At 72.2% G+C, this 49,128-nt stretch carries 40 protein-coding genes, 5 tRNA genes, 1 other RNA gene and 1 pseudogene (1 of these 47 cut by a window edge); 19 read left to right on the forward strand and 28 right to left on the reverse strand.

Annotated features, from left to right (window positions below):
* The 4 genes from Q1B24_RS17260 to Q1B24_RS17275 all read left to right on the forward strand — a co-directional run.
* On the forward strand, positions 1-66 hold the end of the coding sequence (locus tag Q1B24_RS17260) for a metallophosphoesterase (protein ID WP_299931255.1). Its footprint begins 858 nt before the window's first position; the window shows 66 of its 924 coding nt (coding positions 859-924); the start codon falls outside the window, past its left edge; it ends in the stop codon at positions 64-66.
* 11 nt (positions 67-77) lie between these two features.
* Positions 78-713 carry a dihydrofolate reductase family protein gene (locus Q1B24_RS17265; protein ID WP_299931256.1) on the forward strand — a complete coding sequence of 212 codons (636 nt, stop codon included), beginning with the start codon at positions 78-80 and terminating at the stop codon, positions 711-713.
* A gap of 99 nt (positions 714-812) precedes the next feature.
* Positions 813-886 (forward strand) — tRNA-Pro (locus Q1B24_RS17270).
* Between the two features lie 82 nt (positions 887-968).
* Positions 969-1,409, forward strand: coding sequence for a hypothetical protein (locus tag Q1B24_RS17275; RefSeq protein ID WP_299931257.1), 441 nt, complete (start codon positions 969-971; stop codon positions 1,407-1,409).
* A gap of 3 nt (positions 1,410-1,412) precedes the next feature.
* On the opposite strand, the gene Q1B24_RS17280 is transcribed toward Q1B24_RS17275, so the two are convergent.
* The 7 genes from Q1B24_RS17280 to ffs form a co-directional block, all read right to left on the reverse strand.
* Positions 1,413-2,471: an aspartate-semialdehyde dehydrogenase gene (locus Q1B24_RS17280; protein ID WP_299931258.1), complete on the reverse strand. Its 1,059-nt coding sequence runs from the start codon at positions 2,469-2,471 to the stop codon at positions 1,413-1,415.
* Positions 2,468-3,766, reverse strand: coding sequence for an aspartate kinase (locus tag Q1B24_RS17285; protein ID WP_299931259.1), 1,299 nt, complete (start codon positions 3,764-3,766; stop codon positions 2,468-2,470). Before Q1B24_RS17285 ends, Q1B24_RS17280 begins: the two co-directional genes overlap by 4 nt.
* A 90-nt stretch (positions 3,767-3,856) precedes the next feature.
* Positions 3,857-4,438: a DUF5063 domain-containing protein gene (locus Q1B24_RS17290; protein WP_299931260.1), complete on the reverse strand. Its 582-nt coding sequence runs from the start codon at positions 4,436-4,438 to the stop codon at positions 3,857-3,859.
* Positions 4,439-4,475: 37 nt separating this feature from the next.
* Positions 4,476-5,072 carry a recombination mediator RecR gene (gene recR / locus Q1B24_RS17295; RefSeq protein WP_299931261.1) on the reverse strand — a complete coding sequence of 199 codons (597 nt, stop codon included), beginning with the start codon at positions 5,070-5,072 and terminating at the stop codon, positions 4,476-4,478.
* A gap of 10 nt (positions 5,073-5,082) precedes the next feature.
* Positions 5,083-5,460: a YbaB/EbfC family nucleoid-associated protein gene (locus tag Q1B24_RS17300; RefSeq protein ID WP_299931262.1), complete on the reverse strand. Its 378-nt coding sequence runs from the start codon at positions 5,458-5,460 to the stop codon at positions 5,083-5,085.
* A gap of 79 nt (positions 5,461-5,539) precedes the next feature.
* On the reverse strand, positions 5,540-7,723 hold the full coding sequence (locus Q1B24_RS17305) for a DNA polymerase III subunit gamma and tau (RefSeq protein ID WP_299931263.1): 2,184 nt from the start codon (positions 7,721-7,723) through the stop codon (positions 5,540-5,542).
* Between the two features lie 81 nt (positions 7,724-7,804).
* Positions 7,805-7,895: signal recognition particle sRNA small type (gene ffs, locus Q1B24_RS17310), an RNA gene on the reverse strand.
* A gap of 67 nt (positions 7,896-7,962) precedes the next feature.
* Here ffs and Q1B24_RS17315 point away from each other — a divergent pair.
* The 3 genes and pseudogenes from Q1B24_RS17315 to Q1B24_RS17325 form a co-directional block, all read left to right on the forward strand.
* Positions 7,963-8,037 (forward strand): annotated as a pseudogene (locus tag Q1B24_RS17315) (FBP domain-containing protein); the annotation flags it as partial.
* Positions 8,038-8,217: 180 nt separating this feature from the next.
* Positions 8,218-8,303, forward strand: a tRNA-Ser gene (locus tag Q1B24_RS17320).
* Between the two features lie 144 nt (positions 8,304-8,447).
* Positions 8,448-11,207 carry an AAA family ATPase gene (locus Q1B24_RS17325; RefSeq protein ID WP_299931264.1) on the forward strand — a complete coding sequence of 920 codons (2,760 nt, stop codon included), beginning with the start codon at positions 8,448-8,450 and terminating at the stop codon, positions 11,205-11,207.
* Here Q1B24_RS17325 and Q1B24_RS17330 read toward each other — a convergent pair.
* The 9 genes from Q1B24_RS17330 to Q1B24_RS17370 all read right to left on the reverse strand — a co-directional run bounded on the left by Q1B24_RS17330 (position 11,187) and on the right by Q1B24_RS17370 (position 21,534).
* On the reverse strand, positions 11,187-12,569 hold the full coding sequence (locus tag Q1B24_RS17330) for an NAD(P)-binding domain-containing protein (RefSeq protein WP_299931265.1): 1,383 nt from the start codon (positions 12,567-12,569) through the stop codon (positions 11,187-11,189). The two genes, Q1B24_RS17325 and Q1B24_RS17330, sit on opposite strands and share 21 nt — an antisense overlap.
* Before the next feature lie 91 nt (positions 12,570-12,660).
* Entirely contained in the window at positions 12,661-13,962 is a 1,302-nt protein-coding gene (locus Q1B24_RS17335) for a UDP-N-acetylglucosamine 2-epimerase (RefSeq protein ID WP_299931266.1), read from the reverse strand.
* A 47-nt stretch (positions 13,963-14,009) separates the two neighbouring features.
* Positions 14,010-15,077 (reverse strand): sugar phosphate nucleotidyltransferase, encoded by a 1,068-nt coding sequence (locus Q1B24_RS17340; protein ID WP_299931267.1) that lies wholly within the window; start codon positions 15,075-15,077, stop codon positions 14,010-14,012.
* Positions 15,078-15,111: 34 nt separating this feature from the next.
* The gene (locus tag Q1B24_RS17345) at positions 15,112-16,383 is read right to left on the reverse strand and encodes a S8 family serine peptidase (RefSeq protein ID WP_299931268.1); all 1,272 of its coding nucleotides are present in this window, start codon (positions 16,381-16,383) and stop codon (positions 15,112-15,114) included.
* A complete protein-coding gene (locus Q1B24_RS17350; protein ID WP_299931269.1) occupies positions 16,383-17,801 on the reverse strand; it encodes a type VII secretion protein EccB in 1,419 nt (472 codons plus the stop codon). Before Q1B24_RS17350 ends, Q1B24_RS17345 begins: the two co-directional genes overlap by 1 nt.
* A 17-nt stretch (positions 17,802-17,818) precedes the next feature.
* On the reverse strand, positions 17,819-19,201 hold the full coding sequence (gene eccD / locus Q1B24_RS17355; RefSeq protein ID WP_299931270.1) for a type VII secretion integral membrane protein EccD: 1,383 nt from the start codon (positions 19,199-19,201) through the stop codon (positions 17,819-17,821).
* A gap of 149 nt (positions 19,202-19,350) precedes the next feature.
* Positions 19,351-19,641 (reverse strand): WXG100 family type VII secretion target, encoded by a 291-nt coding sequence (locus Q1B24_RS17360; protein ID WP_172257656.1) that lies wholly within the window; start codon positions 19,639-19,641, stop codon positions 19,351-19,353.
* 37 nt (positions 19,642-19,678) lie between these two features.
* Positions 19,679-19,990 carry a WXG100 family type VII secretion target gene (locus Q1B24_RS17365; RefSeq protein WP_207083579.1) on the reverse strand — a complete coding sequence of 104 codons (312 nt, stop codon included), beginning with the start codon at positions 19,988-19,990 and terminating at the stop codon, positions 19,679-19,681.
* Between the two features lie 140 nt (positions 19,991-20,130).
* On the reverse strand, positions 20,131-21,534 hold the full coding sequence (locus Q1B24_RS17370) for a hypothetical protein (RefSeq protein WP_299931271.1): 1,404 nt from the start codon (positions 21,532-21,534) through the stop codon (positions 20,131-20,133).
* Positions 21,535-21,625: 91 nt separating this feature from the next.
* On the opposite strand from Q1B24_RS17370, the gene eccCa reads away from it, so the two are divergent.
* Positions 21,626-25,624 (forward strand): type VII secretion protein EccCa, encoded by a 3,999-nt coding sequence (gene eccCa, locus Q1B24_RS17375; RefSeq protein ID WP_299931272.1) that lies wholly within the window; start codon positions 21,626-21,628, stop codon positions 25,622-25,624.
* Between the two features lie 175 nt (positions 25,625-25,799).
* On the opposite strand, the gene Q1B24_RS17380 is transcribed toward eccCa, so the two are convergent.
* Complete coding sequence (locus tag Q1B24_RS17380) at positions 25,800-27,443, reverse strand: helicase HerA-like domain-containing protein (protein ID WP_299931273.1); 1,644 nt, start codon at positions 27,441-27,443, stop codon at positions 25,800-25,802.
* A gap of 70 nt (positions 27,444-27,513) precedes the next feature.
* Here Q1B24_RS17380 and Q1B24_RS17385 point away from each other — a divergent pair, with 70 nt between their 5' ends.
* Together Q1B24_RS17385 and Q1B24_RS17390 are read left to right on the forward strand one after the other, a co-directional pair.
* The gene (locus Q1B24_RS17385; protein WP_299931274.1) at positions 27,514-27,813 is read left to right on the forward strand and encodes a type II toxin-antitoxin system VapB family antitoxin; all 300 of its coding nucleotides are present in this window, start codon (positions 27,514-27,516) and stop codon (positions 27,811-27,813) included.
* Positions 27,810-28,313, forward strand: coding sequence for a LytR C-terminal domain-containing protein (locus tag Q1B24_RS17390; protein ID WP_299931275.1), 504 nt, complete (start codon positions 27,810-27,812; stop codon positions 28,311-28,313). Before Q1B24_RS17385 ends, Q1B24_RS17390 begins: the two co-directional genes overlap by 4 nt.
* Positions 28,314-28,365: 52 nt before the next feature.
* Here Q1B24_RS17390 and Q1B24_RS17395 read toward each other — a convergent pair whose 3' ends face one another.
* Complete coding sequence (locus Q1B24_RS17395; RefSeq protein ID WP_299931276.1) at positions 28,366-29,883, reverse strand: potassium/proton antiporter; 1,518 nt, start codon at positions 29,881-29,883, stop codon at positions 28,366-28,368.
* Positions 29,884-30,085: 202 nt separating this feature from the next.
* On the opposite strand from Q1B24_RS17395, the gene Q1B24_RS17400 reads away from it, so the two are divergent.
* The 3 genes from Q1B24_RS17400 to Q1B24_RS17410 are packed head-to-tail and all read left to right on the forward strand — an operon-like array spanning position 30,086 to position 32,794.
* Entirely contained in the window at positions 30,086-30,520 is a 435-nt protein-coding gene (locus Q1B24_RS17400; RefSeq protein ID WP_299931277.1) for a hypothetical protein, read from the forward strand.
* 1 nt (position 30,521) lies between these two features.
* Positions 30,522-31,472 (forward strand): hypothetical protein, encoded by a 951-nt coding sequence (locus tag Q1B24_RS17405; RefSeq protein ID WP_299931278.1) that lies wholly within the window; start codon positions 30,522-30,524, stop codon positions 31,470-31,472.
* A complete protein-coding gene (locus tag Q1B24_RS17410; RefSeq protein ID WP_299931279.1) occupies positions 31,469-32,794 on the forward strand; it encodes a hypothetical protein in 1,326 nt (441 codons plus the stop codon). The genes Q1B24_RS17405 and Q1B24_RS17410 overlap by 4 nt, the downstream gene beginning before the upstream one ends.
* A gap of 13 nt (positions 32,795-32,807) precedes the next feature.
* On the opposite strand, the gene Q1B24_RS17415 is transcribed toward Q1B24_RS17410, so the two are convergent.
* From Q1B24_RS17415 to Q1B24_RS17425, 3 genes are all read right to left on the reverse strand, one after another.
* Positions 32,808-34,187, reverse strand: a complete 1,380-nt coding sequence (locus Q1B24_RS17415) for a VWA domain-containing protein (protein ID WP_299931280.1) — start codon at positions 34,185-34,187, stop codon at positions 32,808-32,810.
* Positions 34,184-35,050: a MoxR family ATPase gene (locus Q1B24_RS17420; RefSeq protein ID WP_299931281.1), complete on the reverse strand. Its 867-nt coding sequence runs from the start codon at positions 35,048-35,050 to the stop codon at positions 34,184-34,186. The genes Q1B24_RS17415 and Q1B24_RS17420 overlap by 4 nt, the downstream gene beginning before the upstream one ends.
* A gap of 108 nt (positions 35,051-35,158) precedes the next feature.
* A tRNA-Ser gene (locus Q1B24_RS17425) sits at positions 35,159-35,243 on the reverse strand.
* Between the two features lie 81 nt (positions 35,244-35,324).
* Here Q1B24_RS17425 and Q1B24_RS17430 point away from each other — a divergent pair.
* The 3 genes from Q1B24_RS17430 (at position 35,325) to Q1B24_RS17440 (ending at position 36,235) form a co-directional block, all read left to right on the forward strand.
* Positions 35,325-35,786 carry a hypothetical protein gene (locus tag Q1B24_RS17430; RefSeq protein WP_299931282.1) on the forward strand — a complete coding sequence of 154 codons (462 nt, stop codon included), beginning with the start codon at positions 35,325-35,327 and terminating at the stop codon, positions 35,784-35,786.
* Between the two features lie 63 nt (positions 35,787-35,849).
* Positions 35,850-35,943 (forward strand) — tRNA-Ser (locus Q1B24_RS17435).
* A gap of 166 nt (positions 35,944-36,109) precedes the next feature.
* Positions 36,110-36,235 (forward strand): hypothetical protein, encoded by a 126-nt coding sequence (locus tag Q1B24_RS17440; protein ID WP_299931283.1) that lies wholly within the window; start codon positions 36,110-36,112, stop codon positions 36,233-36,235.
* A 178-nt stretch (positions 36,236-36,413) separates the two neighbouring features.
* Here the strand turns inward: Q1B24_RS17440 and Q1B24_RS17445 are convergent, their stop codons facing one another.
* The 6 genes from Q1B24_RS17445 to Q1B24_RS17470 form a co-directional block, all read right to left on the reverse strand.
* Entirely contained in the window at positions 36,414-37,421 is a 1,008-nt protein-coding gene (locus tag Q1B24_RS17445; RefSeq protein WP_299931284.1) for a LuxR family transcriptional regulator, read from the reverse strand.
* Positions 37,422-37,563: 142 nt separating this feature from the next.
* Entirely contained in the window at positions 37,564-39,411 is a 1,848-nt protein-coding gene (locus Q1B24_RS17450) for a phosphoenolpyruvate carboxykinase (GTP) (RefSeq protein ID WP_299931285.1), read from the reverse strand.
* Between the two features lie 128 nt (positions 39,412-39,539).
* Positions 39,540-39,836, reverse strand: a complete 297-nt coding sequence (locus Q1B24_RS17455; RefSeq protein WP_299931286.1) for a hypothetical protein — start codon at positions 39,834-39,836, stop codon at positions 39,540-39,542.
* A 1-nt stretch (position 39,837) separates the two neighbouring features.
* Positions 39,838-41,265: a glycosyltransferase family 2 protein gene (locus Q1B24_RS17460; RefSeq protein ID WP_299931287.1), complete on the reverse strand. Its 1,428-nt coding sequence runs from the start codon at positions 41,263-41,265 to the stop codon at positions 39,838-39,840.
* Between the two features lie 48 nt (positions 41,266-41,313).
* Complete coding sequence (locus tag Q1B24_RS17465; RefSeq protein ID WP_299931288.1) at positions 41,314-43,476, reverse strand: EAL domain-containing protein; 2,163 nt, start codon at positions 43,474-43,476, stop codon at positions 41,314-41,316.
* A 130-nt stretch (positions 43,477-43,606) separates the two neighbouring features.
* Positions 43,607-45,445, reverse strand: a complete 1,839-nt coding sequence (locus Q1B24_RS17470; RefSeq protein WP_299931289.1) for a phosphoenolpyruvate carboxykinase (GTP) — start codon at positions 45,443-45,445, stop codon at positions 43,607-43,609.
* 205 nt (positions 45,446-45,650) lie between these two features.
* Between Q1B24_RS17470 and Q1B24_RS17475 the strand changes: the two genes are divergently transcribed.
* A tRNA-Arg gene (locus tag Q1B24_RS17475) sits at positions 45,651-45,723 on the forward strand.
* 63 nt (positions 45,724-45,786) lie between these two features.
* Here Q1B24_RS17475 and Q1B24_RS17480 read toward each other — a convergent pair.
* Complete coding sequence (locus Q1B24_RS17480) at positions 45,787-46,986, reverse strand: glycoside hydrolase family 16 protein (protein WP_299931290.1); 1,200 nt, start codon at positions 46,984-46,986, stop codon at positions 45,787-45,789.
* 144 nt (positions 46,987-47,130) lie between these two features.
* Between Q1B24_RS17480 and Q1B24_RS17485 the strand changes: the two genes are divergently transcribed.
* Together Q1B24_RS17485 and Q1B24_RS17490 are read left to right on the forward strand one after the other, a co-directional pair.
* Entirely contained in the window at positions 47,131-47,670 is a 540-nt protein-coding gene (locus Q1B24_RS17485) for a hemerythrin domain-containing protein (RefSeq protein ID WP_299931291.1), read from the forward strand.
* 86 nt (positions 47,671-47,756) lie between these two features.
* The coding region (locus tag Q1B24_RS17490; RefSeq protein WP_299931292.1) for an IS1182 family transposase at positions 47,757-49,128 on the forward strand (1,372 nt) is incomplete at its 3' end.

The raw sequence follows: 49,128 nt of genomic DNA on the forward strand, positions 1-49,128 counted from the left end.
TACGTCCGCTTCCGTGTGGCCTGCCGCCCCGAGGCGACGCTGCTGACCCTGGTCCCCGCCGACTGAAGGAGAGCCCGATGTCCCTGGTGCGCGTCCACAACTTCTCGATCTCCCTCGACGGCTTCGGCTCCGGCGAGCCCCAGTCCCTGGAGTCGCCGTTCGGGCACGCCGGACAGAAGCTCCACCAGTGGATGATGGCCACGGAGCACTGGGACACCGGCGGCAGCGTCGGCGTCGACAACGCGTTCGCGGCCCGCCACGACGTCGGCTTCGGCGCCGAGATCATGGGTGCCAACAAGTTCGGCCCACCCGGGTGGCAGGACGACCCCGACTGGCGCGGGTGGTGGGGTGAGGAGCCGCCCTTCCACACACCGACGTACGTCCTGACGCACCGGCCGCGGCCCCCGCTCGAGATGGCCGGCGGCACCACCTTCCACTTCCTCGACGCCTCCCCCGCCGAGGCGCTCGCGGTCGCCCGGCAGGCCGCGGGCGACCTCGACGTACGACTGGGCGGTGGCGCGACGGTGGTCCGCGAGTTCGTCGCCGCGGGCCTGGTCGACCACCTGCACCTCGTCGTGGTGCCCGTCGTGCTCGGCCGGGGCACCCGCCTGTGGGACGGCCTCGAGGCGTTGGAGGACACCTTCGACATCGAGACGGTGTCCTCGCCCAGCGGCGTCACCCACCTCACGCTCACCCGCCGCGCCCCCTCCTGAGCCGACCTCCGTCCACGGGTCCGGGGCGATTTCCAGAGCCCCTGACCGCTCCGGTATGCTCGCCGACGTTGCCCTGACCAGTTCTCTCGGTCAGGGCGGCGGGCTGTGGCGCAGCTTGGTAGCGCGCCTCGTTCGGGACGAGGAGGCCGCAGGTTCAAATCCTGTCAGCCCGACAGTGTCGGAGGGCCGGATCCACGCGAGTGGGTCCGGCCCTTCGTCGTTCCCGCTGGTGCCGGGATGTGGCACTGTGCCCCCATGGCAGACGGTGCTCCCGACGACGGTCCCTCGCTCGAGATGCCCTCGCTGCCGCTGCCGAGCATGCCGGGGACCGGCCTGCCCGCAGCGGCCCTCACGGGTGTCGCCGTCGGCGGACTGGCGATGGCGCTGGCCTGGCTGGCCGGCGTCGGGTGCGAGGCCGTACGCGGCACGTCGGCGTGCAGCGGCGGACCGGGACTGCTGCTCCTGGTGGTCGTGCTGGCGCTGCTGTCGTGGGCCGGGAGCCTGCTGCTGCGCCTGCTCGGCGTGCCGCACGCGGGATCGACCAGCGTCCTCGCGGTCGGCATCCTGGCGGTGCTGGTGCTGGTCCTCCTGCTCGGCTCGCTCGACACGTGGTGGGCGCTCGTCGCCGTACCCCTGGCGTCGGCGGTCGCCTTCGGCGCCTCGTGGTGGGTCACCACCGCCGCCGGCGACGACTGACTGTCAGCGAGCGGCGGCGATCAGCTCCGCGATCTGCACGGTGTTGAGGGCAGCGCCCTTGCGGAGGTTGTCGTTGCTGATGAAGAGCGCGAGACCGCGGTCGTCCGGGACGCCCGGGTCCTGCCGGAGCCGTCCGACGTACGACGGGTCACGGCCCGCCGCCTTGAGCGGGGTCGGCACCTCGTCGAGCTCGACGCCGGCCGCCGAGCCGAGGAGCTCACGGGCGCGGGCGGGGGTCATCGGCCGCTCGAACTCCGCGTTGATCGCCAGCGAGTGGCCGGTGAAGACCGGGACGCGCACGCAGAGGCCGGAGACCAGCAGGTCGGGCAGGCCGAGGATCTTGCGCGACTCGTTGCGGAGCTTCTGCTCCTCGTCGGTCTCGTTGAGGCCGTCGTCGACGATCGAGCCCGCCATCGGCAGCACGTTGTAGGCGATCGGCTCGACGTAGGCCACCGGGTCGGGGAGGGCGATCGCCGAGCCGTCGTAGGCCAGCTCGCGCGCCTTGTCGCCCGCCGCGGCCACCGCGTTGGCGAGCTCGTCGACGCCGGCGACGCCGGAGCCGGAGACGGCCTGGTACGACGACACGATGAGGCGGGTCAGCCCGGCCTCCTCGTGCAGCGGCTTGAGGACCGGCATCGCGGCCATCGTCGTGCAGTTGGGGTTGGCGATGACGCCGCGCCCGGCCTCGATGACACCGGTCATCGCGTCGGGGTTGACCTCCGAGACCACGAGCGGGACGTCGGGGTCCTTGCGGAAGGCCGAGGAGTTGTCGACGACGATCACGCCGGCCTCGACGAACCTCGGCACGAGGGCACGCGAGGTCGTGGCGCCTGCGGAGAAGAGCGCGATGTCGAGACCGGCCGGGTCGGCGGTCGCGGCGTCCTCGACGGTGATCTCGCGGTCGCCGAACGGCAGCACGTTGCCGGCCGAGCGGGACGAGGCGAAGAAGCGCACCTGGTCCGCGGGGAAGCTCCGCTCGAGCAGGATCTGGCGCATCGCGACGCCGACCTGTCCCGTCGCTCCCACGATGCCGATGTTGACCGGCGCGACCTCGCTGCTCATCGTCCGGTGCCTCCGTAGACCACGGCCTCGACCTCGTCGGCGTCGAGGTCGAACGCGGTGTGCGTGGCGCGCACCGCGTCGTCGACGGCGTTCTCGTCCACGACGACCGAGATGCGGATCTCGGAGGTGGAGATCATCCCGATGTTGACCCCCGCCGACGCGAGCGCGGCGAAGAACTTCGAGGTGATGCCTGGGTGCGACCGCATGCCGGCGCCGATCAGCGAGACCTTGCCGATCTTGTCGTCGTAGAGCAGCTTGTCGTAGCCGACCTCGGCCTGGATGCGGGCCAGCGCGGTCATCGCGACCTGCCCGTCGGTGCGCGGCAGCGTGAAGGAGATGTCGGTGAGGCTCGTGGCCGCTGCGGAGACGTTCTGCACGATCATGTCGAGGTTGATCTGCGCGTCGGCCAGGGCCTCGAAGATGCGGGCGGCCTCGCCCACCTTGTCGGGCACGCCGACGACGGTGATCTTGGCCTCGCTGCGGTCGTGGGCCACGCCGGCGATGATGGGCTGTTCCATGGTGTCTTCCTCGGTGGGTCCGCTGAGGCTGGGGTGGGCTCGGGGGTCGTTGACGACCCAGGTGCCCTCGAGCTGGCTGAACGACGACCGGACGTGGATCGGGATGCCGTAGCGGCGGCCGTACTCCACGCACCGCAGGTGCAGGATCTTGGCACCGCACGCGGCGAGCTCGAGCATCTCCTCGTAGGAGACCTTGTCGAGCTTGCGGGCGCTCGGCACGATGCGCGGGTCGGCGGTGAACACGCCGTCGACGTCGGTGTAGATCTCGCACACGTCGGCCTCGAGCGCCGCCGCCAGCGCCACCGCCGTGGTGTCGGTGCCGCCACGGCCGAGCGTGGTGATCTCCTTGGTGTCGGCCGAGACCCCCTGGAAGCCGGCCACGATGACGATGTGGCCCTCGCCGATCGCCTGGGTGATGCGACCCGGCGTGATGTCGATGATCTTGGCCTTGCCGTGCACCGAGTCGGTGATCACCCCGGCCTGCGAGCCGGTGAACGACCGCGCGGTGTAGCCCAGGTCGCTGATTGCCATCGCGACCAGCGCCATCGAGATCCGCTCACCGGCCGTGAGCAGCATGTCCATCTCGCGCGCCGGCGGCAGCGGTGAGACGCCGTTGGCCAGGTCGTAGAGGTCGTCGGTGGTGTCGCCCATGGCGGACACGGCGACGACCACGTCGTGGCCGGACTTCTTGACCTCCACGATGCGCCGGGCGACGCGCTTGATGGCGTCGGCGTCGGCGAGGGAGGAGCCGCCGTACTTCTGCACGACAATGCCCACGGTTGGTCCTCGGGATCGGTGTGCGGCCGTCAGCGGCCGCGGTGCTCTGGCGAGCCCGTCGGCGCCGTTGCCGCCAGGCCACCGCCGATTCTACGGCTGGGCGGTCGGGGGGCTCCCGAGCATCTCATCCGCGACCGCCACCACGTCGGCGTCGGCCTCGAAGTCGGTGTCGAACCGGTCGTGCGCCACGACGGTGAGCAGCGCGTTGAGCGCGGCGCCGGCGAGGTTGCCCCAGTTGTTGACGTAGGAGAACTGCCACCACCACAGCGCCTCGTCGACATCACCCGCGCGGAAGTGCCGCAGGCCGTTCTCCAGGTCGATGGCGATCGACGCCAGGTCGTCGGAGAGCCGGCTCTCCACCACCTCGGGGACGTAGGGGTCGAAGACGAAGGTGTAGGCGTCGACACCCTCGAGCATCTCCGCCAGCCGCAGCCGGAGGTCGTCGATGTCGGCCTCGGGCCCCACGTCGGGCTGGTACTCCTCGCTCGGGGTGAAGTCGTGCTGGGCGCCCATCCGGGCACCGGCCAGCAGGACCTGGCTGATCTCGAGGAGCAGCAGCGAGACCGCCTGCGCACCGTTGCCCTCGCGGGCGATGGCGCGCAGGGCGAGCAGGAAGCTCTCCACGGAGTCGGCGATCTGCTCGCCGAACACCCTCTCGTCGATCTCGCTCACGGCACTGGACCCCTTCTGACAGCTGTGCATCCGTCGATCACTCTGCTGATCTCCTTCCGGCGAAGGCTCGGCCGAGCGTCACCTCGTCGGCGTACTCGAGGTCGCCGCCCACAGGCAGTCCACTCGCCAAGCGGGTCACGCGCAACCCCATGGGCAGGAGCAGGCGCGTGAGATAGGTCGCGGTGGCCTCGCCCTCGAGGTTGGGGTCGGTGGCGAGGATGACCTCGGTGACCGTGCCGTCGGCGAGGCGCGGCATCAGCTCCTTGACGTGCAGCTGGTCGGGGCCGATGCCGTCGATCGGCGAGATCGCCCCGCCGAGCACGTGGTAGCGGCCGCGGAACTCGCGGGTGCGCTCGATCGCGACGACGTCCTTGTACTCCTCGACCACGCACAGCACGCTCGGGTCACGCCGCTCGTCGCGGCAGATCCGGCACTGCTCGTCCTCGCTGACGTTGAAGCAGATCGAGCAGAACTTCACCCGGGCCTTGACCTCGATCAGCACGTCGGCGAGGCGGCGTACGTCGGTGGGCTCGGCCTGGAGCAGGTGGAAGGCGATGCGCTGCGCGCTCTTGGGACCGACGCCGGGCAGTCGGCCCAGCTCGTCGATCAGGTCCTGGACGACACCTTCGTACAACGAGGTCCCCTCAGCCGAGCCCGGGGAGGCCGGGCATGCCGCCGCCTCCGCCGAGGCCCTCGGTCAGGGGCCCGAGCTGGTCGCCGGCCAGCGCCTCGGACTTCGCGCGCGCGTCGCGGTAGGCCGCGACGATGAGGTCGGACAGGTCGGACAGGTCGTCGGGGTCGGTGCCGTCGAACTCGCCGGAGCGGATGGCCACGCCGACCAGCTCGCCGACGCCGTTGGCGGTCACCGTCACGGCACCGCCCGCGACGGTGCCCTCGACGGTCTGCTGGGCGAGGTTGGCCTGCGCCTCCTCGAGCTGCTGCTGCATCTGCTGCGCCTGCTGCAGGAGGGCGTTCATGTCGAAGCCGCCGCCACCGAGGGCGTCGAAGGGGTTCTGGGTCATTGGGTCTCCCGCTGCTGGTCTGGGGTCGGGTGGGGCCTGGTCATCGGGCTGGTCATCGGGGCTGGTCATCGGGGTCGGGTCAGTCGTTCTTGATCTCTTCGATCAGCTTGGCGCCGAGCGTCTGGCTGAGCAGCGACTCGGTGTCGATGGCCGCGGAGTCGGCGTCGGGATCGTCGGGGTCCACGTCGTCGTCGGCGGAGCGGACGGGACCTGTCGGCTCGGCCGGCCCCCCGGACCGGGCGGCCTCGAGCGCCTCACGGGCGGGTGCGGCCGAGACCGGCGGCGGGGCGACGGGAGCGGCAGGCGCGGCGGCGCCGGTCACCCAGTCGGGCGGCGCGTCGGGAGCCTCCTGCCCCGGGGTGCCGGGAGGGCCGGGAGGCGCGGCGGCGGGGACGGCGGGCGCCGTGGGCGCCGTGGGGTCGGTGGCCGCCTGGCGCACGACCGGCGCCTGCGCGGCGGCGCCCGACGGGTCGACGATCGACTCGACGCGCCAGTCCATGCCGACCACGTCGATCGCGGCCTGCCTCAGGATCTCGTCGCATCCGCCGTTGACGAAGGAGTCCCGCGCGCCCGAGTTGGCGAAGCCGACCGTCAGCCGCACGCCGTCGACGTCGACCACGTGGGCGTGCTGGGACAGCACCATCCAGGCGAGGCGGCGACGGTTCTTGGTCTGCTCGAGGATGTCGGGCCACAGCCGGCGTACGTCGACGAGGCTGAGGCCGCCGCGCGGACCGGCCGGCTGCTCGGCGACCGGGGCGTCGGGTCCGGCAGCGGCGGCCGGGGCCTGGGTCGGCTCGGCGACGACCGGGGGTGCCTGCGGCGTGGAGGGCTCCTGCGCCGGCGGACCCGGCATCGGCGGGGGCGGCGGCGGACCGTCGTCGCGAGCGGACGGGGCCGCGGTGGGCATCGGCGGCGGCGGAGCCGGCTCGTCGCTGCGCGACGGGGCTGCGGGCTGAGGTGCAGCAGCAGGCGCGGGCTCGGGTGCGGGCGCCGCCTGGGGTGCGGGCGCCGCCTGGGGTGCGGGCGCCGCCTGGGGTGCGGTCCGGGGCGGGGCGGCCGGGGCCTCGTCGCGCGCGGCGGGCGCGGGGGCTCCGGTGACGTCCATGCGGCGCTCGAGCCGCTCCAGGCGTGCCATCACTCCGTCGGACGTGTGGTCGGCGCCCGGCAGCAGGACCCGTGCGCAGAGCAGCTCGAGCAGCAGGCGCGGGGCGGTGGCGCCACGCATCTCGGTGAGGCCGGCGGCCACGATGTCGGCGGCGCGGCTGAGCTCGATCGCGCCGAAGCGCGCGGCCTGGGCCACGAGGCGCTCACCGGCGTCCTCCGAGACGTCGATCAGCCCGGTCGCCGGAGCGTCGGGCACGGCGGTGACGATGACGAGGTCGCGCAGCCGGCGCAGGAGGTCCTCGGTGAAGCGGCGCGGGTCCTGCCCGGTCTCCACGACCTTGTCGACCACCGAGAACACCGTCGCGCCGTCGCGGGTGGCGAACGCCTCGACCACCTCGTCGAGGAGCGAGTCGGGGGTGAAGCCGAGCAGGTCGGTCGCGAGCTTGTGGGTGACCCCGGCTGCACCGGCACCGCCGAGGAGCTGGTCGAGCACGGACAGCGTGTCGCGCGCCGACCCGGCCCCGGCGCGTACGACGAGGGGCAGCGCGGCCGGCTCGATCGCCACGCCCTCCTCGCCGGCGAGCTGGGACAGGTAGTCGCTCAGCAGGCGCGGCGGGATCAGCCGGAAGGGGTAGTGGTGGGTGCGCGAGCGGATCGTCGGCAGCACCTTGTCGGGCTCGGTCGTGGCGAAGATGAACCGGAGGTGGGGCGGCGGCTCCTCGACGAGCTTGAGCAGGGCGTTGAAGCCCTGCGTGGTGACCATGTGGGCCTCGTCGATGATGTAGACCTTGTAGCGGTCGCGCACCGGGGCGAAGAACGCCTTCTCCCGCAGGTCACGGGCGTCGTCCACGCCGCCGTGGGAGGCCGCATCGATCTCGATGACGTCGATCGAGCCCGGGCCGCCGCGGGCGAGGTCGCGGCAGCTGTCGCACTCGCCGCAGGGGTCGGAGATCGGCGCCTGCGCACAGTTGAGCGCGCGGGCCAGGATGCGGGCCGAGGTGGTCTTGCCGCACCCACGCGGACCGGAGAAGAGGTAGGCGTGGTTGACCCGGTTGGCCGCCAGCGCGGCCCGGAGCGGCTCGGTCACGTGGTCCTGCCCGATGACCTCCTGGAAGGTCTCGGGCCGGTAGCGGCGATAGAGCGCGAGCGGTGACTCCACGTCGTGAACCCTAACCGTGCCCACCCACAGCGACCACGGGCCGGGCACACCGGCCGCGGGCCACCACGTACCCGGACATGAAGAGGCCCCCCACGCACCCGTCAGAGCTCACTTACCCTTGCTGCCTTCCGGCCCTGGGGGAATTGGGCGAGGTGACGCCGCGTGGGGGGTTGCCGGGGAGTCTAGGCGAGCCGATAACCGGTGCCCAAACCCGGGCAGCGGCAGCTGGCGTCGGGCCGGTGCAACCCCTGACCGAAGCCCGGATCCGCGCGTCCTTCGTCAACTGCACCAAGGGCGAGGCCACCCGGCTCAACGTGCCCCGTGACCTCGCGACCCGGCCGTGGGACGACCGGGATGCACGAGACGCTCACCGTCGGCCAGCGCGCCGACCGGCTCCGCGACAACCTCGGCGCGTTCGTCGTACGGGTCCGCACCGAGCCCCGGTGAGCGCACGCGATTTCACCGGCCCCGAGTCGACCGGTACGCTCCTCCGCGGAGGTATCGCCTAGTGGCCTATGGCGCTCGCTTGGAAAGCGGGTTGGGTTAATAGCCCTCGGGGGTTCGAATCCCCCTACCTCCGCCGTCACCACCAGGACCTCCACTCGCACGAGTGGAGGTCCTGGTGCGTCTGGCGGTCCGTGCGGCCCCGATCTCGTACGACGGATCCGGTCGGCGGATCTGCGACCATGGTGCCCTCGCGCGTGCAGGGGACGGGAGTCGCAGGGTGGCTCTGAGCGGACCGGAAGGCCTTGGCCGGACCGACCTGCTGCGCGCCCTCGCCGACCGGATCGGCAGCGGCACCGGCGCCCTCGTGCTCGTGGAGGGCGAGCCCGGCGTCGGGAAGACCCGGCTGCTCACCGACCTGGGCCGGCGCGTGCCCGACGTCCGGCGCGTGCACGTGCCGACCCGGAGGTACGACGTACGTCCCGCGGGCGGGCTCCTCGACGCGCTGGGGCTCGGCCTCCCGGCCCCCGACCCCGGCCGACGCTCGCCCCTGGAGACGCCGGCGGCTCCGCACTCTGGCGTGGTCGACCTCGTCCGCTCCGCGGTCCGGTCGGCCGCGGAGGGCGGGACGACCGTGGTGATGGTCGACGACCTGCACTGGTCCGACGCCGACACCCTGGGTGCGATGGGCGCCCTCATCGACCTGACCGACACGCTTCCCCTCTCGCTCCTGCTGGCCCGCCGCCCCGCGCCACGATCACCGGCCCTCGACGCGCTCGTCGAGCGCTGCCGGGAGGCCGACGCCGACGTGGTGCGCCTCGAGGGCCTGCCCGAGCCCGACGTCGTCGAGCTCGCCGGGCGGTTGGTGGGTGGCCGGCCGGGCCCGCGCCTGCGACAGCGGCTGGTCGCGGCCGGCGGCAATCCGTTCCTGGTCGAGCAGCTCGTCGCCCAGGCACACCGGACCGGCCTGCTCCACGACCTGTCGGACGGGTCGATCGAGCTGAGCACGCCCGAGGCGCTGCCGGACGGCTCGGCCGTGCTGCGCCGGATGGTCGACCTGGAGGAGCGACCCGCGCTGGTGCTGCGCGCCCTGGCGCTCCTCGACGGGCGCGCGTCGTACGCCGAGCTGGCGGCGGCGACCGGGCGCGACGTGCTCGACCTGGTCGGGGCCGTCCAGCGGTGCCGGGAGGCCGGGGTGGTGGTCGAGGACGGCGAGGGGCTCAGGATCAGCCACGAGCTCGTCCGTGAGGCCGTCGAGGCCGACCTGCCGGCCGGCTCCGTGCCCGAGCTCAGGCGGCAGGTCGGTCACCGCCTCCTCGACGCAGGCGCGGCGCCGGACCGGGTGGCGGCGCAGTTCCTGCGATCGGGACAGGGCATCGACCACGAGGCCGCCGCGGTGCTCACGTCCGTGGCCGGGTCGATGGTCGAGCGGGCGCCGGCGACCGCCGTCGACCTGTTCGAGCGGGCGATCGCCCTGGCGGGCCACGTCGGGCCGGAGGCGACGGCCGCTCAGGTGGGGCTCGTCGACGCACTCTTCTGGTCCGGCCGCGCGACCAGTGCCCTCGCCCTCGCCGACCGGCTCCGCGGTGCCGCCCGCCCGGCCAGCCGGCTGGCAGCCGAGGAGACCGGGATCCGCTGCCTGACGATCCTCGGGCGGCCGGCCGAGGCACTGGACCGGGCACGCGCCATGCCCCGGGAGCCCGACAGCCTCGCGTGGACGGAGGCGCTCACCGCGGCGATGGCCATGTTCGCCCTCGAGCTCGCCGAGGCCGAGACGTGCGCCACGGCGGCGCTCGCCGCCTGCGAGGCGCACCCGGACCGCTTCGCGGAGGTGCTCGCGTGGAGCGTGCGGGCCTGGGTCCTGAACCTCGGCGGCTACCACGCCGACGCCGTCGAGCCCGCCGCCACCGCCGTACGCCTGGCCGACGAGAGCGCCCACGGCGCCGGTCACCGGATGGCGCCGAGGCTGTTCCACGGGCTCGCGCTGGAGAGCGCCGGCGACTCGACGGCCGCGGCCGAGACGCTGCGGCAGGGCCTGCTGATCGCCGACGACCTCGGCGCCAGGTGGGCGGTGCCGTTCTACCGGTACGCCGTCGCGCTCGGGCACTGGAACGCCGGACGGTGGTCGGCGGCGGAGCGCGAGTGCCACGAGGGCCTGCGGATCGCGGCCGAGGAGGGCATCGCGCTGGCCGCGCCGTGGGCCCACGCGGTGCTGGCCGGTGTCGCGGTCCACGCCGGGGCACTGGACCGGGCGGCGGCGCACCTGGACGAGGGCGACCGGGCCATCGCGGCCGGTGGGGTCCAGGTGGGGCTCGACTGGCTCGCCTGGATCCGCGCGCTGCACCTCGAGGCGCTCGGGCAGCCCGGGACGGCGTACGCCCTCCTGGTCCAGGCGTGGGGCCTCGCCGAGGCCGTCCACGCCAACGCCGCCCTCACGCTGTTCGGCCCCGACCTGGTGCGGATGAGCGTGCTGGCCGGGGAGCTGGGCACCGCGCGGGACGTGGTGGCTGCGATGGCGGCGGGGTCGCGTGCCGGGCGGGCCAACGTCGACGCCCACGTGGACCGCTGCCGCGGCCTGGTGGAGGGTGACCTGTCGCTGGTCGCACGGGCGAGGGCGGTCCACGCCGCGGGAGGCCGGCCGGTCGAGGTCCGGCTCGACGACGAGGCCGCGGTCCTCCTGCTGCTCCGCGCCGGCGCCCCCGAGGCCGGCGCGCGGCTGCGGGCCGTCGTCGCGGACTGCGCGGACGTCGGGATGGTGCGCGTCGCCGACCGTCTCGAGCTCGCCGCCCGTGCAGCCGCATCGGCGACCCCTGTCGAGGAGGGGCCCCGGGACGGGTGGGCGGCGCTGACGCCGACCGAGCTGCGGGTGGTCGCGCTCGTGGCGTCGGGCCGGACCAACGCCGAGGTCGCCGCCGCGCTCAGGGCCTCGGTCCGCACCGTGGAGTCGCACCTCTACCGGACCTACGCCAAGCTCGGCGTCAAGAACCGCACCGAGCTCGCCCTCGCCCACAACCAGCGTTCACCGGGCGAGGGAGGCTAGCCGGCCGCGACGCGTCGGGTCGTGCTGATCCGCTCCGGCCCGTCGGGCGCCCCGACGCAGCTCGACCCGGCACTCGTGCTGGTAGACCGCGCCGTTCATCTGGTAGCGGTTGCGCGAGGAGTCCACGAAGTTCCGGCGGACCCGGTCGAGGTCGGCCCCGATCGCGCTGCGCATCCGGGCGGGGTCCGGGAGCACGTAGTCGCCGCTCAGGTGCGCGGCGACCAGGCGCGCCTGCGACTCGAAGAGCGGCAGGAACCCCCAGCCGACGGCCTGCAGGAAGCCGACGAAGTGCAGCGACGGGTGTTCGGGGTGGAAGACCCGGAGGTAGAGAGGGACACGGTTGTCGTCGGAGTCGAAGACGGCCGCGTCGAGGAACGGCGTGGTGGTGCGGTAGCCGGTGCAGTAGATGATCTCGTCGACCTCCTCCCGGCTGCCGTCCGTGAACTCCACGCTGCTGCCGGCGAGCCGGGCGACCTGCGGCCGCAGCCGGACCAGCCCGGCATCGATCCGGGCCGGCAGGTCCGCGGTGACCGTCGGCAGCGCGGAGCCGAAGTGGTGGTCGGGGCGCGGGAGGCCCGCGCGGGTCGGCGACCCGACGACGAGCCGGCAGTACGCCGTCAGCAGCGGCCCCGCGATCGGGCGCGGGAGGTAGGCGTTGACCAGGAACCCCAGCCAGGACGGCATCGCCCGGTCGATGCGCAGCCCGCGCGCGTAGTGGGGCAGCACGTAGCCGCCCCTGCGGATCGCGAGCACCGTGGTGTCGGCGACGGCGCTGACGTCGGCGGCGATCTGGCTGCCGCTGTTCCCGAAGCCGACCACGAGCACCCGCTTGCCGGCGTACTCGTCGCGGCTGCGGTAGGTCTGGGAGTGCCGGGTCCCGCCGGAGAACTCGCCCGGGAAGTCGGGCAGCAACGGCTCGTTGTGGTGGCCGTTGGCGACGACGACCGCCGTGAAGAGCCTGGTCTCGCCGCTGGTGAGGGTGACGCGCCAGCGGTCGTCGGGCCCGGGCTCCACCCGGACGACCCCCGTGCCCCACTCGAAGCGGTCGCGGATGCCGTAGCGGTCGAGGCACCCCTCGAGGTAGGCCGACACCTGGTCGGCCCGGGGGAAGTCCGGGTAGCTGCGCGGCATCGGGTGGTCGCTGAGCTCGAACCAGCCCCGCGGGCTGTTGAGGGTCAGCGTCGGCCAGGCGTGGGTCATGCCGGTGGTGACCTGTGGGCACCAGACTCCCCCGGGCCCGGGACGCTGGTCGAAGCAGACGAAGTCCACGCCGGACCGCGACAGCTCGACCGCCGTCGCCAGGCCGGCGGGGCCGGCGCCGATCACGCAGACGACGTCCCGGCCGGTGGCGCGGATCTCCATGTCCCCCTCCATCCCTCCCACGACAGGATGGAGCGCCACGCGCCGCGTGGTCATCAGTAGAAACACGCAAGGCCCGCGATCGGGCAGGGGTTCAGCGCAGCTGGGCCTTGAGGCCGTAGCGCCACTCCTCGGAGATCAGCAGGCTGCCTTCGTCGAGGCGTCGCTCGACGGCGTCGACGAGCATCGCCGAGGCCCGCTCGGGGTAGACGCGGTCCCACGACAGCTCCGCGCGGTGCTCGAAGACGTTGTGGATGACGCTGGTCATCAGGTCCTTGTCGACGGGCGGGGCGAGGAAGTTGCTGCCGGCGAGGAACGTCTCGGAGCGGTCGGACCCGAAGCGCAGGGTCACGCACGGCACCTCGAGGACGTTGGCCTCCTCGACGATGCTGCCGGAGTCGGTGACGATGACCGCGCACATCGACATCGCGGCGACGACGTCGAGGTAGCTGTCCCACACGGGCGTCGAGATGAGCGCGTCGCCGTACCTGGCCTCGAGGTCCTCGAGCCACTGGCGGCGCCCGAAGTTGTCGATCGCGGCCTCGGTGCCGAGGAGGCGGATGAAGAGGACGTGGTGCCCCTGCTCGAGCAGCGCCTCCATCGCGTCCATGAGGAGGTTGAAGCGCTCGCGGTTGGTGGTGTTCTCGCGGCGGTGCACGCAGAACCGCAGGAACGAGCCGTCGCCCATCTGCGGGAACTTCTGGAGCACCTGGTTCTTGTCGCTGCCGGCGACCGCCTGCGCGAGGGCGTCGACGACGGAGTTGCCGACGACGTCGATGGCGGCGGGCGCGAAGCCCTCCTCGACGAGGAACTCGCGGTTGAGCTCGACGGGGGCGGCGTGCAGGTCGGAGCCGGCGTCGGCGACCCGGGTGTTGAACTGCTCGGGCGAGGGCTCGCGGCTCCCCTTGGCCCAGCTGGTGCGGTCGATCGACTGCTCACGGAACGACGCCCAGTCGAGGTCGGCGCCCTGCTCGATCCAGCCCTTCAGCACCTCGGGCCTGGGCGAGAGGGTGCGCAGCCCGGCCTCGACGTGGACCAGCGCCTGGCGCTCGCCGAAGGTGGCGAGCGCGCCGGCCATCGCGGTGGTCGTGTCGCCGTGGACGTAGGTGATGGGGAAGCCGCCGCGCTCGGAGAAGCCGCGCAGGTACTGGGCCAGCTTGGCCGTGATGCCGGAGACGAGGTCGTTGACGCCGCCGCGCACCTCGAGGTTGATGTCCTCGCGGACGCCGAACTCGTCGAGCATCGACTGCGAGAGGTTGTGGTCGTAGTGCTGACCGGTGTGGCACAGCACGACGTCGTGGCCGCGGTCGCGCAGCTCGTGGTAGATCGGCGCCTGCTTGATGATGTCGGGCTTGGTGCCGACGACGACGATGTGCTGGCTGTTCTCGTGGGACATGGGTTCCTTCAGGTGGGGCGGTCGTTCGGCAGGTCCGGAGGGACCGGTCAGAGGAGGTCCTCGCGGCTGCTGGCCGCGAGGAGCGAGCGGAGCCGCTCGAGGATGCCGGTGTCGAGCGCCTTCTGGCGGTCGAGCACGTAGACGGCGTCCTCGTGGGTCACGACGATCAGGCCGCGCGCGCCGAGCGTGACGACCGGGCGGCCGTCCATGCTGGCGACCAGGGTGTCCTCGGCGTCGAGCTGGAGCGCGGGACCGATCGAGGTGACCCGCTGGTCGTGGAGGACCCGCTCCAGGCGGGGCCAGGTGCCGACGTCGGTCCACCCCAGCTGCCGCGGGACGACCAGGCACTCCATCCCGGCCCACATCAGGGGGTAGATCTCGTGGCCGCCGATCGCGGCGCCGCGATAGGCCTTCTCGGACGTCGCACCGCGGGCGAACCGCTCGATCGACTCGAAGATGAGGGGCAGCGCCGTGCGGTAGGCCTCGCACGCCCGCCCCACCCGTACGCCGTAGCAGGCGGTGTTCCAGAACAGGTTGCCCGTCTCGCCGAGCTCGCCGACGAGGTCCTCGTCGGGCTTCTCGTGGAAGGAGTCGATCACCTGGACGGCCTCGTCGCCGCCCTTCGTGTGGATGTAGCCCAGGCTCGGGTCGAAGCGGGTGGGCTCGGCGCCGAGCACCACCATCGACTCGGGCGTCCGGTCGAGCTGCTCGAGCATGTCGCGCGACGCCTCGTTGAAGGCGTCCTCCTCGGTGATGAGGTGGTCCGAGGGTGCGATCAGCGCCGGCGCGTTGCCGTACTTGTGCGTCAGGGTCGCGATGCTCAGGGCGAACGCCGTCGCCGGTCCAGCCGGGTCCTCCTCGAGGATCAGGTTCTCCGGCGGCACCGGGCCGAGGGTGGCCAGGGCGGCGTCGGCGAAGCGCGCGCGCGTCGAGACGTGGATGCGGCTCGGGTCGACGATCTCGCTGAGCCGCTCGATGGTGCCGGTGAGCAGCGGGCGGTCGCGCACGACCGGCTGGAACTGCTTGGGGGCGCGGTCCCGGCTGATCGGCCACAGGCGGGAGCCCTGGCCGCCGGCGAGGATGACGGCGACGGGCGCGTCCGAGGTGTCAGGCATGGCTTGATTCCATCATGGGACCGGCGGTCCCGGGTCAACGTCGCAGCAACGGGCGCAGCATGAAGGCCAGCGCCAGCAGCGACCCGGCCACCAGCCCCGACCACAGCAGGATCGCGCGGGGGGTGCCGAAGAGGTCGATGCGCTCGAGCGCGGGCGGCGCCTGGGCGTCGGCACGGACCTCCCGGACGGTGGTCTCGACCTTGCCCTGGCGGCCGGGCTTGATCTCTCGGGTCAGCGCGTCGTGCGCCTGGACGACGCCTGCTCCGGTCCACGGGTTGGCGGCCGTGCCGTCGGGACCGTCGAGGGCACCTGCGCCCTCGGTCGTCGCCTGCAGCCGGGCGACCAGCTGGGGCGCGGTCTCGCGCGGGAAGCGCTGCTTGAGCAGGGCCATCACCCCGCTGACCTCGGCGCTCGCCCACGACGTCGCGACCTGGTCCAGGACGCAGACCTGGCCGGTGGCGTTGGCCGAGATCGCCCCCAGGGTCGGGGCGGCGACGTCGGTGTCGAGGTTGGGCAGGACGTAGGTGCTGGGGTTCTCGTCGAAGGGCGGGGTCGCGCTGACCGCGAGCACGCCCGGGTAGTCGGCCGGGAAGACGTCGGCGTCGTTGTCGGGCGTGCCCTCGAAACCGGGGTCGGGGGTCTCGGCCGGGGCGTTTCCGGCTGCGGCGACCACGACGACGCCCAGGTCGACGAGGCGCGCGACGGCCGCCTCGAGCTCGGGGTCGGGCTCGCGGACGGCGAGGGAGATGTTGACGATGTCGAACTGCTGCTGGGGTTGCGCCCGGACGACGGCGTCGATGCCCGCGGCGATGCCGGCCGACGACAGCTCCCGCTCGCCCTGGGTGGAGTCGGCGTCGTCGGTGTCGTAGACCTTGACGTCGAAGACCTGGGCATCGGGCGCCACTCCCCTGGGGCCCGCGATGAGGCCGGCGACGATCGTGCCGTGGCCGGAGAGGCGGGTGGCGGGGTCGACGCCCGCGATGGCCACGCCGCCGGCGATGTCGAGCCCCTCGGTGCCCACCATCCCGCTGTCGATCACGGCGACCTTCACGCCCCGTCCGGTCGCGAGCTCCTGTGCCTCCTCGACGTGCATCCGCTCGAGGGCGGGGTTGTCCTTGGCGTGGGTGTCGGCCAGACGCTCGGAGCCCGGCACCTCGCTCTCCAGGCAGGGGGCGTCGTGGTCGGCCGCGGCCGGGGGCGCACCCAGCGGCACGACCGACGCCGCGAGCAGGCCCGCGGCGAGCGCCGTACGCACGGGTGAGCGGCGCACCGGGGACAGCCGGCGACCCGTCGACGGTGCTGTCATCAGCCGGCGTCCGCGGCGGCGTCGTCCGCCGGTGGGGCGTCCACGGAGACGCGACGTGCGCTGTTGGTCGACAGCTGGACGCCCGGCTCGAAGAACTCCAGCCACGCGCTCGGCACCAGCGGCGGCTCCACGTCGCCATAGCCGAGGAAGTCGGGCACCTCCGGCCCGACCAGCTCGTACTTCTCGCCCTTGGGGTCGATGACGTAGCGGGTGCCGGAATCGGCGGCCTCGCCCGAGCCGGAGAGGACGTAGGCGCCGGCGCTGGGCTCGACGTCGACCGCGTGCCGGCCGGGGCGTACGTCGGCTGGGTCCGCCGCGCCGGTCGGGTTCGTCGCGAGGCTGAACGACGCGTCCGCTCCCGCTTCGGGGTGCAGCACCGCGCACAGCGCGCCGTTGGTGTTCGGTTGCGGCACGTCGTTGGGCCACTCCGCGGGCGACTTGGGGTCGCCGAAGGACGCGGACAGGTCCTCGGGCAGCTCCTGCGCCTCCGCGCCGACCGCGCTGTAGACCGTGGCGTCGAAGTCGCTGAGCCGCTCGGGCTTCTCGTCGCCGAGCAGGTAGTAGGCGCCGCTGCTCGAGCGCAGCAGGTCACCGATCCGGTAGCGCGAGAGGTCGGTGCCGGTGCTGCCGTAGGGCACCCGCTCGCCCTCCCGCGTCACGCCGAAGGACGTCCGTTCGAGCGGGTCGCCCAGCCGGAACAGGTTGAGCCAGTCGGCATCGACCTCCGTGGCCGACGCACCGAAACCGAGCCGGTCACCCAGCGTCGAGGACTGGGTCTCGTCCTCGGGCATGGGGAAGCGGTAGGCGCTGCCCTGCTTGCTCCCGACCGGCGGTGCGCTGGCGATCAGCCAGGTCGTGCCCTCGCTGCGCACGAGGAACGCCGAGCCGGCCAGGTCCTCGACGGTCGGCGTGCGCTGCACCGCGAGCTTGATGCCGACCCCCGCGCCGGTGCAGGCGGTCCAGCCGTCATCGACCAGCTCACCCGCCGCAGGGAGGCTGGCCGGAGCAGCGTCGATGCCGAGGTCCTCGCCGAGCTGGACGGTGCGGATGTACTTGTCGCGCACGGTGAACGGCGTGAGCTCGGCGTCACCGATCAGGAGCTGCGCCGACACGTAGTTGGGCACCCGCTGGAGCATCGGCTCGTCGCCACCGCGGAGGACGACGTACTGCTCGCCGGTGTCCTTGGAGATCACGAAGCTGGGCGCGTCGAGCCACTGTGCGGGCGGGCGTCCGAGCAGGAAGCCGGCGATCGCCGCGCCCGCCAGGAGCAGCACCGACAGGGCGACGCCGCCGATGAGCACGCGGCCGGGGCGTACGGGCTCGACCTCGCGGCCGCCCGGGGCGCCGGAGACGAAGGCGGTGACGAGCCGGCGACGACTGAAGGCGTGGGCCTCGACGAGGTCCTTCTTGGTGGCCATCTGGTTTCCCGCCCGCCTCAGCCCGCCACCGCGGACACGAAGCCGGCCGCGAGGACCATCAGCGGGAGGAGCGCCAGCAGGGTCATCGTCTCGACGACGTCGCCCATGCGACCGCGGCGCACCGACGGCGAGGCCGGCACGAGCGTCAGCGCCAGGAGCACCGCGCCGACGCCCGCCAGGCCGAGCGCGGCGCCGGCGCGCCAGTCGTCGTGGATCAGCAGCATCGACAGGGCGACCGAGACCAGGCCGAGGATGCCGGAGACGAGTCCGGCGAGGACCTCCGAACCCGTGCGGTACTGGCGGGTGCGGAACATGACCGCCAGGCAGCACACGGCGGCCAGGATGGTGCCGTAGACGCCTCGCCCGACCGCGAACGGGGCGAGGAGGACGAGCAGCGTGCCGACCGTGGCCGAGACGGCCAGCAGGATCTCGTGCCCGACCCGGGCGTCGTCGGCGACCTCGTCGGGGTCGATCTCGTCGGGGTCGGCGGTGATGTCGTGCAGCGAGTAGAGCTGGTCGACGCTGGTGCCGGTCACCCCGAGTGCGAGCCACGGGAAGATGCTCCCGGCCAGGACGACGAGGGTGAGCAGGACGACGAAGACGGTCGACGGCTCCAGCGAGAAGACCCGGATCAGCACCGTGCCGGCCACGATCACCGCCCCGACCACGACGGCGGGGATGACCAGGGCCCGGCCGTCCTGCAGGCCGACCACGGCGACCAGGCCGACGGCGAGGACGCCCAGACCGGCGTAGAGCAGCGGGTCGGCGAAGAAGGCCTCGTCGAGCGGCCAGCTCCAGTCGGGCAGCTCGCCGGGCGCGAGCAGCAGCCCGGCGACGGCGGCGTAGAGCGCGGCGAGCAACGAGACGACGACACCGGCCTCCGGCTCGCCCTGCGCCCGGGTCAGCACGATGCCGCCGACCACGAGGAGAGTGGCGATCACCGCAGCGGCGACGCCGCCGAGCACGCTCTCGCCCTGGAGGAGGAGGGCGAGTGCGCCGAGGCCGAGCAGGATGCTGCCCGCGCCCAGTGCCGTACGCCGTCCCGCCGCGGGCTCCCACGGCTTGAGCTCGTTCTCCACGACGTCGGCCATCGCCTCGACGACATCGTCGTAGACGCGGGGGGCCTTGTCGTCGACGCCGGCGGTGACCGTGAGCAGGCCGCCGTCCTCGATGCCCTGCATCGTCAGACCGGCGTTGTTGACCAGGATCCGGCCCTCCTGGGTCACCAGGCGATAGCCGCCGTAGACGGTGGAGGCGTCGAGCAGGCCGACGGAGCGGGCGAGCTCGGGGACGAGCTCGGCGACCGGGATCGACCCCGGCAGCACGAGATCGACCCGGCGAGATCCCGAGGCGATGGTCACCCGGACCAGGCCCGAGGCGACCGAGGACCCCTGACTCATTGGTGTTTCCCCCTGATTGTCCTTGCACCTGCGTCGGCCGAGGGGCCGGAGCACTGAACGGGGAGCAGCCTAGGCGAAAGCCGCTCGCTGAAATGCCACGAGGCCGGACGTCCCCGGAGGGACGACCGGCCTCGGACGGTGTGCGCTGCTCAGAAGCGGTTGGCGCCCCGGGCGTCGGCCGCCTTGTACTCGGCGTTGGACGCGTCGACACCCTGGCTGGCCTGCTGGAGCAGGAGGGTCATCTCGGTCATCGCCTGGTCCCACTTCGCCTTGGCCTGGTCGTAGGCCATCTTGGCGTTACCGTTCCAGTCCGACTTGAGGGGGTTGAGCTCGTTCTCGAGCTGGTCGAGGCGGGCCTCGATGTCCTTGGCCGCCTTCATCACGTCGGCCGCACCGGCGTCGAGGCTGCCGTGCTGGACCTTGATTCCGTCGAAAGTCATGTCGATCTCCTAGATCTCAGAAGTTCAGGTGTCGGCGTCAGCCGAGACGGCCCTGGAGGTTGGCGTGGGTGGCGGACTGCGACTCGTCGGTCGAGACGTTGTCGCGCTCCGTCTCCTTCATCGAGGCCGAGAGCTGGTCGAGGGCCTTGAGGATGGTCTCCTGCTTCTGGTCCCAGGCGATCATCAGGTTGTTGAAGGCCGTGGCGCCCTGGCCGCCCCATCCGCCCATCATGGTCTGGATGTTGCCGGACAGGACACCGCACTTGTTCTTGACGTCGCCGCGGGCCTGGTCGACGAAGTCGGCACCCTTGGAGAGGGCCTTCTCTGTCTGGCCGTACATCTCGCTCATGTCGATCCTTCTCCCTCGGCGGTCGAACCGACCGAGTGTTGGTGTGTTGGTGACTCACTGGACTGGTGATCCGGTGCTCGGGGAGACGTCCCGGCCCCCCGCGCTGACGTGCATCTACCCGGCCGTTTTCCGCCTAAACATCAGGACGTCATTTCCCACAGGCGGCGGAAGACGCCCGCCGCGACGACCGCGGCGGCGAAGGCGAAGCTGCCGCACAGCGACTCCGCGACCTCGGCGCGACGTGACCACCACACCGAACGCCAGCCGCGGCCGGTGGCCACGGCCGCCGCGAGCGCGATGATCCCGAGCGCGACGGTGACGTAGAAGAAGGTGTCGACGTGGCCCGCGCCCGCCCCGGCGACGAGGTGCACCGCGAGGGACACCAGCGCCCCGAGGCCGGCCAGGCGCAGCAGGACCCGCGCGGCGGCGTGGCGGTAGGACCGGGCGGCGAGCAGCAACGAGCAGCCCGCGAAGAAGACGAGGCAGCGGGCGCCGATGCGGTCGAGGTCGATGGTCGCGGTGCGGAGCAGCAGCGGACTGGCCACGAGCACCGTCACCAAGATCGCGGCCGCGGCACCGGTGACGATGCGCGAGGCGCGGTGCACCAGGCGCTCCATCGCGTCGCCGGCGACGACGATGCGACCGCGGCGGCCCTGGCGCTGGGTGTCGCGGGCCGACCAGGCCGTGACGGCCAGCCGGTCGAGGTCGAGCAGCGCCTCGTCGGGCACGTCCACCGCGAGGGAGGGCGCGAAGCGCGCCGCCATCATCGACAGGAAGACCAGCAGGGTCCACGCGACGCGCGCGTCCCAGCCGAGCATGGCCGGGACGGCGCAGCAGGCGAAGACGGTGAGACCGCTGACGATCCACACGGTGGCCACCTCGTCGCGGTCGACCGACAGCGCGCGGCCGATCCCGGCGACGACCGCAGCAGCGATGCCGGCGGCGCCGATGATGGCGGGGAGCAGGTGGATGCCCGGCTCGTGGAGGGCCGCGAACGCGGCGGCCGCGGCGAAGGCCGGGGCAGCCGCGGCACGTTGCCGCGCGTGGCGGCCGAGCGGGAGCACGCCGACGAGCGAGCAGGCGAGCAGCAACCCGACGGCGACGGTGCGGACGACCTCGTCGCCCGCGCGAGCGGCGTACCAGGCGGCGAGCAGGGCGACCAGGGCGGCGACCCAGGCGATCAGCGCGGCGAGCGCCGGGCTCTCGGGAGCGTTCTTGGCCGCCTGCAGCAGCGTCACCCGACGCGGGCGGTGCACGCCGGTCGTCGCGACCAGGACGTCACCGGGCTGGATGCCGGCCTCGCCCAGCGGGACGGCGGCGTTGAGCCGCTCGCCGAGGGCGGTCTGCAGCAGCGGGATGCCCGGCACGTCCGCCTGCTTGGCGTACTCGCGGGCCACGTCGACCGAGGTGGCGCCGGCGGGCACCACGAGGTCGAGCACCCCGGCCGGGCCGTGGATGCTCAGCGCGATGGTCGCGCCAGCACTGCTGGACATCGCGACGTCCGACACCGATTCCCCCTTCGCGTTGCCCACCCCGTCGAGCACCGTTGCACTGGAGGGTAGTCGCAGGTGCGGCCCGCGTGGAGGCGCACCTATCATCGGGGCGACTTCATCGGGCACGGCACTGGGGGATGCGTTGAGCACGACACTGCGGGGCGCCCAGAGGCTCGACGAGCCGGAGATGCCGGGCGGCCAGATCGTGCTGCAGCCACCGCCCGAGCTGCAGGACGGCGAGGGCGCCGGGGGCGTGCTGATGAACGCGATCCCGATGCTCGGCAGCCTCGGCTCCATCGTGCTCGTGGCGACCATGGGAGGCGCCAACAGGAGCCGCAGCTTCCTCGCGGCCGGCATGTTCCTCTTCGCCACGCTCGGCTTCATCATCGTCCAGATCGACCGGCAGCGTAAGCAGCGGGCGCAGCAGGTCACCGGCTCGCGCACCGAGTACCTGCGCTACCTCAGCAACATCCGCAGGGTGGCGCGCGAGGCGGCCGACCAGCAGCGCCGCGCGCTCAACTGGCACCACCCCGAGCCCTCCGCGCTGCCCTCCCTGGCCGAGGACCGCACCCGGCTGTGGGAGCACACCGCGTCCGACGACAACTTCCTGCACGTGCGCTACGGCCTCTGCTCGCAGCCGCTGTCGCTCGAGCTCGTGCCGCCGGAGAGCGCGCCGGTCGACCAGGTCGACCCGGCCGCCGCGTCCGCCCTGCACCGGCTGCTCGTCGTGCACCGCCTCCAGCCCAACCTGCCAGCGTCGATCGACCTGCGCGCCTTCGACCGCATCGAGCTGTGCGGCGACGCCGAGGAGGTGCGCTCGACGGCGCGGGCGATGATCTGCTCCGCGACGGCGTTCCAGAACCCCGACCAGCTGATCGTCGCGGTGCTGAGCTCGGAGCAGAACCTGACCCACTGGGACTGGGTCAAGTGGCTGCCCCACGCCCAGAGCACCCGGGAGGTCGACGCAGTCGGCCCGATGCGCCTGGTCTCGACCTCGCTGGACGACCTCGGCAGCCTGCTCCCGCCCGACCTGAGCGACCGGCCCCGCTTCGGCGCCGACGAGCGTCCCGCCACCCCCCACATCCTGCTCGTGATCGACGGCGGTCACCTGCCCCCCGGCAACCACATCGTCCCGCCCGACGGCCTGCACGGCGTCACGCTGCTCGACCTGCCGAGCCGGTGGGACGAGCTGGAGGACTCCACGAGGCTCCGCCTGGAGTTCGCCGACGCGCCCGACGAGCTCGGCAAGCGCCCGGTGAGCGCGCTGCGCCTGCGCGGCGAGCCGGTCCGCGCCCTCGCCGACCAGTGCGACATCGCCACGGCCGAGGCCTTCGCGCGCCGCATCGCGCCCCTCAAGACCGCGAGCGCCGAGTCGTCGTCGGCCGGCGGCGCCGTCGACATCACCTCGGCGACGCCCGACCACATGGACCTGCTCGGCCTCGGCGACATCTTCAGCTACGACCCGGCGACCGCCTGGCGCCCCCGACCGGCCCGCGACCGGCTGCGGGTGCCGATCGGCATCGGCGACTCCGGCGGCCTGATCCACCTCGACATCAAGGAGTCCGCCCAGCAGGGCATGGGGCCCCACGGCCTGGTGATCGGCGCGACCGGCTCCGGGAAGTCGGAGTTCCTGCGCACGCTGGTGCTCGGCCTGGTCATGACCCACTCGTCCGAGCAGCTCAACCTGGTGCTCGTCGACTTCAAGGGTGGCGCGACCTTCGCCGGCATGGCCGACATGCCGCACGTCTCGGCCGTCATCACCAACCTCGCCAACGAGCTCACCCTCGTCGACCGCATGCAGGACGCCCTGTCCGGCGAGATGACACGCCGCCAGGAGCTGCTGCGCGACGCCGGCAACTACGCGTCGGTGCGCGACTACGAGAAGGCGCGCGCCAACGGCGAGCCCCTCGAGCCGATGCCGTCGCTGTTCATCGTCGTCGACGAGTTCTCCGAGATGCTCTCGGCCAAGCCCGAGTTCATCGACCTGTTCGTCGCCATCGGCCGCCTCGGCCGCTCGCTGGGCCTGCACCTGCTGCTCGCCTCGCAGCGCCTCGAGGAGGGGCGCCTGCGCGGCCTCGAGTCCCACCTGTCCTACCGCGTCGGGCTCCGCACCTTCTCCGCCGGCGAGTCCCGGGCCGTGCTCGGCGTGCCCGACGCCTACGAGCTCCCCGCCGTCCCGGGCCTGGGCTACCTCAAGCCCGACCAGTCCACGCTGCTGCGGTTCAAGGCGGCGTACGTCTCGGGGCCGCCGTCGAGCCGCACCCGGGTCACCCGCGACGAGGGCGGCGCCATCCGCGGCATCCTGCCGTTCACGATCTCGGAGGTGCAGGCGCTCGAGCCGACCGAGGAGGTCGCCGAGGTGGCGACGCCGCAGGCGCAGCAGCAGGGCGAGCAGCCCTCGCTGCTCGACATCGCCGTGACGCGGATGGTCGGCAAGGGGCCGGCCGCGCACCAGGTCTGGCTGCCGCCGCTCGATGTGCCCGACACCCTCGACGAGCTCATGCCCGACCTGGTCGAGAGCCCCGACCTGGGCCTCACGTCGCCGCAGTGGCGCAACGTGCCGGGACTGGTGATCCCGCTGGGCACCGTCGACCGGCCGCGCGAGCAGCGCCGCGACACGATGACGCTCAACCTCACCGGCGCCGCCGGCCACGTCGCCGTCGTGGGCGGTCCGCGCTCGGGCAAGAGCACGATGCTGCGCAGCATCGTCACGAGCATGGCGCTGGTCACCACGCCGCTGGAGTCGCAGTTCTTCGTGCTCGACTTCGGCGGCGGCACGTTCGCGCCGCTGTCCCGGCTCCCCCACGTCTCCGGCGTCGCGACGCGCTCCGAGCCCGACGTCGTACGCCGCGTGATGGCCGAGGTCGAGGGCATCGTCGACCGCCGCGAGGCCTACTTCCGCGAGAACGGCATCGACTCGATCGAGACCTACCGCTCGCGTCGTACGCAGGGTCGCGCCGACGACGGCTGGGGCGACGTCTTCCTGGTCATCGACGGCTGGAGCACGCTGCGCGCCGAGTTCGACGACCTCGAGATGGACATCCAGCAGCTGGCCGCGCGCGGCCTCACGTTCGGCCTGCACATCGTCACCGCCTCGACCCGCTGGGCCGACTACCGCGCGGCGATGCGCGACGTCTTCGGCTCCAAGCTCGAGCTGCGGCTCGGTGACCCGCTCGACTCCGAGATCGACCGCAAGGTCGCCGCGCTCGTCCCGGTCGGCCGTCCCGGTCGCGGCCTGGTGCCGTCCAAGCTGCACTTCCTCGGCGCGCTGCCGCGCATCGACGGCGACGGCAGCGCCGACACCCTCGGCGACGGGGTCGACGCCCTCATCGACCGGGTGGCCGCCGCGTGGAAGGGCCCCCAGGGACCCAAGCTGCGGCTGCTGCCGGAGAAGGTCACGCTCGAGGCGATCCGCGAGGACGCCGTACGCCGCAACGTCCCGGCGAAGCACATCCTGCTCGGCATCAACGAGAAGGAGCTCGCCCCGATCGGCCTCGACGTCGACGCCGAGCCGCACATGCTCGTCTTCGGCGACGGCCAGTCCGGCAAGAGCGCGCTGCTGCGGGCCTACGTCCACGAGATCATGCGCACCCGCACGCCCAAGGAAGCGCAGATCGTGCTCGTCGACTACCGGCGCTCGATGCTCGGCGAGGTGCCCGACGAGTACCTCCTCAACTACCTCACCTCGGCGACCCAGGCGACGCCCACGCTCAAGGACATCGCGAGCTACCTCGAGGGGCGCATCCCCGGCCCCGACGTGACGCCCGACCAGCTGCGCAGCCGGTCGTGGTGGACGGGCGCGGAGGTGTTCGTGGTGGTCGACGACTACGACCTCGTCGCCACCGCGCAGTCCTCACCGGTGTCGTCGCTCCAGCCGCTGATGGCCCAGGCGCGCGACGTCGGCCTGCACGTCGTCGTGGCACGTCGTACGGGTGGCGCGTCCCGCGCGCTCTACGAGCCCGTCATCCAGTCGCTGCGCGACCTCGCGATGCCCGGCGTGATGCTGTCCGGCCCCCGCGACGAGGGCGTGCTGATCGGCAACATCCGTCCGCAGCCCGCGCCCGAGGGCCGCGCCCGCGTCGTCACCCGCGACGGCGGCACCCAGACCGCCCAGCTCGCCTGGCTCGACCCGACCATGTGACCCGCCGCTCGCCCTCGAGCGGTGCGTGAGGCAGGTTTTCCTCGCCCAGAACATGCGTCAGACACCGCTCCGGCTGTCCTCGCCCTCGAGCGGTGCGTGAGGCAGGTTTCTGGCGCGCGGAACGTGCGTCACCCACCGCTCCGCGGGCGTCGTACGACACCGCTCGGACGACGGGTCAGCGGCGGCCGCTCTTGAACATCCCGCGGGCGATCTCGCGGGCGGCGGTGCTCATGAAGTCCTTGAACGCCCGTGACTTCACGACGCTCTCCATCATGCTGTCCTCCTCCTTCGGCGTGGACCGCCGGGAGGACGACTGCGACTTCTCGGTGACCCGCGCGTTCTTCTGCTCGCGCTCCATCTCCTTGACCCGGGCGTCCTCCGCGGCCTTGCGGGCGCCCTCCTCGAGCTTCTTGGCGAGCACCTCGCGGGCGGACTCGCGGTCGATCGCCTCGGCGTACTTCGCGGTGAGGGGCGACGCCGCGACCGCCGCCTCCATGTCCGCGGTGGGGGCGGGGTCCATGAGCGACTCCGGCGCCCGGAGGCGCGTCCACGCGACGGGCGTCGGGGCGCCGCGCTCGTTCATGACCGTGACCACGGCCTCGCCGATGCCCAGCGACGTGATGACCTCGCCGAGGTCGTCGTAGGCGCTGTTGGGGTAGGTGTTGACGGTCGCCTTGAGCGCCTTGGCGTCGTTGGGCGTGTGGGCGCGCAGCTGGTGCTGGACGCGGGAGCCGAGCTGGCCGAGCACCTCGTCGGGCACGTCGGTGGGCGACTGCGTCACGAAGAAGACACCGACGCCCTTCGACCGGATCAGTCGAACGGTCTGGGCGATCTGGTCCAGGAAGGCGTCGGAGGCGTCGTTGAACAGCAGGTGCGCCTCGTCGAAGAAGAAGACCAGCTTGGGCTTGTCGAGGTCCCCCTCCTCCGGCAGGTCGTGGAAGAGGTCGGCGAGCAGCCACATGAGGAACGTCGAGAAGAGCGCCGGCCGGTCCTGGAGGTTCGGCAGCTCGAGCAGGCTGACGATGCCGCGTCCGTCCTCGGCGGTGCGCAGGAACTCCTTGGTCTCGAACTCCGGCTCCCCGAAGAAGACGTCGGCGCCCTGCGCCTCGAAGGCGACGAGCTCGCGCAGGATGACGCCGGCCGTCTGGGGCGAGAGGCCGCCGATGGTCTTGAGCTCGGCCTTCCCGGCTGCGTCTCCGGTGAGGTACTGCAGGACCGCCCGCAGGTCGGCCAGGTCGAGCAGCGGCAGCCCCTGCTTGTCGCAGTAGTAGAAGACCAGGCCGAGCGAGGACTCCTGCGTCTCGTTCAGGCCCAGCACCTTCGCGAGCAGGGTGGGACCGAACGCGCTCATCGTGACGCGGACGGGTACGCCGACACCCTGGCCGCCGATCGCGTAGAACTCGGTCGGGAAGCCGGTCGCCACCCACTCCTGGCCGACGCTCGACGTGCGAGCGGTGAGCTTGTCGCTGGGCTCGCCCGGGGCGCTGATGCCGGAGAGGTCGCCCTTGATGTCGGCGGCGAACACCGGCACCCCGTGGGCGCTGAGCTGCTCGGCGAGCAGCTGGAGGGTCTTCGTCTTGCCCGTGCCGGTGGCGCCGGCGACGAGGCCGTGACGGTTGAGCATCGCGAGCGGGATGCGGATGCGTACGTCGCTGAGGTTCTCCGCGTCCAGCATCAGGCCGCCGAGCTCGAGGGCCTCGCCCTCGAACCGGTAGCCGGGCGCGACCGCCGCCGAGATCGGGTCGGTGATCGGGTCCGAGATCGGGTCGGTGATCGGGTCGGTCGCCGCCGCCGGCTGGGCCTCAGGGGTCTCGCTCATGCCGGCGAGCCTAGCCACGCAGGGAGGCGACGACGAGGTCCCTCGGGGCGGCGTCGTTATGATCACCGCCGTGATCTTCAAGCGGGTGGGCGACGGCCGGCCCTACCCCGACCACGGGCTCGACTCGCGCGGCTGGGCCGACCTGCCCCCGCGCCAGGTGCGGCTCGACGAGCTGGTGACCACCAAGGACACCTTGCGGCTCGACACGCTCCTCGACGAGGACTCGACGTTCTACGGCGACCTGTTCGCCCACGTCGTGCAGTGGAAGGGCGACCTCTACCTCGAGGACGGCCTGCACCGCGCCCTCCGCGCCGCTCTCCAGCAACGCAGCGTGCTGCATGCGCGCGTGCACCAGGCGGCCGATCAATGAGCGGGGCGGCCAAGTCGGCGCTCACCCTGACCGTCCTCGCGGTGCTACTGGTGGTCGCCGCGGTGTGGGGCTGGGCCGCCTTCACCGAGCCGTTCCCCGAGGACGAGCCGGTCGCGATCTGCGAGGACGCGACGGTGTCCGCCGGGTCCGAGGTGCGCCGCGACCAGGTGGTGGTGAGCGTCTTCAACGGCAGCAAGCGCAGCGGGCTTGCCGGTGCCACGAGCGCCCAGCTCACCGAGCGCGGCTTCGTCGAGGGCACGGTCGGCGACTCCCCGCAGCCGGCGGCCACCACCCAGATCTGGTCCTCCGACCCGACGAACCCGGCAGTGGTCCTCGTGAAGCGGCAGTTCAAGCGCGCGAAGGTCGTCCAGGGGGACGCCCTCGGACCGGGCGTCGTCGTCGTGGTGGGCGAGAAGTTCCAGTCGCTGAAGAAGAAGCAGGTCGAGTCGGTGGTCGCCCAGGCCGACGCGACCTGGTGCCGGGCCACCGGCTCGGAGTGACCCCGCGGGCCTGAACCGGGCAGCCCGGCCGCCTGACCTCCGCCGCGGTTCTTCAGTCCTTGGGGCGGCGCGACGGGTCGCCGACCCACTGGGCGAGCCGGCCGTTGTCGGAGACCTGGCGCATGCGCGACTCGGTGGCGTCGCGCAGCTTGCGCGGCGTGACGACGAGCAGGTCGTCGCCGTGGCGCAGGACCGTACGTCGTTCGGGCACGAGCACCTCGCCGGACCGGATGACCAGGGAGACCGAGGCTCCCGGCGGCAGCCGCAGCTCGCCGACCTCGACGCCGTGCATCTTCGACGTGGGTGCGATGGTCACCTGCAGGAGGTCGGCGGCGACCCGGTCGAGGGGCGCGGCCTCCACGTCGAGGCCGCGCGGCTCCGAACGGCGCGCGACGCCGAGCATCCGGGCCACCCAGGGCAGGGTGGGGCCGGTCAGCAGGGTGTAGACGACGACCATCACGAAGACGATGTCGAACAGGTCCTCGGCGCCCGTCACCCCCTCGGCCAGCGGGATCGTGGCGAGCACGATCGGCACCGCACCGCGCAGGCCGGCCCACGACAGGAACGCCAGGTCGCGCGGGCCCATCGGCTGCACGATGCTGCTCACCAGGACCGACAGCGGTCGGGCCACGAGGGTGAGGACGAGACCGGTCGCCAGAGCCTGCACGACGGTGTCGAGGTCGATCCGCGCGGGCGAGAGGAGCAGCCCGAGCATCACGAACAGCCCGATCTGGGCCAGCCACGCGACGCCCTCGGAGAAGGAGCGGGTCGCGACCCGGTGCGGCAGCTCGCTGTTGCCGAGGATGAGCGCGGCGACGTAGATCGCGGCGAACCCGGAGGCGTGCACGGCCGAGGCGGCGCCGTACGCCGTGAACGCGAGGCACAGCACCGCGAGCGGGTAGAGGCCCGAGGACGGCAGCGCCGCCCGGCGCATGATCCACGCCCCCGCGAAGCCGATCGCCACCCCGATCATGCCGCCGGCGATCAGCTCGAAGACGATGAGGCCGCTGGTCCGCAGCAGCCCGGACTCGCCCACGGCGCCGGTGGAGATGATCCCCACGAGCACCACCACTGGTGCGTCGTTGAGCCCCGACTCCGCCTCCAGCGCGCCGGTGAGGCGCTTGGGCAGCGGCAGCGCCCGCAGGACCGAGAACACCGCCGCCGCGTCGGTGGGCGAGCAGATGGCGCCCAGCAGGATCGCCAGCTCCCACGGCAGCCCGAGGAGGTAGTGGGTGCCGACGGCGACGAGCGCCACCGACACGGCCACTCCGATCGTCGCCAACGAGAGCCCGAGGGCGACGCTCGAGCGCATCTGCCGCCAGTCGGTGGTCAGACCACCTTCGGCGAGGATGACCGCCAGGGCACCGAAGCCCAGCGCGTGGGCGAGCTGGGCGTCGTCGAACGGGATGCCGAAGGGCCCTCCCTCCCCGAGCAGCACGCCGATGAAGAGGTAGATGAGCAGCGACGGCAGCCCGGCGCGCGCCGAGACCCGCACCGCGAGGATCGCCGCCAGCGTCACGACCGCACCGACCAGCACGAACTCGTCGAGCTGGTGGACGTCGAACGTCATGCACACCTCTGGGCGGCGCTTCGGGTTGCGGGGCCACTGGATCCTATCGGCCGTCCGGGGGCGCGGCGGCCGCGTCGTGGGGGACGGACGGTCCGCCCGGTGCGCCGCGGAGGTCGCCTGCGGCACAATCGCGTGCCGGGAGGGGACGTTTGGCGATCCGCCCGACCGGGTAGGCGTCCCCGGACGAGAGAGGGAGTGATCGATGTACGGCGACACCGCCGCGGGCCGCAAGCGCGTCGCGCAGCTCCGGGAGCAGGGCGGCGACATCCGGGCGCTGGCCGCCCGCCTCGTCTCCCAGGCCGAAGCCGTGCCCTGGCGCGGCAAGGCCGCCGACGCGATGCGCGAGCGGGTCAAGGAGCGGGCTGCCCACCTGCGCAGCGCCGCCGCCCACCACGAGACCGCCGCCGACTCGCTCGCCCACCACCTCACGGAGGTCGAGTCGCTGAAGGAGGCGATCGACCAACGTGCCCACAAGGCCACCGGGCTCGTCGAGGACGCCCGCACCCGCGTCAGCCACGCCACGGGGCCGGACGGTGCGCCGCCCGAGCCCGACGAGACCGACGCCGCGCTGCTGGCCTTCGACCCTCCGCCGGCCGGTCACCGCGACTGGCTGACCGTCACGCTCCCGGGGCTCTGACATGGTGACCATCGACCTGACCACACCTCCTCCGCCGCCCACGAGCTTCATCGACGCGATGGCCCGGCGCCTGGCGCTGACGCTGCCCGAGCTCCGCCTGGTCGCCGAGCTCGCCGGCGGGGCGCCGCTGCCCTTCGACCTGCCCGACGGGGGGGACGACGTCGCCGACGCGGGCTCGCTCTCCGGGCGGCTGGGGCAGAGCCGGGGCTCGGCCGAGGACTCCGCCTACGCCGAGGCCCTCCGCACGCTCCACGACCCGGAGGACACCCTGCGCCGCCGCGGACTGGTGACCGATGCAGGCGCCGAGCCCGGCATCGTCGGAGCGGTCGGGCTGCTCGCGACGCCGCGGCTCGCCCTCGACATCGACGTCGCGGCCGGGACCACCCAGGTCAAGGCCTGGCACCGCCAGTCCGGTGGCGCGGTCGCCAGCCTCTCGACCTGCGACGGCATCGTCTTCGAGCTGGCGTGGTTCCCCGTCGACCAGTGGACCACCGAGCTCGCCCGGGTCACCGCCCCGCCCGAGGACCTGCCGCTCGGCACCTCCCACGTGCCGGCCCGGCTCGACGTGCCCTACGCGCTCGCCGACTCGGTCGGGGAGGCGCTGCGCTCGGGCCGGTCCGACCTCGTGCCCGTCCTCGTCGGCCAGTCCGACGGGATCGTCCTGGCCGACGGCCGGGAGATCAGCGGTCCCGAGGCCGTCGACGCCGTGTCGGCCGTGCACACCGAGGGTCGCGGTCGCATGCGGATCCTCGCCGCCGAGGTGTCCGAGCGCGCGACCACGTCGGTCGGCGTCGTGTCGTGGGTGCTGCTCCGCGACGGCTGGCACTCCCTGACCCCCCGCCACGACGACGGCGCGCGCGTCGCGGTCACCCGCGTCGACCCCGACGACCTGGCCACCGAGCTGGCACCCGTGCTGGCCCAGGTCACCGCACCGGAGGACATCCCGACATGAGTGGTCTCGACATCCCCCGCACCCACGACGGCCCGCCGGACGCGTCGTCCGCCTCGGTCGCCGCCGACAAGTACGACCAGATGCTGGCGCTGGCCGACCTGTTCGACAGCTCCGGCACCGAGATGCGCACCCGCGCCCGGCTCGGCAGCGAGATCCTGGGCGACGACGACGTCGTCGACTCCGGCGAGCTGTCCAAGGCGACCTGGGGGCAGGCCGAGGAGGACATCCGGGCCGCCACCACCGGCAAGAACGGGCTGCTGACCCGCTCGGTCGAGCTCGACGCCGACGCGCTCGTCGTACGCGCCACGGTCCTCACCTACCGCTGGATCGACGAGCTGCAGGAGGCCGCCTACAAGACGCTCGGCTCCATCGCCGGCCGCGCGATCGGCTACCTCGCCCCCGAGGTCGCGCTCGGCGGCGCGATCGTGAGCGCCGGGCTCATCGAGACCGACACGCTCGACCGCGACGGCGTCACGGCCTACCTGAGCGAGCTCGCCGAGAACAACCCCGAGCTGATGGACCACCTCTCCGGTGGCGGTGGCCTGCTCGACGGGCTGCACATGCGCTCGCTCCTCACCGCCGGGGCGCTCGCGTCCGACCAGGGCGCCCACGCGGCGCGCGGAGGGCTGCGGGCGATCGGCGTGGAGCCGTTCCCGGCCGACGCAGTGTCGGCCTTCCGCGACTCCGCGGGGTCGTTCGTCGAGGTCGAGGCGCCGGAGACGGAGGTCGACAGCACCACCGCGACGCCGCCGCGCTCGCTGGAGGAGCTGATGGCCAACCTCCTCGCCGAGGACCGCCGGATCAGCGTGCAGCGCGTCGGCGCCGGCCGTTACATCGCCTACCTCCCGGGCTCGCTCACCCACGACACCGGCCGGTTGCGCCTCGTCGGCGCCGACCCGACCACGTCGGCCGGCCAGGTGGTGCGCGCGATCGAGAAGGCGGTCACCGACGACGACGCCCGCGTGATGCTCGTCGGCTCGGCGGCCGGCGGCGCGATCGCCGCCGAGATCGCCGCCACCGCCCGCTCGTCGCGCTTCGTGGTCGACCAGGTCGTCACCGCGGGTGCCCCGTCCGCGCAGGTGCCGCGGATCCCCGAGGCCACCCGGGTGCTGTCGCTGGAGGACCGCTCCGACCCGGTGGTGCTGCTCGGCTCGCTGATCAACGCCTCGATCGCCAACCGGCTCACGGTGGTCTTCGACGCGGCCGGGGCCGAGGGCACCCAGCTCTACGTCGCCGGCGCCCGGGCCGCCGACACGGCTGCGCACCCCGAGCTGCGGGCCGAGATCAACCGCCTGCAGGACCTCGGGTTCCTCGCGGGCTGAGCAGGTCGCGAGCTCAGACGATGCCGTGCACGAACTCGCCGAGCTGGGCGAGGTTGCGGCACTCCACCATCGCGACGATCTCGCCGTAGCGATCGGCCGCGCTGTCACCCGTGCCCCAGTGGCGGGGGTGCTCCGGGTTGAGCCACCAGGCGTGGCGCGCCCGGCCGGCGAGCTCGCCGAGCACCGGCAGCGCGAGGTCGCTGTAGTTGGACCGGCCGTCGCCCAGCACCAGCAACGAGGACCGCGGCCCGACCGCGTCGGGGTGCTCCTCGGCGAACCGCGTCAGCGCCCTCCCGTAGTTGGTGCGCCCCCACAGCGCGGCCTGGGAGATCCGTCCGGCGAGCGAGTCCATCACCTCGACCACGTCGGCCCCCGGTCGGAAGCTGTCGCTGACCTCCACGACGTCGTCGACGAAGGTGAACGCGCGCACGCCGCTGAACGCCTCCCGCAGGGCGAACACCAGCATCAGGGTGAACTGCGCGAAGTTCGCCACCGAGCCGCTGACGTCGCAGAGCACGACCAGGTCGGTGCGGTGCGGACGCTTCGGGCGGTGGTGGGTGGTCAGCGGCACCCCACCGGTCGCGATCGACGCGCGCACGGTGCGGCGTACGTCGAGAGGGCCCCGTCGGCGCGCGTGCTGCTCCTTGGTGAGCCGGGCGGCGAGCCGGCGGGCGAGGGGGTAGATCTCGCGGCGCATCTCCTCGAGGTCGCTGCGACGGGCGGCGGTGAAGTCGAGCCGGTCGATGGTGGGCCGGACGGTGACGTCGACGACGTGCGCGGGCCCCTTCTCCTCGGCGATGCGACGCCGGGCATCGCCCTCGACCAGACGCGTGAACTCACCGATCCGGCGTCCGGCCACCCGCTGTGCGTGCTCGTCGTCGAGTCCCTCTCCGAGCAGCCCCTGCACCAGCCGGTCCAGGAGCTCGCCGGGTGACACCCGCTGGAGCGAGGTGTAGGCCGACCAGCTCGACAGGCCCGGTCCGCGCCCGGGCATCGCCCCGAAGCGCGCGACCGCCTCGACTGCAAGGTCCTGCAACGTCCGACCGTCCTGGGCCTGCCCGTCGCCGGAGGCGAGGGCATCGGCCAGCGCCTCGCGGAAGCGCTCGAGGTCGGGCCCGGTGTCCTGCGGGCCCGACGCCGGCTCGAGCCCGTCACCGGCGACGCCGCTGCCGACGAGCCGCGGGAACCAGATGTCGAAGACGGCGTCGAAGGTGACCCGCTGCGGCTGCCGCTTCACGAGCGTGGCGGCGTAGGCGGCGCGCACCGTCTCGCGGTCGTGCCAGTGCACCTTCTCCAGCGCGCTGATCGCATCGAGTCCCTCGGCCAGCGACACCGAGAGGCCGGCCGAGCGCAGCGCCTCGACGAAGCCGATGTGGGTGTCGAGCAGGCTCATCGCGGGAGCTTCAGCTCCTTCATCGCACGTTGCTGGTCCGATGAGTGCTTGAGCACGACCCCGAGCGTGCGCGCGACGGTGGCCTCGTCGAGGTCGCCGACCTGGAGCGCGATCAACGTGCGCGCCCAGTCCACGGACTCGGCGATCGAGGGGGCCTTCTTGAGCTCGAGCTCGCGCAGGCGTACGACGACGTCGACCAGCTGGGCGACGACCCTCTCGTCGAGCCGCGGCACCTGGCTCGTGACGATCGCCCGCTCGCGCTCGGCGTCGGGGTAGTCGAGGTGCAGGAACAGGCAACGGCGCTTGACCGCCTCGGACAGCTCACGGCTGGCGTTGGACGTCAGCACCACGAACGGACGTCGGGTGGCCGTCACGGTGCCCAGCTCGGGGATCGTGACCTGGAAGTCGCTGAGCACCTCGAGCAGCAGCCCCTCGACCTCGATGTCGGTCTTGTCGACCTCGTCGACGAGCAGCACCGTCGGCTCGTCGCGCCGGATCGCGCCGAGCAGCGGGCGGGTCAGGAGGAACTCCTCGGTGAAGATGTCGTCGTGGGTCTCGCTCCAGGCCTGGTCGGTGCCGGTCGCCTGGATCCGGAGCAGCTGCTTCTTGTAGTTCCACTCGTAGAGCGCCCGCGCCTCGTCGAGGCCCTCGTAGCACTGCAGCCGCACCAGCTCCGCCCCCGTCGCCCGGGCGACCGCCTTGGCGAGCTCGGTCTTGCCGACGCCCGCCGGGCCCTCGATGAGCAGCGGCTTCTCCAGCGCACCGGCGAGGTACGCCGTCAGCGCCGTGGCGTCGTCGGTGAGGTAGCCGGTCTCGCGCAACCGCGCCGCGGCGTCGTCCGGGGACTCGAACCAGGTCGTCACCGGGCGAGCGTAGTCGGCGGCTGGGTGGTCACGGCGGAGCGCTCGCTGCGCTCACGCTCCTCGCGTCAAAGATGTCTCGCTGAGCCCTTCGCTGCGCGAAGGGCTCAGCGGAGAGGGCGGGATTCGAACCCGCGGTAGGTCTCCCTACGACCGCTTTCAAGGCGGTTCCGATCGGCCGCTCCGGCACCCCTCCTCGTACGACGCCGGGGCGCCGCACACCGCGGGACTCTACCCAACCGCCGCGGGACGTCCGGCACGTGATGAAATCTTCGGCGTGACGACCGAGACCACCACCGTCCACCGCCTCGCCCCCGCTGTCGCGGCGCGCCTGCTGGGCGTGGTCCTGTGCGCGGTCGCCGTGCTGATCCTGGCCAGCACGCTGGCGATCGCGATCCTCGACCTGCACACGGTGTTCCTGCTGGTCCCGGTCCTGCTCACCGTGGCAGTGCTGGTCGCCTGCTGGTGGGCGTGGCGCACCAAGGGCTGGTTGGTGCGGATGACGCCCGAGGGCTACCGGGTGCAATGGGTGCGGGGCGTCGGCGCGGCGTCCGCGCGCTGGAAGGACGTCGAGGACGCCGTCACCACCACGATCGCCGAGGCGCCGGTCGTGGTGCTGCGCCTGCGCGACGGGCGTACGACCACGATCCCCGTCGAGATGCTGGCTGAGGACCGGGAGGCGTTCGTGCGCGACGTCCAGGACCACCTCCAGCGCGGCCACGGCCTCCGCAAACTGTGACCTGATTCGGTGCACGCGCGCTGCGCCTTGTACCCTTCTGTGCGCCCGGCCACGGCCGGGCATGGAGGCGTCGCCTAGTCCGGTCTATGGCGCCCGCCTGCTAAGCGGGTTTGGGGCTAAAACCCCATCGAGGGTTCAAATCCCTCCGCCTCCGCCAGCGTCGGCCCCCTCTGCCAGGAGGGGGCCGACCGGTCTGCCGTGCCTGCATTTGCAGGAACCTGCAATGCACAGACCTGCAGTCGACTGGACGGGACGTGGCTGCGCACGGTGGGCGACAATGGACGCGTCATCCCCTGTGACATGACCCAAGAGGTGGAAACCCCATGAGCCCTGTACGCCGTATCGCCGCCGCCGCACTCGTTGCCGTCCTCGGATTCGGTGTCGCCGCCATCGGCGCTGCGCCGGCCCAGGCCGTCGACACCAGCTGGGGGCGGACCGTCATCCGCTGAACCGAAGCCAGTCGTGCCATGATGTGCACGCAATGAAGAGCCGGGACACGGACCCCTCAACCCCCCACGAGTTCTGGTCCGGTGGCCTCCCCCACAGGCCCGTCCCGGCAGAGGGCAGCACCTCCTCGGAGGTGCTGCCCTCCCCCTTTTCCCAGCCCGTTGCTCCGCCCGCGACGCGTCAGGCCGGCGGGGCGTCGGCCTCCCGGCCGGAGATGCCGCGCTTGCCCATCTCGTAGCCGAGCTGGAACCGCGTCTCCACCTCGAACTCGCTCTTCAGGTCGGCCACGTAGGCGGCATACGTGCGTGGGCTGACCCCGAGGCGCTTGGCGCCCGCCGGGTCCGCCCGGCCCTCGAGGAGCATCCGGATCGTCATCGCCCGCTGCTCGGCGGCGATGTCGCGCATCAACGACGTCTCGCTGCTGGTGAAGGGTCGGGCCCGCTCCCAGTGCCGCTCGAACATGTCGACGAGGTAGCCCACCATCGACTTGTCGCTGATGACCATCGCCGCGTCGGTGCCCTCGTGGCCGGGGATGAGGGCGACGCGGCGGTCGACCACGATGAGGCGGTTGAAGAACTCGTCGAGGGTGCGCACCTCCGCGCCCGCCGCGGTCACCGCGGCGACGTACTTGCGGGTGTCCGCGCTGCGCCGGGCGGCGTGCTGGTAGAGCGTGCGCAGCTTGACGCCCCGCTTGAGCGCGGCGATGTCGCGCGCTCCGACGCCGGCGTCGAGCTGCTTGACGCCCCGGCGGTACTGCGGCTGGGCGGTCAGCAGCTCCTCCTCGGCGTCGCTGACCAGGGAGGCGAGGAAGTTGCCGATCGTGGCGAGCCCGCGGATCTCCGCGAAGGGGCCGCCCACGGCGCTCGGGGAGCGACGCCACGCGTGCGAGACGGTGTTGAAGGCGTTGGCCCAGTGGGCGGACTCGGCGATCAGCTCGGCGCCCTGCTGTCCCAGCGGTGCGACCACCCGTGCCTGCACGGCGGCGGGGTCGACGGCGGCCCACGTGAGCCCGTCGTCGCTCTTCGTCACCAGGCCGACGTCGACCAGCAGGGCGAAGGCGGCGTGCAGCTCGCCGCCCCTGGCGATGCGCGCGTCGGCGGCGTTGATGCCGCCGGACGTCACGATCTCCTCGTAGAGCGGGGTCGCCTGCTCCTCGAAGACGACTCGCTCATCCGGCCCCAAGGGCATGGCTCACTCCGCTCGACCGACATCCCCGTGGGGAGGATGGTGCCACACCAGCCCCAAGCGCCACCCGGACGGACGCACGGGGAACGCACCGACCCGCCGCCCGGAGGACCGGGCGACGGGTCGGTGACGGATGGCGCGTGCATCAGGCGTCGAGGCGCGCCTTGAGCGTGTCGAGCTCGCTCCAGAGCACGGCGGGGAGGTCGTCGCCGAACTTCTCGAACCACTCCTGGATCTGCGGCAGCTCGGCCTTCCACTCCTCGGCGTCGACCGCGAGGGCCTGGGCGAGCTCGTCCTCGGTCAGGTCGAGGCCGTCGATGTCGAGCGAGCCCGGCGCCGGCACGTGGCCGATGGGGGTCTCCACGGCCGCGGCCTGGCCGTCGATGCGCTCGATGACCCACTTGAGGACCCGGCTGTTCTCCCCGAAGCCCGGCCAGAGGAAGCCACCGTCGTCGCCCCGGCGGAACCAGTTGACGTAGAAGATCTTCGGCAGCTTGGCGGCGTCGTTGTCCTTGCCGATGCCCACCCAGTGGCCGAAGTAGTCGCCGGCGTTGTAGCCGATGAACGGCAGCATCGCCATCGGGTCACGGCGTACGACGCCCACGGCGCCGACCGCGGCCGCGGTGGTCTCCGAGGAGAGCGTGGCGCCCATGAACGTGCCGTGGTTCCAGTCGCGGGCCTCGGTCACCAGCGGGATGGTGGTCTTGCGGCGCCCGCCGAAGAGGATCGCGTCGATCGGCACGCCGCGCGGGTCGTCGTACTCGTCGGCGAGGATCGAGCACTGCTTGATCGGGGTGCAGTAGCGGCTGTTGGCGTGGCTGGACAGCTCGCCGGTCTCCTCGGCCAGCTCCGGCGTCCAGCGCTCGCCCTTCCAGCTGGTGGCCTCGGCCGGGGTGTTCTCCAGGCCCTCCCACCACACGTTGCCGTCGGGGGTCAGCGCGACGTTGGTGAAGACCGAGTTGCCCTTGCGGATGGTCTCCATGGCGTGCGGGTTGGTGTGCTCGTTGGTGCCCGGCGCGACGCCGAAGAAGCCGAACTCCGGGTTGACCGCCCACAGGCGACCGTCCTCGCCGATGCGCATCCAGGCGATGTCGTCACCGATCGCCTCGACCGTCCAGCCCGGGATGGTGGGCTTGAGCATCGCGAGGTTGGTCTTGCCGCACGCGCTCGGGAAGGCCGCGGCGACGTACTTGGTCACGCCCTGCGGGGACGTCAGCTTGAGGATCAGCATGTGCTCGGCCAGCCAGCCCTCGTCGCGGGCCATCACCGAGGCGATGCGCAGCGCGTAGCACTTCTTGCCGAGCAGGGCGTTGCCGCCGTAGCCGGAGCCGAAGCTCCAGATCATCCGCTCCTCGGGGAACTGGACGATGTACTTGGTGTCGTTGCACGGCCACGCGACGTCGGCCTGGCCGGGCTCGAGCGGCATGCCGACGGAGTGGAGGGCGGGCACCCACTTCGGGTCGTCGCCCGCGGCCTCGAGCTCCTCGATGCGGCGCAGCACGTCGGTGCCCATGCGGGCCATGACCCGCATCGACACGGTGACGTAGGCCGAGTCGGTGACCTCGATGCCGAACATCGGGTGGTCGGCCTCGAGGTGGCCCATGACGAACGGGATGACGTACATGGTGCGACCCCGCATGCAGCCGGCGTAGAGCCCGCGCATGAGGTCCTTCATCGCCTCCGGGTCCATCCAGTTGTTGGTGGGTCCGGCGTCACGCTCGTCGACCGAGCAGATGTAGGTGCGGTCCTCGACCCGGGCCACGTCGGTGGGGTCGGAGGCCGCGTGGAACGAGTTGGGCATCACGTCGGGGTTCAGGCGCGTGAACGTGCCGGTCGCCTCGAGGGACGCGGTGAGCTGGGCCCACTCCTCGTCGGAGCCGGTGCACCAGTGGACGGCGTCGGGCTGGGTCAGCTCGGCCACCTCGGTGACCCAGGCGAGGATGCCTGCGTGCGTGGTCGGTGGCGTCGTCTGGGTGTCGATCGTTGCGGTCATGCCGGTTCCTCACAGCTTGCGTCGCGGTCGGTTCGCGCGGCCTCGTTGTCGGCGACTTGTCGCGGACGTTAACGCTCGTGAATCGGCGCACATATTGGATCGATCACAGACCTGTGACGTGGGTCTCGCTACTTCCGCGTACGTCGGTGCGGCTGGGCGAGGCGGTCGCCGAGCGAGCCCCCGGTCGGTCCGCCGACCGGCGCTTCGGGATGGATGCTGCGGGTCTCCGCGCGGCGGTTGCTGGCCGCGAGCCAGTCGCGGAGGTAGAACTTCGGCAGGATCTTGGCCACGGCGAGCGTGACGTAGACGATCGTGTTGATCGCGACGAAGGCGGCGAGCACGGCGATGAAGTCGTTGCGCAGGATGCTGTCGGGCAGCAGCACGCCCATCGGGACCAGCTGCGGGACGAGGTGGGGGATCGTCATCTCAGGTCTCCACCCGTGAGCCGGAGCCCGTCTGGACGACGTGCTTCCAGTCCGCCTGCTTGGCCAGGGAGAGGTCCCAGATGCCCTTGAGGTAGACCAGGTTGAGGAACATCGCGTAGAAGAGCTCGGGGAACAGCGAGAGCCCCAGCAGGCGAGCCTTCCAACCGCCCCGCCACACGGTCACGACGCGCTCGACGGTGAAGACCAGGCCGATGCCGATCCAGAACGGGAACCACACCCAGTTCGAGGTGGCCAGGACCATCAGGATGATGAGGAGCAGGTAGGCGCCGAGCGCGATGACGCCGTAGCCGATGCCGAGCTGCTGCATCCAGTAGCGGAACGTCTGGGGGCGTACGCCGTAGGCGCCGAGGTTCTCCAGCGCACCGCGCTGCCAGCGCAGCCGCTGGGCCCAGAGGCCGCGCCAGTTGGGCATCACCTCGGTCACCACGGTGCACTCGCTGGGCGAGATCATCAGGGCGCCCAGCGTCTTGAGCGCGATCGTCAGCTCGTTGTCCTCGGTCAGGGCGACCGTGTCGTAGACGTCGCCGGGGACGCCGGGCAGGATCTTGCCCCGCTCCTCGGCCACCGCGCGCAGCGCCCGCGGCCGGAACACCGACGCGGTGCCGGTCAGCACGAACACCCGGCCGCGGCGGCGGCGCAGGTCGCGCTGGTAGCGGGTGTACTCGTTGCGCTGGAACTGGCCGATCAGCCCGAAGCCGTCCTCGCCGTAGAACAGCCCGCCGACCGCCATCAGCGCCCGGTCGTCCGTCAGCCGGCGGGTCGCACCCTCGAGGAAGCCGGCGTCCAGCGTGGTGTCGGCGTCCATGATCATCACGCAGTCGTTGTCACCCTGGCCGGGGAGGACCTGCGCGAGCGCCTGGTTGAGGCCGCCGGCCTTCTTGTGGGTGTTGCCGACGGTCTCGTGGACGTCGACGCCGGCCTCCCGGGCGAGACGGACCGTCCCGTCGGTGCAGTTGTCGGCGACGACCACGATCCGGGCCGGCGGCACGGACTGCGACTGCAGCGACGCGAGGGTCTCGGAGATGCAGCCCTCCTCGTTGTGCGCCGGGATGAGGACCGTGATCGTCACCGGGCCGGCGTACTCCCCGCGGGTCTCGGTCATCACCAGCTTGGGGGCGAGGGGCATCCGGTTGCCGTCCTCGCTGCGGCGGGCCCGGGTGAGGAGTCGTCGCTCGACCCCGGCGACGCCGGCCGCGAGGAGCAGGGCGACGCCCACGGCCGCCAGCAGCACCCGGGGGGCGGGCATCTCGGTGTCGTAGAACACCCGCCAGATGCCGAACAGCAGCCCTTCGTCGGGCGCACGGCCCGCCTCCGGGTCGCCCATGGCGACGGCCACCCACAGGGCACCCGCTCCCAGTGCTGCCGAGCCGATGATGGCCAGGCCCACCGACCGTTGAAGCCACTGCATCTACGGAATCTCCTCCTCTGCCTGCCGGGCGCGCCGCGCCGGCGGCGTTCAGTCGTGCGGCGCCGCGGCGACTGCGGACGGCACGAAGTCGCGGACGAACTCGTCGAAGGGCACGGGCTTGCCGATGAGGTAGCCCTGGGCGAAGTCGACGCCCTCGTCGCGGCACACCTGGAGGATCTCCGGCTCCGAGACGAACTCGGCCACGGTGCGCTTGCCCAGGTCGCGGGCGATGCCGACGATCGAGCGCATGATCGTCCGGTCGACCGCCGACTCGTGCACCCGGGCCACGAACTCCCCGTCGATCTTCACGTAGTCGAAGATCAGGTGCTTGAGGTAGTAGAACGAGCCGAACCCGGCGCCGAAGTCGTCGAGCGCGAAGGCGCAGCCGAGCTCGGTCATCCGCTCGGCGAAGGTCCGCGCCAGCGCGACGTCGGCGACCGCAGCGGTCTCGGTGATCTCGAGGATCAGCGCGGACGGCGCGACGCCGTGCTTCTCGAGCGAGGAGACGATCGCGTCCTCGATGACGGGGTTGCCGATGGAGTGGCCCGACAGGTTGACCTCGAACTCGAACGCCGGGTCGTGGTCGCGGCGCATCCGGGCCAGCAGCTCGAGGCTCTTGTCGACCACCCAGGCGTCGACCTGGGGCATGAGGCCCACGCGCTCGGCGATGTAGACGAATCGCGACGGGGGGACCAGCTCGCCCTCGTCCCGCAGCCGCAGCAGCACCTCGGCGGAGCTGATCCGGCCGCTGTTGATGTCCATGATCGGCTGCAGGTGGAGCTCGAACCGGTTCTCGGCGAGCGCGGCCTCGATGCGGCTCTGCCACTGCAGCCGGGCGGCGGTGCGGGGCCCGCGCTCGTCGCCCTCGAACAGGACGACCGCCTGGTTGCGGCCGGCGTCCTTGGCGTCGTACATCGTCATGTCCGCGAGCGCGAGCACGTCGGCGGCGTGCTCCGAGGCGGCGCGGAACGTGACCGCTCCGACACTGGCGGTGACCCGGCGCGCCACGCCGTCGAGGGTCGCGGCGTGGGTCGCGATCCGGTCGACGACGAGGCCCGCCACGCGCTCGGCGTCGGCCTGCTCGCAGTCGGTGAGCAGGATGGCGAACTCGTCCCCTCCGAGGCGGGCCACCACGTCGGTGCTGCGGATCGAACGACGCAGCAGCCCGGCGATCGTGACGAGGAGCTGGTCGCCGGCGTTGTGCCCGAGCGTGTCGTTGACCTGCTTGAAGTTGTCGAGGTCGAGCAGCAGCAGGGCTCCGGTGGGACCGTGGCGCCGGCACCGGTCCAGGTGCCGGTCGAGCTCGCTCTCGAAGCGACGGCGGTTGGCCAGCCCGGTGAGGATGTCGTGGTCCGCGAGGTGCGCGAGACGGTCGAGGTAGCGGCGCCGGTCGGAGATGTCGACGACGTTGACCATCACGATCTTGCCCATCTGCGGATCGGCCACGACGGTGCTGCTGAGCGCGACGTTGACGTCGTTGCCGCCCGAGTCGCGCAGCTGGCACTCCGCCTCGAGGGACTCACCGCCACGCAGGAACATCAGCCGGCCGAGGTGGTCCTGGATCCGGTCCTGCCCGGGCGTCTCGAAGGCGCCCAGCTTGTGCCCCACCATGTCGGGCGGGTCGAGGCCCACCAGCACGGCCATCGACACGTTGACCCGGATCACGGTGCCGACCTGGTCGAGGAGCGCCACGCCGTGCGGGGCGTCGTCGAAGAGCCGCTCGACCCGGTCGCTGGCCAGCCGGGCGCGCCGGGTCTGTCGCTCGAGGTCGCGCACGATCCGCTGCAGGACGGGGGCGAGCACGAGCGCGATCGCCCCCCACATCACGGCACGCCGCCAGTCGCCGAGCGCGTAGTCGGGAGCCCCGATCACCAGCACCGGCACCACGAGGGTGGCCACGGCCAGCCCGCTGGCGATCCAGAGCTCGCGTGGGCTGCCCGTGATCGCGATCCAGAGGATCGGGACCAGGAACAGGACCGTCATGCCCGACGACGAGCCGCCGCTGCCCGCCCCGGCCGCGTCGTTCACCAGCGCGGCGTAGGGGAAGAGCAGGAAGGCGGGGAGCGCGTCGAGCCAGGTGCGCTCCGGCCGGCGACGGCTGACGACGAACAGCACGACGACCAGCACCAGCAGGAGGGCGGCGAGGGCCGCCACCCACCACGGCCGCTCGTAGGGCGGGAGCAGCACAGTGCACAGACCGAGGGCCGCCACGACGCCGAAAGGGGCGGCGAGGGCAGGGCCGCCTCGTCTGAGGTCGGAGGGTGAGGACCCGGGTGCGCCGGTCCCCGAGACACGACGTCGCACCCCACCACCCTAGTGGCGGGGGCGACGTCGCGAGGCGTCAGTGCTCGGCTTCGAGATCCGCGACGACGCGGCGGTGCGCCTCCCAGATCTCCTCGGGCATCCGGTCGAACTGGCCCAGGTGCTCCTCCCGGAAGCCCATCTCCTGCTGCCAGCGCTCCTTGTCGATCGTCAGGATCCGCTCGAGGTCGGCGGCCGGCACGTCCATCCCCGACAGGTCGAGCTCCTCCTCGGTCGGCAGGATGCCCACCGCCGTGCGCCGCCCCTCGACCTCGCCGTTCTTGAGCTGCAGGAGCCACAGCAGCGGGCGGAGGTTGTCGCGGTAGCCGGGCCAGAGGAAGTGGCCGTCGTCCGGGTCCTTCTGGAACCAGTTGACGTGGGCGAAGATGGGCTGCTCGGCCGCCGCCCCGACGATGTCGAGGTAGTGGCGGGCGTAGTCGCCCTCGCCGTAGGCCATGAACGGGCGGTTGGACATCGGGTCGTAGCGCAGCTGGCCGTCGACGCCCTCCGCGGCGAAGGTGGCCTCGGCTCCCAGCGTGAGGCCGTCGTAGACGCCCTCGGCGAGGTCGGTGATCGCCCGGATCAGCGGCTCGCGGTCGCTGGTGCGGCCGCCGAAGATGATGGCGTCGATCGGCACCCCGGCCGGGGCGTCGTAGTCGGGCGCGATGTTGGGCACGTTGTCGAGCGTGGTGGTGAAGCGGCTGTTGGGGTGGGCCCAGGCCGCGGTGTCGTTGTCCTTGCGGTCGGCCAGCGGCGAGCCCGTCCAGTCGAGCCACCCGCGCACGTCGGTCGGCGGCTTGGGCGTCTTGCCCTCCCACCACACCTCGCCCGTCGACGGGTTGTAGGCCACGTTGGTGAAGATCGCCTGCGAGCCCTCGCCGATGGAGGAGAGAGCGTTGGGGTTGGTCCTCTCGTTGGTGTCCTTCGCGACGCCGAACACGCCGTACTCCGGGTTCATGCCCATCAGCCGGCCGGACTCCTCGTCGACCCACAGCCACGCGATGTCGTCGCCGTAGAACGACACGTGGTAGCGGTCGCCCAGCGCATCGGGGGCCGCCATCATCGCGAGGTTGGTCTTCCCCGACGCGCTCGGGAAGCCCCCGCAGACGTGCCAGGTCTTCCCGGTCTCCTTGTCGTGGATGCCGATGAGCATGTACTGCTCGGCGAGGAACTTCCGGCTCGCCCAGCCGTCGTACGCCCCCTGCCGCAGGCCGTGGGCGATCTTGCCGAGCAGCGCGTTGCCGCCGTAGGACGACCCGAAGTGGAGGATGGTGCGCTCGTCGGCGACGGTCACGAAGTAGCGCTGGTCGTCGGGGGTGCCCTGGCCGAGGTGCTCGAGGTCACCGGTGACGTGGACGGCGCGGACGAAGGAGTCGGGGTCCTCGAGGTCGTTGACGAACTGCACGCCGACGCGGGCCATGCGGATCATGTGGAGCACGACGGTGCGGGTGTCGGTCAGCTCGACGCCGGCCGCCCACGGCTCGAGCGGGTTGCCGGCGGGGGCCATCAGGTAGGGGATGACGTACATCGTCTTCCCCTCGGACGCACCGCGCATCCGGTCGTGCAGCATCGGCTTCATCTCCGAGGCGGGACGCCAGTTGTTGTAGACGCCGCGGTCCTTCTCGTCATTGGTCGCGACGATCGTGCGCTCCTCCGAGCGCGCGGTGTCCTTGTAGTAGCTGCGGGAGTAGTAGCGACCCTCGCCGGCCATCTGCAGCTCGCCGGCAGCGACCGCCTCCTCGAGGAGCCGGGCGTCGTCGGAGGCGTTGACCACCTCGACGCGCTCGGCGCCGGTGAGCTCGGCGTACTCCTTCACGAACTCGCGGACCTTGGTGTTGGTCAGTCCGGCTTCGTCCATGACTGCCTCGAGATCTGCCATCGCGCTCACCTCTCGTCGTGCGGCGGTGCCTCGCCGCGGTGCGGGTGCTAGGCACCTTAGGGCACGGTCCGGGCGCGCGACGGGGGTCGGAAGTCCCGACTGCGCGGTGAACGTCCCGCGCCACCACCGGTCCCTGATTTCGCTCGTCCGGAGTACGTCGGCTATTCTCGACCAGTCCTCGCAGCCGCTCCGGTTGCACGGACGGGCGCCTGTAGCTCAACGGATAGAGCATCTGACTACGGATCAGAAGGTTTGGGGTTCGAATCCCTACAGGCGCGCAGATCAAGAAACCGCAGGTCAGACTTCTGACCTGCGGTTTCTTGTTGCGTGGGCGCCCCGTGTCACGCCTGCCAGATGCGCAACCAGTCGACGGACATGTGCTGCGGCAGCTGCTTGTCCTTCATGTAGGACAGCTCGTAGTCCGAGGCGAGCAGGCTCAGGATGGGGTACTGCGGCTGGCCGGAGACGCCCTTGCGGGTGCGCCAGGTCTCCTTGCCGTCGATGCGGAAGATGTACCTCTTCGGCGTCCACTCGACCGAGAACACGTGGTAGTTCTTCGACCAGCCGTCACGCCGGCCCGCCAGGAAGCTCCGCGGCCGCTTGAGCCAGGAACCGGTCTTGACGACGTGGTTGCGACGCTTCCAGTGGATGAAGCTGGTCAGCCCGCCCCGGGGGTGCTTGTCGCCGAAATACTCGATCACGTCGATCTCGGCGCCGGCCGTGCGGGGCTTGCCCGGCCGGGAGACCTGGGGCTGGAGCCAGAAGCTGCTGTGCTGGCCGCGGCGCTGGTGCATCCGGACCCGGGCGGCCGCGAAGCCGTACTTGAAGGACACGCGGTTCTGCGTCGAGATGTGGCCGTTGAGGCGGTAGGCGTAGCGCCCGGAGGACTTCCCCCGCTTGACGGCCCGGCACTTGTCCGAGCGGCTCCGATCCTTGATCACGCTGAGGCGCACCTTGCCGCCGGACACCTTGACCGCCTTCGGGCTGCCCTTGGAGCACAACCGCTTGCTGGCCCGCTCGTAGCGCTGCCCGCGGTGGCTCCACTCGGGGCGCAGCGAGCGACCCGAGAAGTTGTCGGTGTAGAGCGGGGCCAGCCAGCGCGCGGTGCTCCGCGGTCGGCTGACGGCGCGAGGCAGGCCGCGGTGGCGGCGCGCCGTGACCCGGTAGGTCTGCGCGCTCCCGCGGCGTACGGCCCGGGCGGAGAACTCGGCGCGGCCACGACGGTCGAGCCGCGCCTTCCCGACGTTCTTCCACCGGGAGCCGCGCTTGACCTGGAGCCGCACCGGGCGGCCGGCCCGGCGTGGCTTGACCGTGGCCTCGATGGCCACCCGGGCCGCGTCGGCACGGGCGGTGCGGCGGCCCTGGTGGACGATCTGGGGCAGGACCCGGATCGTGGCCCGGGACCGGGCCGGCCGTGCCGTCGGGGCGGACTCCTGCCGTGCGGAGGGACCGGCAGCGGAGCCGGTGTCGACGGTCAGGAGCAGGGACGCGGGCATGAGCAGCGCGAGGGCGCTGCCTGCGAGCACGCGGCGTGCAGGCATGTGATGACGCTCCGTTCTCGGTGGGACGTGTCCTGGAGACCTCTCCCCTCGAGGGTGTCCCGGACCTCACGACCAGCCAAATCCGCACTCCGCCGGGCAGCCGGCACGCACCCGGTCGCGCGGTGCGACCGTAGGCTCTGGTCCGTGCCGCCCATCGATGACGCCACCCGACCGCGTGTGGCGGGCTCGGTCGAGCTGACACCGCAGCAACGCGGGGCCGGCGACCACCTGCGGATGATCCACGACCACTTCCGCCACCAGCTCGAGACCCTGACCCGGGCGGTGGAGTCGCTGCGGGACGGCGCGGGTGACGTCGACGCCGTACGGGCGGGGGTGCACGACCTCGCGCCGGCGCTGTCGGCGCAGCAGGTGGCCGGGCTGTGCGGACAGGTGTGCCGCTTCCTGACGATGCACCACACGATCGAGGACCAGAACCTGTTCCCCGCGGTCGCCACGATGGAGGCCTACGCACCCGTCGCGGCGCGGCTGGCCGAGGAGCACCTCGTCGTGCACGCCCACCTCGAGCGTGTCGACGACCTGGCGCTCGCCGTGCGCACCGACCCCGCGCGGGTCGACGAGCTGGTCGAGGCCGTCGCCGGGCTGCGGGCCGACCTCGAGTCGCACTTCGCCTACGAGGAGACCGAGATGACCGAGCCGCTGGGCCTGCTGGGTCTCGGCGTCTGACCCGACCCAGCGGTGCTGCCTAGGAGACTGCTGAACAATCCGCGCGGCGTGGTGCGGTGATCGGCGTGGCCTGAAATCTTGGAGTCATGCAGGGTGAGTCGGATCGGCAGCGGGCGTTGCTGGACGTGGAGGCGGTGGCCGGGCACCTGTTGGAGCCGGGCAGCGTGTTCGCGCTGCTGGCCGAGCATCGCGACCGGTTGTTCCCGAGCGAGTTGTTCGCCGACCTGTTCCCCTCGGGGCGGGGCCGGCCTTCGATTCCGGGCGAGGTGATCGCCTCGGTGATCGTGCTGCAGGCGTTGTACGGGCACTCCGACCGCGAAGCGGTCGATGCGCTCACTTTCGACCTGCGGTGGAAGGCGGCGTGCGGGTACGCGATCGACGCGAAGGGCTTCGACCCCTCGACGTTGACCTACTGGCGGCGCCGGCTGGCGGCCAGCGACCGGCCACAGCGGATCTTCGAGGTGGTCCGCGACGTCATCGCCGAAACTGGCGCGGTGGCCGGCAAGCAGCGCCGCGCGCTGGACTCCACGATCCTTGATGACGCGGTCGCTCGTCAGGACACCGTCACCCAGCTGATCGCCCAGATCCGCCGGGTCGGGCGTGAGGTGCCCGACGCCAAGGAGTTGATCGCTACCGAATGCACCCGACTGGTCGCGCTGACCGGGCAGGACTACCACTCGACCGGAAAGCCGCCGATCGCCTGGGACGACCAGGCCGCGCGCGACGAGCTGGTGTCCGCACTCGTGGGCGACGCACTCGCTCTGCTCGCCGCGCTGGATGTCCAACAGATCACCAAGACGGGCGGCAAGCCGGCCGAGGCGGTCGCACTGCTGGCCCTGGTCGCAGGCCAAGACGTCGAGCCGGCCGAGGACTCCGACGGCACCGACGGCCGCTGGCGCATCGCCCGCAAGACCGCACCGGACCGGGTGATCTCGACCGTGGACCCCGACACCCGGCACGCGCACAAGACGCGGGAACGGCGCCAGGACGGATTCAAGGCTCATGTCGTGGTCGAGCCTGACACCGGGCTGACCACGGTGTGCGCGCTGACCAGGACCAACGGGCCAGCCAACTCCGACGCGAACGTAGGGGCCGAGCTCGTGGCCGCCGATCTCACCATCGGCGAAGACGCCATCGAGGTTCTGGGCGACTCGGCCTACGCCAGCGGCGACATGCTCCACACCCTGGACGAGAAGAAGTGGATCCCACTGGTCAAGCCGTGGCCGCTGCGGCCCGCGGTCGCCGGCGGCTTCACCATCGACGACTTCACCTATGACCCTACGGCCGGCACGCTGACCTGCCCGGCCGGTGTCACCCGGGCACCGTCGGCCAAGGGAACCGTGACCTTCGGCGCTGCTTGCCGGGGCTGCCCACTGCGCGAGCAGTGCACCACCGCCGCTGACGGGCGAGCCGTGCTGCTCGGTGAGCATCATCAGCTCCAACGCGAGCACCGCAAGC

It is taken from the genome of uncultured Nocardioides sp., from assembly GCF_947488025.1.
Classification (GTDB): domain Bacteria; phylum Actinomycetota; class Actinomycetes; order Propionibacteriales; family Nocardioidaceae; genus Nocardioides.

What these genes read in the sequence shown, in the direction of transcription:
- Q1B24_RS17360 (WP_172257656.1), bottom strand. Translation starts at nt 19,641, where the DNA reads ATGACTTTCGACGGAATCAAGGTCCAGCACGGCAGCCTCGACGCCGGT.
- Q1B24_RS17450 (WP_299931285.1), bottom strand. Translation starts at nt 39,411, where the DNA reads ATGACCGCAACGATCGACACCCAGACGACGCCACCGACCACGCACGCA.
- Q1B24_RS17280 (WP_299931258.1), bottom strand. Translation starts at nt 2,471, where the DNA reads ATGAGCAGCGAGGTCGCGCCGGTCAACATCGGCATCGTGGGAGCGACG.
- Q1B24_RS17390 (WP_299931275.1), top strand. Translation starts at nt 27,810, where the DNA reads ATGAGCGGGGCGGCCAAGTCGGCGCTCACCCTGACCGTCCTCGCGGTG.
- Q1B24_RS17440 (WP_299931283.1), top strand. Translation starts at nt 36,110, where the DNA reads ATGAGCCCTGTACGCCGTATCGCCGCCGCCGCACTCGTTGCCGTCCTC.
- Q1B24_RS17365 (WP_207083579.1), bottom strand. Translation starts at nt 19,990, where the DNA reads ATGAGCGAGATGTACGGCCAGACAGAGAAGGCCCTCTCCAAGGGTGCC.
- Q1B24_RS17415 (WP_299931280.1), bottom strand. Translation starts at nt 34,187, where the DNA reads ATGAGCCTGCTCGACACCCACATCGGCTTCGTCGAGGCGCTGCGCTCG.
- Q1B24_RS17350 (WP_299931269.1), bottom strand. Translation starts at nt 17,801, where the DNA reads ATGGCCACCAAGAAGGACCTCGTCGAGGCCCACGCCTTCAGTCGTCGC.
- Q1B24_RS17275 (WP_299931257.1), top strand. Translation starts at nt 969, where the DNA reads ATGGCAGACGGTGCTCCCGACGACGGTCCCTCGCTCGAGATGCCCTCG.
- Q1B24_RS17300 (WP_299931262.1), bottom strand. Translation starts at nt 5,460, where the DNA reads ATGACCCAGAACCCCTTCGACGCCCTCGGTGGCGGCGGCTTCGACATG.
- Q1B24_RS17380 (WP_299931273.1), bottom strand. Translation starts at nt 27,443, where the DNA reads ATGAGCGAGACCCCTGAGGCCCAGCCGGCGGCGGCGACCGACCCGATC.
- Q1B24_RS17330 (WP_299931265.1), bottom strand. Translation starts at nt 12,569, where the DNA reads ATGGAGATCCGCGCCACCGGCCGGGACGTCGTCTGCGTGATCGGCGCC.
- eccD (WP_299931270.1), bottom strand. Translation starts at nt 19,201, where the DNA reads ATGAGTCAGGGGTCCTCGGTCGCCTCGGGCCTGGTCCGGGTGACCATC.
- Q1B24_RS17405 (WP_299931278.1), top strand. Translation starts at nt 30,522, where the DNA reads ATGGTGACCATCGACCTGACCACACCTCCTCCGCCGCCCACGAGCTTC.
- Q1B24_RS17480 (WP_299931290.1), bottom strand. Translation starts at nt 46,986, where the DNA reads ATGCCTGCACGCCGCGTGCTCGCAGGCAGCGCCCTCGCGCTGCTCATG.
- Q1B24_RS17265 (WP_299931256.1), top strand. Translation starts at nt 78, where the DNA reads ATGTCCCTGGTGCGCGTCCACAACTTCTCGATCTCCCTCGACGGCTTC.
- Q1B24_RS17345 (WP_299931268.1), bottom strand. Translation starts at nt 16,383, where the DNA reads ATGACAGCACCGTCGACGGGTCGCCGGCTGTCCCCGGTGCGCCGCTCA.
- Q1B24_RS17400 (WP_299931277.1), top strand. Translation starts at nt 30,086, where the DNA reads ATGTACGGCGACACCGCCGCGGGCCGCAAGCGCGTCGCGCAGCTCCGG.
- Q1B24_RS17455 (WP_299931286.1), bottom strand. Translation starts at nt 39,836, where the DNA reads ATGACGATCCCCCACCTCGTCCCGCAGCTGGTCCCGATGGGCGTGCTG.
- Q1B24_RS17395 (WP_299931276.1), bottom strand. Translation starts at nt 29,883, where the DNA reads ATGACGTTCGACGTCCACCAGCTCGACGAGTTCGTGCTGGTCGGTGCG.
- Q1B24_RS17340 (WP_299931267.1), bottom strand. Translation starts at nt 15,077, where the DNA reads ATGCCTGACACCTCGGACGCGCCCGTCGCCGTCATCCTCGCCGGCGGC.
- Q1B24_RS17470 (WP_299931289.1), bottom strand. Translation starts at nt 45,445, where the DNA reads ATGGCAGATCTCGAGGCAGTCATGGACGAAGCCGGACTGACCAACACC.
- Q1B24_RS17445 (WP_299931284.1), bottom strand. Translation starts at nt 37,421, where the DNA reads ATGCCCTTGGGGCCGGATGAGCGAGTCGTCTTCGAGGAGCAGGCGACC.
- Q1B24_RS17410 (WP_299931279.1), top strand. Translation starts at nt 31,469, where the DNA reads ATGAGTGGTCTCGACATCCCCCGCACCCACGACGGCCCGCCGGACGCG.
- Q1B24_RS17335 (WP_299931266.1), bottom strand. Translation starts at nt 13,962, where the DNA reads ATGTCCCACGAGAACAGCCAGCACATCGTCGTCGTCGGCACCAAGCCC.
- Q1B24_RS17460 (WP_299931287.1), bottom strand. Translation starts at nt 41,265, where the DNA reads ATGCAGTGGCTTCAACGGTCGGTGGGCCTGGCCATCATCGGCTCGGCA.